This window comes from Corallococcus exiguus, assembly GCF_009909105.1.
Classification (GTDB): Bacteria; Myxococcota; Myxococcia; order Myxococcales; family Myxococcaceae; genus Corallococcus; species Corallococcus exiguus.
The window spans coordinates 169166-226027 of sequence record NZ_JAAAPK010000001.1 but is presented as its reverse complement, the minus strand read 5'-3'; the positions used below and the strand labels follow the sequence as shown (position 1 = coordinate 226027).

49 protein-coding genes (2 of these 49 only partly in view) are annotated in these 56862 nt (G+C 69.0%); 17 read left to right on the top strand and 32 right to left on the bottom strand.

What is annotated here, in order from left to right; translation table 11 throughout:
- The 3 genes in view from GTZ93_RS00985 to GTZ93_RS00975 are tightly spaced (at most 58 nt apart) and all read left to right on the top strand, a layout consistent with a single transcriptional unit that may run on beyond the window.
- A protein-coding gene (locus GTZ93_RS00985; RefSeq protein WP_167547781.1) for a hypothetical protein crosses the window boundary here: on the top strand, position 1 shows a 1-nt sliver of it. It extends 1070 nt beyond the left edge of the window; only 1 of the gene's 1071 nt is visible here; its start codon lies beyond the left edge, outside the window; the stop codon is cut by the window's left edge — 1 of its three bases falls inside, at position 1.
- A 5-nt stretch (positions 2-6) separates the two neighbouring features.
- Positions 7-1140, top strand: coding sequence for a hypothetical protein (locus tag GTZ93_RS00980; RefSeq protein WP_139917130.1), 1134 nt, complete (start codon positions 7-9; stop codon positions 1138-1140).
- A gap of 58 nt (positions 1141-1198) precedes the next feature.
- A complete protein-coding gene (locus GTZ93_RS00975) occupies positions 1199-1435 on the top strand; it encodes a hypothetical protein (protein WP_139917132.1) in 237 nt (78 codons plus the stop codon).
- Here GTZ93_RS00975 and GTZ93_RS00970 read toward each other — a convergent pair.
- Positions 1416-2186: a class I SAM-dependent methyltransferase gene (locus GTZ93_RS00970; RefSeq protein ID WP_120578983.1), complete on the bottom strand. Its 771-nt coding sequence runs from the start codon at positions 2184-2186 to the stop codon at positions 1416-1418. The genes GTZ93_RS00975 and GTZ93_RS00970 overlap by 20 nt on opposite strands.
- A gap of 217 nt (positions 2187-2403) precedes the next feature.
- Here GTZ93_RS00970 and ptsP point away from each other — a divergent pair, with 217 nt between their 5' ends.
- Both ptsP and pfkB read left to right on the top strand, forming a co-directional pair.
- Positions 2404-4899, top strand: a complete 2496-nt coding sequence (gene ptsP / locus GTZ93_RS00965) for a phosphoenolpyruvate--protein phosphotransferase (protein WP_139917134.1) — start codon at positions 2404-2406, stop codon at positions 4897-4899.
- Positions 4896-5852 carry a 1-phosphofructokinase gene (gene pfkB / locus GTZ93_RS00960; protein ID WP_139917136.1) on the top strand — a complete coding sequence of 319 codons (957 nt, stop codon included), beginning with the start codon at positions 4896-4898 and terminating at the stop codon, positions 5850-5852. The genes ptsP and pfkB overlap by 4 nt, the downstream gene beginning before the upstream one ends.
- Here the strand turns inward: pfkB and GTZ93_RS00955 are convergent, their stop codons facing one another.
- Positions 5853-7070 carry a GAF domain-containing sensor histidine kinase gene (locus tag GTZ93_RS00955; RefSeq protein ID WP_139917138.1) on the bottom strand — a complete coding sequence of 406 codons (1218 nt, stop codon included), beginning with the start codon at positions 7068-7070 and terminating at the stop codon, positions 5853-5855.
- An 89-nt stretch (positions 7071-7159) separates the two neighbouring features.
- Positions 7160-7615, bottom strand: coding sequence for an acyl-CoA thioesterase (locus GTZ93_RS00950; protein ID WP_139917140.1), 456 nt, complete (start codon positions 7613-7615; stop codon positions 7160-7162).
- Positions 7616-7781: 166 nt separating this feature from the next.
- Between GTZ93_RS00950 and GTZ93_RS00945 the strand changes: the two genes are divergently transcribed.
- Positions 7782-9614, top strand: coding sequence for a metallophosphoesterase (locus GTZ93_RS00945; protein WP_186820042.1), 1833 nt, complete (start codon positions 7782-7784; stop codon positions 9612-9614).
- Between the two features lie 39 nt (positions 9615-9653).
- On the opposite strand, the gene GTZ93_RS00940 is transcribed toward GTZ93_RS00945, so the two are convergent.
- On the bottom strand, positions 9654-10487 hold the full coding sequence (locus GTZ93_RS00940) for a hypothetical protein (protein ID WP_139918982.1): 834 nt from the start codon (positions 10485-10487) through the stop codon (positions 9654-9656).
- Between the two features lie 157 nt (positions 10488-10644).
- Positions 10645-11931, bottom strand: a complete 1287-nt coding sequence (locus GTZ93_RS00935) for a DUF4032 domain-containing protein (protein ID WP_139918981.1) — start codon at positions 11929-11931, stop codon at positions 10645-10647.
- Between the two features lie 90 nt (positions 11932-12021).
- On the opposite strand from GTZ93_RS00935, the gene GTZ93_RS00930 reads away from it, so the two are divergent.
- A complete protein-coding gene (locus tag GTZ93_RS00930) occupies positions 12022-13686 on the top strand; it encodes an alpha-amylase family glycosyl hydrolase (protein ID WP_139918980.1) in 1665 nt (554 codons plus the stop codon).
- Here the strand turns inward: GTZ93_RS00930 and GTZ93_RS00925 are convergent.
- From GTZ93_RS00925 to GTZ93_RS00880, 10 genes are all read right to left on the bottom strand, one after another.
- Complete coding sequence (locus GTZ93_RS00925) at positions 13683-14927, bottom strand: imm11 family protein (protein WP_368733416.1); 1245 nt, start codon at positions 14925-14927, stop codon at positions 13683-13685. The two genes, GTZ93_RS00930 and GTZ93_RS00925, sit on opposite strands and share 4 nt — an antisense overlap.
- A gap of 21 nt (positions 14928-14948) precedes the next feature.
- Positions 14949-16310 (bottom strand): AHH domain-containing protein, encoded by a 1362-nt coding sequence (locus GTZ93_RS00920; RefSeq protein WP_139918978.1) that lies wholly within the window; start codon positions 16308-16310, stop codon positions 14949-14951.
- 81 nt (positions 16311-16391) lie between these two features.
- Positions 16392-17471 (bottom strand): glucodextranase DOMON-like domain-containing protein, encoded by a 1080-nt coding sequence (locus tag GTZ93_RS00915; RefSeq protein WP_161662603.1) that lies wholly within the window; start codon positions 17469-17471, stop codon positions 16392-16394.
- A 146-nt stretch (positions 17472-17617) separates the two neighbouring features.
- On the bottom strand, positions 17618-19816 hold the full coding sequence (locus GTZ93_RS00910; RefSeq protein WP_139918976.1) for a hypothetical protein: 2199 nt from the start codon (positions 19814-19816) through the stop codon (positions 17618-17620).
- Between the two features lie 142 nt (positions 19817-19958).
- A complete protein-coding gene (locus tag GTZ93_RS00905; protein WP_139918975.1) occupies positions 19959-20918 on the bottom strand; it encodes a glucodextranase DOMON-like domain-containing protein in 960 nt (319 codons plus the stop codon).
- Between the two features lie 57 nt (positions 20919-20975).
- A complete protein-coding gene (locus GTZ93_RS00900; RefSeq protein ID WP_120578589.1) occupies positions 20976-21863 on the bottom strand; it encodes a sugar ABC transporter permease in 888 nt (295 codons plus the stop codon).
- Between the two features lie 3 nt (positions 21864-21866).
- On the bottom strand, positions 21867-23915 hold the full coding sequence (locus tag GTZ93_RS00895; RefSeq protein WP_121754899.1) for a carbohydrate ABC transporter permease: 2049 nt from the start codon (positions 23913-23915) through the stop codon (positions 21867-21869).
- Positions 23916-23928: 13 nt separating this feature from the next.
- Positions 23929-25152 carry an extracellular solute-binding protein gene (locus GTZ93_RS00890; protein WP_139918974.1) on the bottom strand — a complete coding sequence of 408 codons (1224 nt, stop codon included), beginning with the start codon at positions 25150-25152 and terminating at the stop codon, positions 23929-23931.
- 20 nt (positions 25153-25172) lie between these two features.
- The gene (locus GTZ93_RS00885; protein ID WP_126933737.1) at positions 25173-26267 is read right to left on the bottom strand and encodes an ABC transporter ATP-binding protein; all 1095 of its coding nucleotides are present in this window, start codon (positions 26265-26267) and stop codon (positions 25173-25175) included.
- 82 nt (positions 26268-26349) lie between these two features.
- Positions 26350-27930, bottom strand: coding sequence for an alpha-amylase family glycosyl hydrolase (locus tag GTZ93_RS00880; protein ID WP_139918973.1), 1581 nt, complete (start codon positions 27928-27930; stop codon positions 26350-26352).
- 417 nt (positions 27931-28347) lie between these two features.
- Here GTZ93_RS00880 and pulA point away from each other — a divergent pair, with 417 nt between their 5' ends.
- Positions 28348-31791, top strand: a complete 3444-nt coding sequence (gene pulA, locus GTZ93_RS00875) for a pullulanase-type alpha-1,6-glucosidase (protein WP_139918972.1) — start codon at positions 28348-28350, stop codon at positions 31789-31791.
- A gap of 84 nt (positions 31792-31875) precedes the next feature.
- Here the strand turns inward: pulA and map are convergent, their stop codons facing one another.
- The 3 genes from map to GTZ93_RS00860 form a co-directional block, all read right to left on the bottom strand.
- Positions 31876-32877, bottom strand: coding sequence for a type I methionyl aminopeptidase (gene map, locus GTZ93_RS00870; RefSeq protein ID WP_161662602.1), 1002 nt, complete (start codon positions 32875-32877; stop codon positions 31876-31878).
- Positions 32874-33113: a hypothetical protein gene (locus tag GTZ93_RS00865; protein WP_120560747.1), complete on the bottom strand. Its 240-nt coding sequence runs from the start codon at positions 33111-33113 to the stop codon at positions 32874-32876. The genes map and GTZ93_RS00865 overlap by 4 nt, the downstream gene beginning before the upstream one ends.
- 160 nt (positions 33114-33273) lie before the next feature.
- Positions 33274-34314: a helix-hairpin-helix domain-containing protein gene (locus tag GTZ93_RS00860; protein WP_139924038.1), complete on the bottom strand. Its 1041-nt coding sequence runs from the start codon at positions 34312-34314 to the stop codon at positions 33274-33276.
- A gap of 239 nt (positions 34315-34553) precedes the next feature.
- On the opposite strand from GTZ93_RS00860, the gene GTZ93_RS00855 reads away from it, so the two are divergent.
- Together GTZ93_RS00855 and GTZ93_RS00850 are read left to right on the top strand one after the other, a co-directional pair.
- Positions 34554-36350, top strand: a complete 1797-nt coding sequence (locus GTZ93_RS00855) for a serine/threonine protein kinase (RefSeq protein ID WP_161662601.1) — start codon at positions 34554-34556, stop codon at positions 36348-36350.
- An 8-nt stretch (positions 36351-36358) separates the two neighbouring features.
- The gene (locus GTZ93_RS00850; protein WP_161662600.1) at positions 36359-36826 is read left to right on the top strand and encodes a DUF2381 family protein; all 468 of its coding nucleotides are present in this window, start codon (positions 36359-36361) and stop codon (positions 36824-36826) included.
- Positions 36827-36838: 12 nt separating this feature from the next.
- On the opposite strand, the gene GTZ93_RS00845 is transcribed toward GTZ93_RS00850, so the two are convergent.
- Genes GTZ93_RS00845 through GTZ93_RS00835 form a run of 3 tightly spaced genes read right to left on the bottom strand, consistent with a single transcriptional unit; the run spans position 36839 to position 40443 of the window.
- The gene (locus GTZ93_RS00845) at positions 36839-37597 is read right to left on the bottom strand and encodes an immunity 52 family protein (RefSeq protein ID WP_257979555.1); all 759 of its coding nucleotides are present in this window, start codon (positions 37595-37597) and stop codon (positions 36839-36841) included.
- A 10-nt stretch (positions 37598-37607) separates the two neighbouring features.
- Positions 37608-39182 carry a Tox-REase-5 domain-containing protein gene (locus GTZ93_RS00840; RefSeq protein ID WP_139923800.1) on the bottom strand — a complete coding sequence of 525 codons (1575 nt, stop codon included), beginning with the start codon at positions 39180-39182 and terminating at the stop codon, positions 37608-37610.
- A complete protein-coding gene (locus tag GTZ93_RS00835; RefSeq protein ID WP_161662676.1) occupies positions 39172-40443 on the bottom strand; it encodes a hypothetical protein in 1272 nt (423 codons plus the stop codon). Before GTZ93_RS00835 ends, GTZ93_RS00840 begins: the two co-directional genes overlap by 11 nt.
- Positions 40444-40595: 152 nt before the next feature.
- On the opposite strand from GTZ93_RS00835, the gene GTZ93_RS00830 reads away from it, so the two are divergent.
- Complete coding sequence (locus tag GTZ93_RS00830; RefSeq protein ID WP_139923231.1) at positions 40596-41162, top strand: imm11 family protein; 567 nt, start codon at positions 40596-40598, stop codon at positions 41160-41162.
- Here the strand turns inward: GTZ93_RS00830 and GTZ93_RS00825 are convergent, their stop codons facing one another.
- Complete coding sequence (locus tag GTZ93_RS00825; RefSeq protein ID WP_139923229.1) at positions 41163-41996, bottom strand: oxidoreductase; 834 nt, start codon at positions 41994-41996, stop codon at positions 41163-41165.
- 87 nt (positions 41997-42083) lie between these two features.
- Here GTZ93_RS00825 and GTZ93_RS00820 point away from each other — a divergent pair, with 87 nt between their 5' ends.
- Entirely contained in the window at positions 42084-42980 is an 897-nt protein-coding gene (locus GTZ93_RS00820; RefSeq protein ID WP_139923228.1) for a LysR family transcriptional regulator, read from the top strand.
- Here the strand turns inward: GTZ93_RS00820 and GTZ93_RS00815 are convergent.
- Complete coding sequence (locus tag GTZ93_RS00815; protein WP_139923226.1) at positions 42958-43797, bottom strand: DUF5131 family protein; 840 nt, start codon at positions 43795-43797, stop codon at positions 42958-42960. The genes GTZ93_RS00820 and GTZ93_RS00815 overlap by 23 nt on opposite strands.
- A gap of 43 nt (positions 43798-43840) precedes the next feature.
- Positions 43841-44482 carry an SRPBCC family protein gene (locus GTZ93_RS00810; RefSeq protein ID WP_121755024.1) on the bottom strand — a complete coding sequence of 214 codons (642 nt, stop codon included), beginning with the start codon at positions 44480-44482 and terminating at the stop codon, positions 43841-43843.
- A gap of 159 nt (positions 44483-44641) precedes the next feature.
- Between GTZ93_RS00810 and GTZ93_RS00805 the strand changes: the two genes are divergently transcribed.
- Positions 44642-46135, top strand: coding sequence for an HAD-IG family 5'-nucleotidase (locus tag GTZ93_RS00805; protein ID WP_120581388.1), 1494 nt, complete (start codon positions 44642-44644; stop codon positions 46133-46135).
- A gap of 26 nt (positions 46136-46161) precedes the next feature.
- Here GTZ93_RS00805 and GTZ93_RS00800 read toward each other — a convergent pair whose 3' ends face one another.
- Entirely contained in the window at positions 46162-46620 is a 459-nt protein-coding gene (locus GTZ93_RS00800) for a DUF2267 domain-containing protein (RefSeq protein WP_120597815.1), read from the bottom strand.
- A gap of 213 nt (positions 46621-46833) precedes the next feature.
- On the opposite strand from GTZ93_RS00800, the gene GTZ93_RS00795 reads away from it, so the two are divergent.
- Together GTZ93_RS00795 and GTZ93_RS00790 are read left to right on the top strand one after the other, a co-directional pair.
- A complete protein-coding gene (locus GTZ93_RS00795) occupies positions 46834-47349 on the top strand; it encodes a hypothetical protein (RefSeq protein WP_120579736.1) in 516 nt (171 codons plus the stop codon).
- A 182-nt stretch (positions 47350-47531) separates the two neighbouring features.
- Positions 47532-47828, top strand: coding sequence for a hypothetical protein (locus GTZ93_RS00790; RefSeq protein WP_120566963.1), 297 nt, complete (start codon positions 47532-47534; stop codon positions 47826-47828).
- Between the two features lie 100 nt (positions 47829-47928).
- Here the strand turns inward: GTZ93_RS00790 and GTZ93_RS42555 are convergent, their stop codons facing one another.
- Positions 47929-48531, bottom strand: a complete 603-nt coding sequence (locus tag GTZ93_RS42555) for a transglycosylase SLT domain-containing protein (protein WP_120579737.1) — start codon at positions 48529-48531, stop codon at positions 47929-47931.
- A gap of 107 nt (positions 48532-48638) precedes the next feature.
- A complete protein-coding gene (locus GTZ93_RS00780; protein ID WP_161662599.1) occupies positions 48639-49796 on the bottom strand; it encodes a S1 family peptidase in 1158 nt (385 codons plus the stop codon).
- Positions 49797-50099: 303 nt separating this feature from the next.
- Here GTZ93_RS00780 and infC point away from each other — a divergent pair, with 303 nt between their 5' ends.
- Positions 50100-50840 carry a translation initiation factor IF-3 gene (infC, locus tag GTZ93_RS00775; RefSeq protein ID WP_139920650.1) on the top strand — a complete coding sequence of 247 codons (741 nt, stop codon included), beginning with the start codon at positions 50100-50102 and terminating at the stop codon, positions 50838-50840.
- A 108-nt stretch (positions 50841-50948) separates the two neighbouring features.
- Here infC and GTZ93_RS00770 read toward each other — a convergent pair whose 3' ends face one another.
- The 5 genes from GTZ93_RS00770 to GTZ93_RS00750 form a co-directional block, all read right to left on the bottom strand.
- The gene (locus GTZ93_RS00770; RefSeq protein WP_139920641.1) at positions 50949-52400 is read right to left on the bottom strand and encodes a hypothetical protein; all 1452 of its coding nucleotides are present in this window, start codon (positions 52398-52400) and stop codon (positions 50949-50951) included.
- 132 nt (positions 52401-52532) lie between these two features.
- Positions 52533-53990 (bottom strand): DHA2 family efflux MFS transporter permease subunit, encoded by a 1458-nt coding sequence (locus GTZ93_RS00765; RefSeq protein ID WP_167547779.1) that lies wholly within the window; start codon positions 53988-53990, stop codon positions 52533-52535.
- Positions 53991-54207: 217 nt separating this feature from the next.
- Entirely contained in the window at positions 54208-54741 is a 534-nt protein-coding gene (locus tag GTZ93_RS00760; protein ID WP_139920639.1) for a hypothetical protein, read from the bottom strand.
- A 12-nt stretch (positions 54742-54753) separates the two neighbouring features.
- Positions 54754-55146: a hypothetical protein gene (locus GTZ93_RS00755; RefSeq protein ID WP_139920637.1), complete on the bottom strand. Its 393-nt coding sequence runs from the start codon at positions 55144-55146 to the stop codon at positions 54754-54756.
- A 7-nt stretch (positions 55147-55153) separates the two neighbouring features.
- On the bottom strand, positions 55154-56047 hold the full coding sequence (locus GTZ93_RS00750; protein ID WP_139920635.1) for a hypothetical protein: 894 nt from the start codon (positions 56045-56047) through the stop codon (positions 55154-55156).
- A gap of 354 nt (positions 56048-56401) precedes the next feature.
- Here GTZ93_RS00750 and GTZ93_RS00745 point away from each other — a divergent pair, with 354 nt between their 5' ends.
- Positions 56402-56862 carry the 5' end (the start) of a M3 family metallopeptidase gene (locus tag GTZ93_RS00745; RefSeq protein ID WP_167547836.1) on the top strand. It continues 1498 nt past the right edge of the window, so 461 of the gene's 1959 nt are visible here — the first part of the coding sequence; its start codon is at positions 56402-56404; its stop codon lies off the right edge, out of view.

Genomic DNA, 56862 nt, shown 5'->3' with positions numbered 1-56862 from the left:
AGCCTCATGCCCCACGCCGAAGCCAGGGTCGTCCGCGAGTTGAAGCACCACCTGCTCAAGCACGGGCTGCGCAGGTCGCGCGTCCTGCACCTGCTGGTGGATGCGCATCCTTCGTATGTCCGCAGCCCGTTCGCCCGGGAGCTGGAGCCCATGACGCGGCTCACGCTGGAGGGCACCCGGCCGGACATCCTGTGCAGCGTGGCGCGGCCCGAGGGCGTCCTCGTCACGGGCATCGAGGTGAAGGCCTCTGAAAGGGATTGGGTCCAGGGCCTGGGCCAGGCGCACAGCTACCGCGCGGGCGTCCATCACGCGTACCTCGCGCTGCCGGCCTCCGCCGCCGACCTCCGCGCCCCCACCCTGGCGCAGGCGCGGAGCATCGGGGTCGGCATCCTCGCCCGGGACGCGAAGCACTGGGTGGAGGTCATTCCTCCCGCGGACCCCACCCCACTGCCTCGCGCCGTCAGCCAGGCCTCGTCGCTGCTCGAAGGCGTCCCCGCCGCGCGCAGCCTCCAGCTCAACCATCCCCTCAACTACCTCGCGGCCGCGTTCCTCGCGGACCGGGGTGCTCCTTCCGGAGCGCTGATGAAGTCGCTCGCCGCGCACTGGAAGGACCTGGGGAGCGACAGCTCCCGGCGCCACGCGGCCACGGGCGCCAACACGCTCGGGCTGCTGGACCTGGACTGGAAGCCCACGCTCGAAGGCCGCACCGTGGCGGACCTCCTGTCCGCGCTCCAGTTCGACCCCGACACCCGCTACGACAAGCGCAAGCGCCTGCTGGACGTGCACGCGGCCTTCGCCGCCGTGGCGCGCTTCGTCCTCATCCGGCAGCCCGCGGTGCGCCTCATCCACCGGACCCTCACGGACCACGGCGGAAGCCTCACGTTGCCGGAGCTGGCCGTGGCGGCGGGCCATGACGACCCGGCGCTGGCGACAGCCCTCTTCCTCGCGGACCCCTCCGGAACGCTGAAGCCCGGGCTGCGGGGGCCGGACATCAACCCGTCCACCGTCTTCAAACTCAAACAGAACCTCTGGCACGCGGGCCTGCTCGACACCAAGGCCCACGGCACCGCCGGAAAGGACGCCCGCGCCTACCGGCCCGCTGAAGACATCTGGGCCCTGCCTCGCGACAAGGCCTCTTGACTACAACTGTAGCCATGGCATACCGCTTATGACTACAACTGTCGTCACGAGGGATGCCATGGACAGGTCGTCAGCTCCGCCCCAGGAGTCGAAGCCGCTCCCGTCGTTCGTCCGGGAAGGGCTGGGCTGGCTGTTGGCCCTGCACCTCCTGCTCGCGTTGATGCCGTCCCTGCACCTGATGGAGACGCTTCAAGCCGGGGCACACAAGGCCCGCGTGTGGTGGAAGGTCGCGGACACCGTGCGCCGTCACGGGGCGCCGCTCCTCCCTGTCATGCTCAGGGCTTCCGCGCTGTGATGAGCGGCTGGTTGAAGCCCGTCTCCTCCGGCGTGTACCAGCGCGGATCCACCAGGCCCGCACGGGTGAGCGCCTGCTCCAGCTCCACGGGTTGCAGCAGGCGGTAGACGCCGGTGTGCTCGGTGGTGTGCCAGATGCCGGACTCCTGGCGCAGGATGAACTGGCGCACCGTGTACTGCCTTTCATCCACCGCCCAATCCCAGACCTGGAAGAGCACGCGGCGGCCCAGCGGCGTGTCCAGCACGCGCTCCGCCGTGAAGCGCGGCCGCTTCTCCAGCAGCGCCGAGTGGTCGCGCAGACTCGCCACCAGCAGACCTCCAGGCACCAGGCGTGACGCCATCGCGGTCGCGGCGTCGTCCAGGTCCGAGTCCTCCAACAGGTGCGCCATCGCGTTGTCGCACGACATCACCACGTGGAAGGTGCCCGGCACCTGCCAGTCCAGCATCCGCATGTCCGCCACGCCGGTGGTGATGCTCACGTGCATGGCGCGGGCTTCCCGCTCCGCGCGCGCCACCGCGGAGGGACTCAGGTCCGTGGCGTGCACGGAATAGCCCCGCGCCGCCAGCCCCAGCGCCTGCGTGCCGATGCCGCACGCGCAGTCCAGCACCCGGCGCGGCGGCGGCGCCCCCGAGCGGCGCAGGAGCGCGTCCAGCACCGCGCCCTGCCGGTCCACCGACTGCTCCCAGTCCGCGAAGAGCAGGTGGTACTCCTCGGCCAGCCCTTCGTAGAAGTCCAGGACGCTGTCAGACATGACGGCTTCCTCCTTTAACACCCCCATGCGGGCCGTCACGCGCATGGACGCCGGACGTCGCCTGTCCGTCATGTCGGAGCCGGGAGGTCTTCTCCTCCGGGGGTTGTTACCCGGAAGACGGGGCTCGGGAGGCCCGCGCGGGCAGGGGCGGACACCGGGCAGGATGCACCGTCATTCCCCGCGTGAAGCTCGCGCGCACCCAAGGCAAGGAGCACCGATGCTGTCGTTGACGCCGTCACAGGTCCGCCTGGGATGGTCCGCCACGAACAAGGCGGAGGCCATCCGCCTGGTCGGACAGGTGATGGTGGAGTCCGGCTTCATCTCGCCCGACTACGTCGACAGCATGCTCAAGCGCGAGCAGGTGTCCGCCACGTTCCTCGGCCACGGCATCGCCATTCCGCACGGCCTGCCGGAGGCGCGCCACCTCGTGCGCCAGACGGGCGTCGTCGTGGTGCAGTTCCCCGCCGGAGTCGTCTGGAGCGAGGACGGCCATGCGCACCTCGTGGTGGGCATCGCCGCGAGGTCCGATGAACACCTCCAGGTGCTCGCCAACCTCACCGGCGTGCTGGACGACGAGGCCCGGGCCGTGGCCCTGGCCTCCACCCTGGACACGGCCACCATCATCCAGGCGCTCCAGGGCTACGGCGCTTCGCCGGAGCAGCAGGACGCACCCGCGTTCGAAGGCCTTTCGCTCCAGGTCCTCTCCCCTTCCCCGCACGGCCTGCACGCGCGCCCCGCCACCACGGTGGTGGAGGTGGTGCGCCGCTTCCGCGCGGACGTCACCGTCCACCACGAAGGTCGGCAGGCGAACGCCCGCAGCCTCCTGTCGCTGCTGCGCCTGGGCGCCCGGGGTGGCTCCACGCTGACGCTCACCGCGGCGGGGGACGACGCGGCGGCGGTGCTCCTCGCCTTGCAGGAGGCCTTCGGCGTCGGCCTGGGCGAAGAGCCGCCCGCCTCTCGCGAGCTGGCACCGGAGCCTGTGCCCGCCGCCGTGCTCGACTACGAGGGGACGCTGGTCGCGGGCCTGTCCGCGTCGCCGGGCATCGCCGCCGGGCCAGCGTGGGCCTTCCAGCGCGAACGGTTGGAGGTGGAGGAGCGGGCCCCGGACGCAGCACGGGAACACCAGCTGCTGGAGTCGGCCCTGGCCGGAGCGGCGGCGGAGCTGCGCCAGCTGCACGAAGGTTTCCTCCAGAAGGCCGGAGCGCAGCGGGCCGCCATCTTCAAGGCGCACCTGGAGCTGCTCGACGACCCGGAGATGTTGAGGGAGTCGCACGGCCTCATCGACACCGGCCTGAGCGCGGGCGCGTCCTGGCTCCGCGTCTTCGAGAGCCGCGCGGAGGCGCTGGCCGCGATGGACGAGCCGGTGCTGGCCTCGCGAGCCGCGGACCTGCGGGACGTGGGCCGTCGCGTGCTGCGGCCCCTGGCCCGGGTGTTGGAGGGCGAGCCCACCTTCCCAAGTCATCCGGTGGTGCTGCTGGCGGAGGACCTGGCGCCATCGGACACCGCGAAGCTGGACCCCGCCATGGTGCTGGGCCTGTGCACGGCGGGCGGCGGCACCACGTCGCACACGGCCATCATCGCGCGCTCGTTGGACCTGCCGGCGGTGGTCGCGGTGGGACCGTCCGTGCTGGACCTGCGCAACGGACAGCACTGCATCCTGGACGGCGACGCGGGCGTGCTCGTCGTGAGGCCTTCGCAGCGGGACCGGGCCAAGGCCGCGCACCAGCGCGAGCGGATCCGCCTGCGGCGCGAGGAGGAGCAGCTGGAGCGCCACCGGCCCGCCATCACGCTCGACGGCCGGCGCGTGGAGGTGGCCGCGAACATCAGCGAGGCCACGGAGGCCATCAAGGCCGCGGACGCGGGCGGCGAGGGCGTGGGCCTGATGCGCACGGAGTTCCTCTTCCTCGATCGCGACGAACCACCCGGCGAGGAGGAGCAGCTCCACGCCTACCTCACCATGGTGCGCGCGCTGAACGGCCTGCCGCTCATCCTGCGCACGCTGGACATCGGCGGGGACAAGCACGTGCCCTACCTGTCGCTGCCAGCGGAGTCGAATCCGTTCCTGGGCATCCGCGGCATCCGGCTGTGCTTCGAACGGGAGGACCTGTTCCGCACACAGCTGCGCGCCATCCTGCGCGCGTCGATGGAGGGCCCGGTCCGCATCATGTATCCGATGGTGGCGATGCCCGAGGAGCTGGCGAAGGCGCGCGCCATCACCGAGTCCGTGCGCCGCGAAGTGGGCGCGGATCCAGTGGAGACGGGCATCATGGTGGAAGTGCCTTCGGCGGTGATGATGGCGGAGCAGCTGGCGCGGGACGTGTCGTTCTTCTCCATAGGGACCAACGACCTGACGCAGTACCTGCTGGCCATGGACCGGCAGCATCCGGTGCTCGCGTCCCAGGCGGACGGCCTGCATCCGGCGGTGTTGCGCATGGTGGACCTCACGGTGAAGGCGGCGAGGAAGGCAGGCATCTGGGTGGGCGCGTGCGGCGGCATCGCGGGAGACCCGTCCGGCGCGGTGGTGCTGTCCGGCCTGGGCCTCACGGAGTTGAGCGTGGCCATCCCCAGCATCCCGGCGGTGAAGGCGCTGCTGAGGGGCATCTCCATGGCGGACGCGGAAGACGTGGCTGCGGCCGCGCTGGAGTGCGGCAATGCCTCCGAGGTGCGGGGACTGGTGCGCGGCCTGCTGGCCCGGAAGGGAGCGAAGGCGTGAGGCCGACGAAGCCTGGAGTGGTGACGGTCACGTTGAACGCTGCCATCGACCAGACGCTGGAGTGTCCAGGGTTCACGGCGGGCGTGGTGAACCGCGTGGTGGCGGAGACGCGAACACCGGGAGGCAAGGGCATCAACGTGGCGGCGTTCCTCGCGGGAGGCACCAGGCCGGTGACGGCCACGGGCTTCCTGGGCGAGGACACGGTGACGTTGTTCGAGACGCTGTTCCGCGAGCGAGGCATCCACGACCGCTGCCTCCGGCTGCCGGGCTCCAGCCGCGTGAACATCAAGGTCGTGGACCGCACGAGCGGCGCGGTGACGGACCTCAACCTGCCGGGCCTGCGCGTGCCGGAGGAGGCACTGGCCGCGCTGATGGAGACGCTGGATGCGCTCGCGGAGGACAACGGCTGCTTCGTGCTGTCCGGCAGCGTGCCGGCGGGAGTGCCCGCGTCCATCTACGCCACGCTGACGGAGCGCCTGAGAGCCAGGGGCGCGGTGGTGGCGGTGGACACGAGCGGAGCACCGCTGCGCCACGCGGTGGCCGCGAAGCCGGACGTCGTGAAGCCGAACGCGCGCGAACTGGAAGAACTGGTCGAACGCCCCCTGAGGAACGCGGGCGAAATCGCTCGAGCCGCACGCGAGCTGCACGCGACAGGCATCGGGTTGGTGGTGGTGTCGCTGGGAGCGGACGGCGCCCTGTTCGTGTCGGACGACGGCGCCTGGCGGGCCCTGCCGCCCCCCGTGGAGGTGGCGAGCACGGTGGGCGCGGGCGACGCGCTGCTCGCGGGAGTGCTGGCAGCGAGGCTGGACGGCTACGACCTGGAGACCTGCGCCCGGAGGAGCACGGCCTTCGCTGCGGGGAAGCTCGCGAAGGTGGGCCCGGTGCCACCCGCACCCGAGCGCGTGGCGGAGCTGCTCTGCGCGGTGCGGATGCACCCGCTGGGCACGGGCTGATCAACAGCCGCGCGGCAGGTGCACCCGGAAGGTGGTGCCCGCTTCTTCGGTGGACACCACGTCCACCGCGCCGCCGTGCGCGCGGACAATCTGATTCACGATGAAGAGCCCCAGCCCCACGCCGCGGTGCTCGCTGGCCTCGGGGGTGCCTCGGGTCATCGGCTCGAAGAGCACGGGCAGCAGCGCCGGCGGAATGGGCGGTCCCGGGTTCGTCACCGCCAGCACCGCCTCCCGCTCATCCCCGCGCGCCTCCACGCGAATCAAGGCATCCGCCCCGCTGTACTGCACGGCGTTGGTGAGCAGGTTGGTCAGCACCTGCGCGATGCGATCCGGATCCCAGTTCCCCTGTCCGCCGCCCTCGCACACCAGCTCCAGCGAGCGTCCCGGCGCGGTGAGCCGCACCTCGTCCACCATCTGCTCGGCCAGCGCATGCAGGTTCATGGGCCGGGGCTTCACCGGCAGGGCCACGCCCGTGCGCACGTGGGTGAAGTCCAGCAGGTCGCGGATGAGCCGGTTCGCCCGGTCCGACGAGTCGAGGATGCGCCGCAGCCCCCGGCGGATCCGGTCATCCAGGTCCGCCCTGCGCATCAGCGTCGCCGCGGACAGGGAGATGGCGTTGAGCGGGTTGCGCAGGTCGTGGCTGACGATGCCCATCAGCTGCTCGCGCAGGACCGACGCCTCCTGGGCGCCCATCAACTGCGAGTCGCGCTCGGGGAGCGACTCCTCCTGCTCCAGCTGGTGGCCCACCAGGTCGCCCAGGTGACGGAAGGTCTCCAACACATCATCGGTGAGGTCCGCCGGGTTCGAGTCCAGCGCGCACATCACGCCGAAGAACTCCCCGCCGCGCCGGTACAGCGGCACCGCGATGTAGCTCTCCACGTTGTACTTCTTCGGCGCGGGGTGGTTCTGGAAGCGCGGATCCCGGCTCGCTTGGTTCACACGCAGCGGCCCCTCCAGGGTCCGCACCGTGTCGCAGAACGTGGTGCTGACCTCCAGCGTGTCTCCGGCCTTCAGCCCGAAGCCCATCTCGTCCAGCACCGCGCAGCACGTCCACGACTCCGGCGTCACGCGCGCCACCACCGCCAGGCGCAGCCCCGTGGTGCGCGTCAACACGCGCAGCACCGTCTTCACCGCGTCGATGCGGCCCACCGCCTCCACGTCCGCGGTGAGGGGGTTGGCAACATGGGGGCGGAGGTTCGAGGAAGGAGTTGGGGCCATGAGTCGCTCCGCTTGAACTTAAGCGTGGCGCGGGCCCTAGCGCTGTTGGACCCAGGAACAAGGCCCACGGCCCCCATCGCACTCTCCGTCTAGCCCCTGCCCTCCAGCTTCTCGATGGCCGCCCGCACCCCGGGAGGAACCGGGACCTTCTCATGCGTGGCGTAGCGCAGCGTCACGACGATGGAACCCCCGCGCGTGTAGAGCACCCCGTCGTCCGCGCCCGCCACCACGTGCTCGAAGGTGATGGAGGAATTGCCCACGCGCGTGACGCGCGCGCCCGCCACCAGGTTCACCGGGAACACCACCGGCTTGAGGTAGTCCGCGTGCGTGTTCGCCAGGATGGGCCCCACCCCGTCCGCGGTCGTCGTGTCCGCGCCCGCGGCGGACGGCCCCACCAATCCAACGCGAGCCATGTACGCGATGCGCGCGGACTCGAACCAGGTGAACGTGCGGGCGTTGTTGACGTGCCCGTACGCGTCCATCTCGCTCCAGTGCACGGGGAAGGGCACGACGACGGGGAAGTCCTTCAGGGCGGCGTTCGACATGGCCCCCAGGGTCGCAGGGACCATCCCGCCAGGGAACGGAAACCACGCCTGCCTGCCCTCCAGGAGTCCCGTACAGGCATGCTAAGCCAGGGGTCCATGGCTCTCCGGTCCACGCTGGCGCCGCCCGCCGCCCCGTCCCCCTCCTCCGCCGTCCCGGGTCCTCGCGATGGCCGGTGAGCCCACGCGGCCCGAGGAGGACAGCCGCTACGACCCGCCCGCGCCCTGGGAAGAGCCGGGCCCCACGCCCCCGCCGCACCTGGTGCGCGAGCGGGGCACCGCCACCGCCACCCGGCCCCAGAAGCACGCGGACATGGTGCGCTGGCTGCACCCCGGGCAGGTGCTGCGCACGGGCCTGGACGCGGTGGTGGCCACGGTGTTCGGCGCGCGCGCGGACCACCGGCTCATCGAAGCGGTGGTGCGGCCGCAGCAGCCCTACTTCGACTATTCGGAGGAGTCCGGCGCGGACGGCGACTTCTGGCTCGACTACGTCTCCGACATCGGCGACGGCTGGGACTCCACCTACGCGGTGGCGCGCCTGCTGGCGCTGCCGGAGCTGCGGCTCCCAGAAGAGGACGGCAAGACAGCGCACATCACGCCCCGAGGCCGCGTGCTGGTGTTCGGCGGGGACGAGGTCTACCCGGGCGCCAGCCGCGAGACATACGAGGAGCGCACGGTGCAGCCCTACGAGGCCGCCATGCGCCGCTCGCAGGCGCCCCACCCGGACCTGTTCGTCATCCCGGGCAACCACGACTGGTACGACGGCCTGTCCGCCTTCATGCGGCTGTTCTGCGCGCAGCGGTGGCTGGCCGGACGCCGCACGCGCCAGAGCCGCAGCTACTTCGCGCTGAAGCTGCCGAAGAACTGGTGGCTCATCGGCACGGACGTGCAGCTCAACAGCGACATCGACGTGCCCCAGGTGGAGTACTTCCGCCACGTCGCCGAGCAGATGGGCCCCGACGACCGCGTCATCCTCTGCAACGCGGAGCCCGCGTGGGTGCTGGCGGCTGCGGCCCGGCGCCACAAGGGCAGCTACCTGGAGAACAACCTGGAGTACCTGGAGGAGAAGGTGCTCGGGCGGCGCATCGCCGTGTTCCTCGCGGGCGACCTGCACCACTACCGCCGGCACGAGGACGACACCGGCCAGCACCGCATCACCGCGGGCGGAGGCGGCGCCTTCATGCACCCCACGCACGCGCCGGCAGCGCCCGTGCTGCGAGATGGCTCCACGCTGCGCAAGAGCTTCCCGACCGAGGCCACGTCCCGGAAGCTCGCGCGCAAGAACCTGTTCCTCATCCGCTACAGCCCGCTGTTCGGGCTCATCACCGGCCTGTGGTACCTGCTGCTCGCGCTGGCGGCCTACGCGGAGGTCGGCTCGCTGGGCATCTCCCGCTTGCCGGAGGTGGTGACGGCGGTGGCCAACAGCATGGTCAACCGGCCGTGGACGCTCATCCTCGGAATGGTGACGATGGGAGGACTCGCGGGGCTCGCGGACGCGGCGCTGGGGAAATGGCGCGCGCTGCTGGGAGTCCTGCACGGCGTGGCGCACATCGTGGCGGCGTTCTTCATCGCGTGGGGAGCCACGTACTTCACGGTGAGCCAGCTGGGCGTGTGTCCGGTGTTGTCACCGGATGGCGCGCACTGCGCGGACGGCTGGCTGCACCTGGCGGGCAAGTTCTTCTTCTCCTGCGCGTTCACCTTCGTGGGCGGCTTCCTCGTGGGCCCGTTCATCACCGGCCTGTACCTCTGGCTGAGCGTGAACTTCTTCGGCGCGCACTCCAACGAGGCCTTCGGGTCGCTCGCGCTGCCGGACTTCAAGAACTTCCTGCGCATGCGCATCGGCAAGGACGGGGCGCTGACCATCTACTCCGTGGGCCTGGAGCGCGTGCCGCGCAAGTGGAAGCCCACCGGAGCGGGGCCCATGTCGCCCGCGTTCGACCCGGACGACCCGAACGCCACCGAGCCGTTCCTCATCGAGCCGCCCATCCGCGTCTGCCGTTGACGCCCTCCCGCCGGGCATGGCGGGAGGACGGACTGTGGACTACCGGTGGGACACGCTCTCGTTGGAGAGCGACACCGCCTTCGCCGTGCTCTGCACGACGACCTGGTCGCTGTCCTGGGCCTCACCCGCGCTCGGCGCGTCCGCGACCAGCACCAGCAAGTCTCCCACGACGATCTCCGGAGCCGCCTTGGCGACGCTCCCCAGCGAGAAGCCGTTGAAGGGCGACTCGTAGGAGTGGTCGAGGTGGGGGACCCGGCCGTTGCCGTCCAGCCACACGTCGTTGTTCACGCTGTGGAAGCACGGGCGGTCGCAGTACGCGCAATCCATGCCGGGCCCGCCACACAGCTTCCTGCACGCCTTGGGGGTCAGGATGGTGCAGGTCGGCTTGCCGAAGGTCGGGAAGGACTTCGCGCCCACGCTGCCGCTGGCCAGCCCGCTCACGGAGGCCACGAGCTTGCCCTTCAGGAACACCATCGCCGAGTAGGTGGTCGACTTGCCGTTCGCGTCCACGAAGCTCGCCGCGAACTCCTGCCCCTCGTCCGTCGTCGTGACGGTGGAGGTGGAGACCACCTTGCCGTTCGAGATGACGGTCTTGACGGTGGTGTCCTTGCCCTCGCTGGAGGGCTCGTGGCTCAGTCCCGCGCTCCAGTTGCTGGCGCGCTCGGTGTCCACGCTCACGCCGTCCTTCCCGGACGCATCCTCGGACAGCGCGTGCAGTGCCTTGTCCTCCACCACCAGCTTCGCGGCGCCCACGGCACAGTGCTTCATCCCGGAGAACTGGACGCAGTCCTGCGCCTGGGCCTGCGCGAGTGGAAGGGACAGCATGAACAGCGCGGCGAGACCGGAGTGGGAAAGACGGCGGAACAGACGCATGGGGGGCTCCTGACAGGTTCCGGGGGAAATCCCAGAAAGACGGTCAGCGCCCGTATTCACCAGCTATGCCAATGATTCTCCATGCAGGAGCCCTGTCCCCACCCGGAATGTGTGGCATTGGGCGTCACAGCCCCAAACCGTCCTGTGACCCGAGGGGTTACAGGTCCTTGGAGTCCCGTGACGCGTCCTCCAGGAGCGGCGCAATGCCGGGCTGCTTGAGGGTGAGCGTCACATAGTCCTGCACGGCCGCGTCCAGGCCCACGTCGCGCTTCGCGCGCTCGGACAGGAACCACTTGTGCTCCAGCACCTGGCAGTAGAGCTCCGCGGTGTCGGCCGCGCGGCCCAGGTCCTTCTGGAGGCGTGACAGCGTGGGGTGGTAGCGCTCGTCCAGCCAGCGGAACGCGGCCACGCTCAGGGGCACGCTGCGGTCCATCTTGCGCGTGAGCGTGGCCTTCATCTCCTGCATCTCGTTGAGCAGCAGGCTCGCCTGGCGCTCCTCCGCGACGATGCCGGTGAGCGAGTGCAACTGGTGCCGGTGGTACTCGCGGTCCGTGACGATGGTGCGCATGCGCAGCTGGCTGCCCTGCCCGCTCGCCAGCAGCTCCACCTCGCCCACGGAGAAGCCCAGGTCGTTGAGCGTGCGGATCCGCTCGTGGATGCGGTAGCTCTCATGCGGCTGGAGGATGAGCTCGCGGTTGATTTCGGCCCACAGCCGCTCATAGCGCTGACGGATGCTCGCGGCTGTCTCCTGCCACGCCTCCAGCTCCTGAGGCAGCTCCTCCGCCAGCTCCACGCGAGCAGCCAGGTCCGCCAGGCCTCCAGCGATGTTCTCCTCCATGATTTGCAGGTCCATCTCCCGCTGGCCGGCGGAGAGCTGCTCGTGCAATTCGGACGTCTCCGCGTCCACCGCGTATGCCTGCAACTCGCCCGCGTCCCGGCGGAAGAGCACGTTGGACAGCGAGCAGTCGCCCCAGAAGAACCCGCCCAGGTGCAGCCGCACCAGCAGGCCCGCCATCGCGTCCAGGAGCCGCGACCGGTAGCGCTCCAATCCCTGCTGCATGAACAGCGCGCGGTACGGCAGCGACGACGCGAGGTACTGGGTGATCAGCAATCCAGGCCTGTCCCCGGGCGAGGCCTCCAGCCCCTCCTCCGTCTGGACCGCCAGCCCCACGGGCACCACGGACGGCAGCCGGCGCTCCTCCAGGCCGCGCAGGAGGTCGTACTCGCGCTGCGCCACGCGCGCGGGCGTCTCCTTGAAGGCGTAGATGGTGGCGCCGTAGGAGACGAACACCACCACGTGCCGGGACAGACCGCGCGGCACCTCCACCACGCGCGGTGAACGCTCCGTCCACGCCTCCAGCGGCAGCTCCCACGGAAGGTCTAGGAAGTCCGGGTGCCCCTGCCGGATATGCAGGGAATGAAGGCGGCGAGCAGGGTGAGACATGTTGGCCACAAGCCTACCGTCCGGGTGAGCGCGCTTCATCCGGGAGGTGCGCTGGCCCGCGTGGAACGTTCGCTGTTAGAGGAAGAAGCCATGCGACCCCTCCGCGGATTTTCCCTCTGCAGCGCGGCCCTGCTGTCGGCCTGCGCCGGTTCCTCGCCTACGCCCGGGCCGACGCCCTCCGCGCCTGGAAGCATCACGCTCGCCGCGCCCGCGGGAGACGCGTGGTACCGGGGCGCGGTGTTCTACGAGGTGTTCGTCCGCAGCTTCCAGGACTCCAACGGAGACGGAGTGGGAGACCTGCCGGGACTCATCTCGCGGCTGGACTACCTGAACGACGGCAACCCGGCGACGACGGACGACCTGGGAGTGGACGCGCTGTGGTTGATGCCGGTGTTCGCGTCGCCCAGCTACCACGGCTACGACGTGACGGATTACGAGCGCATCCAGACGGCGTACGGCTCGCTGGAGGACCTGCAGCGGCTGTGTGACGAGGCGCACCGCCGGGGCATGCGCGTCATCCTCGACTTCGTCATCAACCACACCAGCTCCTCGCATCCGTGGTTCGTGGACTCGGCATCCTCGGCGCAGTCGCCAAAGCGTGATTGGTATCAGTGGCGCGGGAACAACCCGGCGTGGGCACAGCCATGGGACATCTACTCGCAGACCAACACGTGGCATCAGCAGGGCAGCGGCTGGTACTACGGCGTCTTCTGGGGCGGCATGCCGGACCTGAACATGCAGACGCCCGCGGTGCGCGAGGAGATGAAGCGCCTGGCGACGCTGTGGCTCCAGCGAGGCGTGGACGGCTTCCGGCTGGATGCCGCGCGCTACCTCATCGAGACGGGCGGCGGCGCGGGACAGGCGGACACGCCGGAGACGCACGCGTTCTGGAAGGAGTTCTCCGCGCACGTGCGTTCGGTGAAGCCGGACGCGGTGCTGGTGGGCGAGGCCTGGAGCGAGACGCCGTCGGTGGGGAAGTACTACGGCTCCACGGCGACGGTGCCGGGCGGGGACGAACTGCCGCTCAACTTCAACTTCCCCATGTCCGCGAGGGTGCTTGAAGGCATCAACGCGGGCAACGGCGGAGGCGTGGCGGCGAAGCTGTTGGAGATGAAGAACAACTATCCGGCCGGCGTGGCGGACGCGCCCTTCCTCACCAACCACGACCAGGTGCGGCTGGCGACTCAGTTCGCCAACGACGGGGCGAAGCTGGGGCTGGCGGCGGCGGTGCTGCTGACGCTGCCGGGAGCGCCGTTCCTCTACTACGGCGAAGAGGTGGGCCTGGGGAACGGCAACGCCAACAACGACGAGTCCAAGCGCACGCCGATGCCGTGGAGCGGCGCGGCGGGCGCGGGCTTCACGACGGGCTCGCCCTGGTACGCGTTCTCCAGCGGAAGGGAGACGGCGAACGTGGAGGCGCAGCGGAGCAACCCGGGGTCGCTGTTGTCGCGCTATCGCTCGCTCATCCACGCGCGTCAGGGTTCGGAGGCGCTGCGCAACGGAGGCCTGCGACTGTTCACGGCGACGACGGGAATGTCGCGCACGCTCGCGTTCGTGAGGACGCTGGACGACGAGCAGGTGCTGGTGGTCCACAACTTCTCCACCTCGCAGGAGTCGGTGGGACCGTTCGACGTGGAAGCCACGACAGCGGAGCCACTGTTCGTGGACCCCGGAGTGACGCAGCTCTCGGGTGGCACGGGAGCATGGAAGGCCAGCATCCCGGCGCGCTCCACGGGCATCTGGAGGCTGCGCTAGCTGACGACAGGCTGACGCCACGAGCGGGAGAGGTGCGTTTCTCCCGCGGCCTTGAAGCGGTGGATGAGTTCCGCCGCCGCGCACTTGCCCTGCTGGAGCAGCCACTTCAGCTCCGCAGGCATCAGCACCTTCACGGTGAGGAGCCGGACCTCGCCCCCGGGAAGCGCGAAGCGCGAGGGCAGCGAGTCCGTCTCCATGCCGATGAGCACGGCCACACGACCCTCGGGAGTGACGAGGGTTTCCGGCATGCCCACGCCGTCGACCTCCATGGACAGCGTGCCGTTGGCCAGGGAGACACGGAGCTTCTCGAACTCAGCGACCTCATAGGCGACGCGTTCGAGCAGGTGCACCGGCCAGCTCTTCCACACCTCCCCCAGCGGCTCGGGGGTCTCAATCGCAAGCTCCAGTCCGAAGCCAGCGGTGGGATGGTCCAGGATGGCGGAGAAGGGGTCGGACAGGCCGTCGGTGACGATGAGCATGCCGCCGTCAGTGCGTCGCATGGATTCCCAGCACTGCCGCTTGCCGGGCCATGGGCCTCCCACAACGGGAGGGATGTAGAAGTCGTCGGACATGGTACCGAGCCCGCGCCACACCGCATGACGGGCGATGCGTGCCTGGTCCCACAACTCACCGCGCCTCTTCGTCTCCGCGCGCCGAGCAGGGTCAACGGTCGGTGGACCCGTGACCGCTTCGAACTTCGCTCCCGTGATGCCCGCGCGCTCCATCGCGTCCTTGATGTCCTCGGAGACAATGAGGACGACGTCCCATTCCGAGGGACGGAACACCTTCGCGTCGCCCACCTTCGACGTGTCAATGCGCATCTCAGAGATGAAGCTAAGGGTGCCGACCTTCTCCGGAATCCCATCCTCTTCGGTCCAATACACCACATCCGAAGACGCCTCGGTGTCGACGCACGGAATGGTGCGGAGGGCATTGAGGATGAAATACGGCCCTGCATGGGAGTCGATCTCGACGGGGATCAACTCGATGTCATTCGGGGCCATCTCCTGAAAAAGAGCCGCTAGCCTCGCATTGACGACAGGGGTGCTGAACGCTGCGTGGGAGTAGTCACGCGATGCTCCCTCCACATCCACCGGGAACTTGATCTTCCCCTTGAAGTGAGCAAGCCCGCCCACCCGGAACTGCCAGGGGTCATCGAGTTCTCGCCCTTGAGCATCGAGCGGATGTCCCAAAAACCAGAATCCCTCTGCGACATGCTCGTGAAGGTCGAAGTATTGCATTTCCAGAACGAATCTCCTGCATCACTCCAGACCTGTAACCCATCGATTCAGGTCTGTACCTTCTTGTTTGATCACTTTCGCGAGAACACTCAGCTCTCTTGTCAATGCAGCCCTGCAGTCTTGCATGGACCTGCATTGCATCGTCGCCCTCTCCAGGGCAGCCTGAATTCTCCTGTGATACGCCTCCGGGTGCGGTCCCCTATGTCCCGGCACACGAACCTTGTTCGCGGGATCATCAAGCGACATCCCCGCCTTGTCGAAGATCTTCTGGAACTGCGGTGACCACGGGCCACCACGGTTCGTGGCACTCCACCACTTATTAGACGCAATGTGGTGCTCATGCCCTCCTGCATCCGCGCCACTCGCGACGGGACTCTTCTCATCCCGCGCTGACATGGCCACCGCGTTCGGAGCCAGCACCAGGGTGACGACGCCCTCGGAGGACACGGCCGCGGACTCCACCTGCGCCGCCGCGCCCAGCCGGAAGCCACCCATCTCCGCGGCCACCAGCGAGGCCTGCCCTGAACCCGGGAGCGTGGCGACCTTCGCCGCGAACGTCTCCGCAGTGCTCCCTACGGCCGCCAGCGCCAGCATCACGAACGCCCGCGCCGCGTTCTTCCCCATCACCTCGCCGTACTCCTCCCCCGCGTCTCGAAGCTCATCGAACGTCCGAGCAACACGCGCCTGCTCCGACAACTCGATCCATCCCTGGATGAGGTTCCACACCGTGTCGATGCCCAGGTAGGCGATGAGCACCACCGTCATCGTCGCCGCGATGCCCTTCGACACGGGCTCGGGCAGCAACCACAGCGCCAGATACACGGTGCTCGTCGCGACGATGGTGGTGAGCACCGCGCGCGGGTCCGTCATCCTCACCAGCGCTTCCGACGTCTCCTCCCACACCGAGTCCAACGCGATGGCGAACGCCAGCGAACGCCGCCCGTCCTCATCCAGCGTGGAACCCGCCTCCAGCAACTGAAGACAGTCCCCCGGAGTCTGCTTGCGCTGGCACCACCGCCCATAAGCGCTCGCCAGCTCCCGGCCGTCATCCTCCACCAGCAGCCGGGCACGAGGAGTCTCCTCCACGGAGACCAGCCCCAATCGCCCGCGCACATGCGCATAGGCCTTCGAGGAGAACGTACCCGCGAACAGCCGATACGCATCCTCACGAGGACGCGAAGCCACCGGCGCATCCTCCGCCAGCGTCCGCACCGCCTCCGTGAATGCATCCCCGTCCAACTCGACGGGCTCGACCTCCGCCCGAGGCACATGGACGACCGGGGCACCCTGCCCCGTCTTCAGCCGGACGCCACGCGTCGCTGAACACCCCGTGCCCAGCAGCACCAGCAGCACCACGACCGCCCAGCTCCGGCACGAAGACATGGATGCCTCCAAAGCACCCATCCTCGGCCGCGCGGACTCACCGCAACCAGGACCTCCCGCGCACAGCGCGAGAACCGGCCGTCACGGGGCGGGCGACGAAGGACCCACGACCCCGGCGTCCTCGGCCATGGCTCCCGCATCCGGCGCGTCCACCGTCACACCGGCGTCCTCCACCGTGCCCGCGGTCGCCGGAGCAGCCACGGCCTTCCCCGACGGCACCACCGCGCTCCACGCCGGCCTCGAAGCCCCCAGCACCTCCTCCTGCGTCGTCCCCTGCGCCACCAGCAGGTCCACCACCGGAGACTGCGAGGGGTCTCCCTTGCGCCCACCACCGAAGCGGTCACCCGACGGCGGCTCCCCGGGCACGATGCCCATCGCCATCAACCGCGGGTTCGCGTTCGTGTCCCCACCGAACATCCCGCCCAGCGCCACGCGCCGCTCGATGGTCGCGCCCGTCACCGCCACGCCGTAGCCCCAGTCCGCGCTCGCGTGTCCGCCCAGGAAGCGGTCCGGCACCCGGAACACCACCGTGCGCCCGCTCACCTGGATGAGGGTGGGGAAGAACACCCGCGCCTCCAGCTCCTGCTCCGTGGCCGCGTTCAGCTCCGCCTCCACCTTGCCGCCAATCCCTCCGGACTTCTTCTCGTACGCATCCAGCGCCGCCTGCCGCCAGGTCTTGCGCAGGGCCTCACGCGCCTCATAGGGACGCGGCGTCAGCACCACCGCCTTCTCCCACCCGGAATCCGGCGCCAGCGTGAGCCCGCGCCCCGGCAGCGTGTCCGTGCGCCCGGAGCCGGGCACCCGGTCCTGGTCCACGTACAGGTCCACGTTGAACGTGTAGAAGCCGTGCCGGGCCCGCTCCGCGACCGTCGCGCCCTCCAGGTCCACCGCCTGCGCGCGCGAGGGCTTCGCGATGGGGTGCGCGAACGTCACCTCGAACCGGGTCGCCTCGTCGTCCGCGAACGCCGCCACCGACACCACGTCCAAATCGCCGCGCCCCAGGTCCGTCCGGCGCGGATACAGCAGCTCGCCGTCGCCGTGGTCATCCCCCACTGGATCCGTCAGCCGGAACAGCAGCGCGTCCTCGCGCGTCTTGCCGCCGGAACACGCGGCCAGGGTGGAGGCGAGCAGGAGCGCGGACACGCGGGAACGCACGAACATGGAAGAGCACCTCATGCACGAAGGAAACGCCCGTCAGGTGTACCGCGCGGTGCCCCAAACGCAAGGAGCCCGGAGTGCCTTCACAGGCGCCCCGGGCTCGCTCTCTCGTCAACCTCGTGCCCCGCCCGAAGCGGAGCGCGCGGTGACTAGAACTGCGCCTTCATGAACGCCTTGACGCGCATCTGCTCGAAGTTGCGCTCTTCCAGGCTGTTCCAGCCCGTGTTGCGGTTGACGAAACCGCGCGAACCCACCGCCACGTTGTGGTCGGCCGCGATGGTGTCGTCCGCGTACTGCACCACGAAGCCGTCGCCGAAGTCAGGACGGAAGGTGCCGAACGCGTACTGGCCCTCCAGGCCGAACTCCACGCCGGACAGGATGTAGCGCGCCTTCACCAGCACCTGGTTCTTGTTGTGCTTGCCGGACGCCATCTCGTGGTTGTTGTACGCCTGGAACGCCGTGTTGCCGTCCAGCAGGTCCGCGAAGAACTTGGAGTAGCTGGCGGACACGTACAGGTCGTCCGTGAACTGGTAGCCCGCGCCAGCCGTGAACGTCGTGTAGTCCAGCAGGCGGTCGTCGTCCGCGATGTTGTCGAACGGCTTGAACTGGTAGCCCGTGTCACCCTGGCTGTTCGTGATGACGTCCGGGTTGCGGTAGAGATCCGCGGTGCTGTTGCCCGGGCTGTACTCTTGGCGGAGCGAGTTGTCGCACGCCACGCCGCCGCCCGCGCACGAGCCGGACGCGTACGGCAGGAAGCGCGGATCGTTCATGCGCTTGTCCGTCTCGTGGATGTACTTGAACTTGCCGAACACATCGATGCCCTTCAGCACGTCGATGACGTACTTGGCGCGCAGCGCGACCAGGTGCGTCTTCTTGTCCTGGAAGGGCTGGTAGGCCGTGCGGAAGTTGTGGCCCACGCCGGAGTCCAGCTCCGTGCCGGGGAACTGGCTGTCGCCCAGCGCCGCCTGATCATTCCCGTACGCCTGCCAGTTGGTGTTGTAGGTGATGAAGGAGTACTCGCCACCCACCTCCAGCGCGCCGTTCGCGTAGACCGGGTTCGCCGTCACGCCCTTCCAACCGATGGCCGTCTCCGCCATGGGCTCGTCGAAGTCCGTGAAGTCGTTGTCCACGTTGAGCGTGGCGACCTGCTGGGCCTCGCTCGTCCAGCCGCCGTAGCCGATGCGGGTGGGGTTGCCCTTGTAGACGCCATAGGACGCGTTGGACGGGCCGGGGAACGCGAAGCTGCCGTCGTGGCCTTCCGTGAGGAGCACGTCCGCCTCGCGGCGGCTGGCCATGACCGCCATGTACTCCGCGCCAATGCTGAACAGCTGCAGGTTCAGCGACAGGCCCATGTCCAGCGGGTCGTTGAGGGACGCGTTCAGCATGTACGTCTGGTCGGTGTGATGGCCGGCCAGCACCGGGCTGTAGCCGCCCACGCCGAAGCTCTTCGGCGACAGCACCGGGTCCGCGTTGGAGTACGACGTGTACGCGGCGCCGCGCACGTCCAGCCACGAGCCCATGTGCAGGGCCGCCTTCAGACCACCCACGCCGTTGCGGTAGCGCGGCGTCAGGTCGCGACCGTTGTCCAGGTTGGTGTCTTCCGGGTTGATCTCCTGGTCGTTCGCGTACTGGAAGATGCCGCCCACGTCGAAGAGCTCGTTCGGGGTGACCTTCGCCTGGAAGCCGTACGCCGCGTCACGCGCGTGGAAGGCGCCCGTGCTGAAGTTCGGGCCGGCCCAGAGGCGGGGCAGCGAGATGCGCGCCGCGTCCCACGTGAGCTTCCGGTCGAAGTTGGAGCCCTGCAGCATGATGGCCGCCGCGTTGTCGCGGTCGATGTAACGGACGCGGCCGATGACGAACGGGTCGAACTGGCCCAGGTCCGTCGCGCCGATGAGCGCCGAGTCGATGAGGTAGCCCGGACGCAGCGTCACGGACATGCCACGCAGCTTGATGTACTGGTTGGAGCGGGGGTCGAACTCGCCGCAGTCGCCCGCGGTGCAGTTGGTGGCCGTGTTGCTGCCGCCGAAGCCGCCGAAGTTCGTCCAGAAGTTCTGGTTGAAGCGGCTGTGGATGCGGCCGTTGACCTCCACCTGCGGGGAGATCTTCGCGTTCAGCAGGAGCTCCAGCTCCGTGCCGATGCCGTTGTCGCCGTAGCCTTCACCGGGCACCGTGGTGAAGTTGTACAGCGCGCCCTGGTCGCGCTGCGTGCCCCAGAGGTACTTCGTATAGGTCGTGCCACCAATGGTGAGCTTGGGGCCGCTGTCCTGCGCCAAGGCCGCCCCAGGAATGAGGCCGGCCGCCACGGTGAGCGCACACGCTCCCCGCACCACGTTCTTGCGATTCTTCATGATGTCCGGAAAACCCTTCTCGAAAGCTTTTGAACCAGAGGGGGGTCATCCCCTCTCCCGGGCCGCCGCGGGACCTCCGCGGCAGCCCTCCCCGTGTTGCATCAAACCTTGAAACGGACTGTTTTGAACAGTCCGCCACCGACTACTTCGTCGGCGTGGCCGTCGTCGGCGCCGGAGCGACCGTCGTTCCAGCCGGAGCGGCCGGCGTGGGCGCCGGAGCCGGGGCCGGAGCCGCCGCCTCGGGGGCCGGAGCCGGAGCCGCCGCCGCGCCACCCTGCGCCGCCGGGCGCTTCTCGCCGGAGACCATCTTCAGCGTGGCCTTCTTCGTTGCGGAACCGTCACCCGCGCACTCGTACGAGAGCATTTCGTACTGAGCCTTGATTTCAGAGCTATCGCCCTTGCCCTGGCCCGCGAGCACGTCAATCACGTGCGGATCGCAGTTGAAGTCGGAGCCGCCGCCGAAGCGGTGCTGGCCCTCGTACTCGTTGACGCGGCGGGTGAGCAGGTCGTTGTCCGCGGGGAAGCCCTCGTTGGACTGCATCACGACCTGGTAGCCCCACGTGGAGGGGTCACCGGCGCCCAGGTCGGAGTTCATGACCGTGGCGGTGATCTTGTTGCCGGAGGCGCGCACCTTGGTGGGCACCACGACGGCGCCCTTCATCGCGCCAGCCTTGTTGTTGGCCTCCGCGCGCACGCGCGACGAGCCCTGCGGCGAGATGATGATGACCTTGTCCCACGCGTCTTCCGGCGCGAAGGAGACGTTCAGGCCCGGGGGGCTGTCCGTGAAGCCGCTGCCGACCTTGTGGTCCGTGTCGATGAAGATGAAGACCTCCTGCACGGAGAAGCCGTCCGCCATCTTCCAGGGGTTCTCCAGCGACGCCTTCAGCTGGATCTCCACGTCCGTCTTGTTGCCGCCCTGGTCCAGCTTGAAGCCGGTCAGGTCGAACGAGCCCGGCTTGTACACGGGGTCCGTCGGGTAGGTGTACTTGCCCGGGCCCTTGTCGTCGCCGGTGGGATCCTTGAACTGCACCTTGTCGGCCAGGGCCGGCGCCGCGGACAGGGAAGCGGCCAGGGTGAGGACTGCGATGCGGGGGTTGATCATGGGGGTGCTTGCTCCTTGCAACGACAGACGAAAGGACTGCGAAGAAAGACCGCGGGACTAACCCTTCACGCCACCGGCGGTGAGCCCGGAGACGAGGTACTTCTGCAGGAAGAGGAAGAGGAAGACGACGGGCACGGACACGATGATGGAGCCGGCCGCGAAGTAGCCCCACTGCTGGCTGAAGCCGCCCACGAAGAAGCGCAGGCCCACCGGCGCCGTGTACATGGCTTCCTGGTCCATGAACGTCGCCGCGAGGATGAACTCGTTCCACGCCGTCATGAAGCTGAACAGCGCCGTCACCGCCACCGCGGGCTTCGCCAGCGGCAGGATGATGCTCCAGAAGATGCGCCCCGGAGACGCACCGTCCATCAGCGCCGCCTCCTCCAGGTCCTTGGGGATGGTGTCGAAGTAGCCCTTGAGCATCCACACGCTGAACGGGATGGACGTGGTGGCGTACACGATGATGAGGCCCAGCCGGCTGCTGCCCAGGCCCAGCCACTGCACCAGGATGATGTAGAGCGGAATGAGCATCAGCGTGCCCGGGAACATCTGGGACACGAGGAACGCCATCATGCCCGCCCGCTGGCCGGGGAACTTGAAGCGGCTGAAGGCATACGCCGCCGTGCACGCCATGAAGACGCCCAGCACCGTGGTGCCAATGGCCACGATGGCGCTGTTGAGCATCCACCTGGCGAACGGCTGATCCGCCATCACCGACGCGAAGTTGGAGACGCTGAAGGTCTCCGGCCACGGCGTCACCGCGCGCAGCCGGTCCCAGAAGGTGGGGTTCTCCGGCAGCGTGGCGATGGCCAGGCTCTGCTTGCCGGAGAAGGCCAGGCTCACCACCCAGAGGATGGGGTAGATGGTGAAGAGGGTGAAGGTCACCAGCACCACGTGCAGCGGCAGGTGGGAGATGCCTTCGCGACGTTCAGAGAAGAGCGCCATGGGTTACGCGGCCTCCGTGGCGCGGCTCATGCGGTTCTGCACCATGCTGTAGAGCAGCAGGATGCCGAAGATGACGGTGGAGTACGCCGCCGCGTAGCCGTGGCGGTAGCGCTCGAAGGCGAACTTGTACGCCTGGGTGACCAGGATTTCGGTGGAGCCGCCCGGGTCGCCGCCCGTCACCAGGAAGATGATGTTGAACATGTTGAAGGTCCACACCACCGACAGGATGACCGCGGGCACCAGCGCGGGCTTCAGCGCGGGCAGCGTGATGGCGGTGAACTGCTGCCACCGGTTGGCGCCGTCCACGCGCGCCGCTTCGTAGAGCTCACCCGGGATGGACTGCAGCGCGCCCAGCGACACCACCATCATGAACGGGAAGGACAACCATCCGTTGGTGGCCAGCGCCGTGAAGAACGACGTGAGCGGCGAGTCGAACCACGCCAGGCCGTCCCCACCGAACATCCGGATGACGTGGTTCACCACGCCGAACTGCTGGTGGAACATGCCCTTCCAGATGAGCGCGGTGATGTAGTTGGGCATGGCCCACGGCAGGATGAGCAGCACGCGGTACACCGGCCGCATCCTCAGATTCGGCACGTTGAGCGCCAGCGCGAGCAGCAGGCCCACCGTCACGCCGATGGTCACGTTCGTCACCGTCCACACGATGGTGAACAGGAGCGTGTAGTAGAAGTTCAGGTAGTTGAAGACCAGCGAGCCGTCCGCCGCCGTCTTCGCGAAGCTGAAGTCGCCCAGGATGTCCACGTAGTTGCGGAAGCCCACCCACAACTCAGACAGCGGCTGGCTGCTGTTGTAGAGGTTGGCGTCCGTGAACGACAGCGTGATGCCGTAGGCGAAGGGGAAGAACACCAGCACCACCATGCCCACCATGGCGGGCAGGATGTATGCGTAGGCCTGCCGGTGCTCCACCGCCGTGGCCACCGCGCGGTGCAGCGCGCCCAGGCCAATGAACAGCAGCACCGCCAGCCCCACCACGCCCAGCGCGCCCAGCGCCTTGCTCGCGTTGCCGCGCACCTGCGCGCCCGCCGCCGAGAGCTTGGCCTCATCCGGCGCGCCGGACTCCGTCAGCTTGCCCAACGGGCGGCGCATGGCGTCCGCGTCCCACGCGCCGGGCTTCAGCGCGGGCTCCGCGTTGAGATTGTTCGCGGTGATGAGCGCCTGGGCCTTCTCGCCGCGCGTGCGCAGCTCCGCGCTGACCGCGTCCTCCGTCTGCCGCAGCTCCGCGTCCAGCGCGCGCAGCGAATAGACGGTGTAGCCACCCAGGCCCGCCAGGAACAGCGCCGCCGCCACCGCCACGCGCACGCCCTGGCGCGACAGCGCGAACACCGCCGCCGCGCACGCCGCCAGCGGCAGCAGGAACGCCAGCAGCACCGGCGTCCAGGAAGGCGTTTCACCCTTCACCACCGCCGGGGTGAGGGACTCCACGGAGCCCACCACCTGCCCGTCCACCTCCACGGGCGCGGAGAGCAGCCGGCTCGCGCCGTTGTCGAGCAGCTCCGACTCCACCTCCGCCTTGCGCGCGCTGCCCTCCTCGCGGTTCGTCTCCACCGCGGCGCGCAGACGCTGGCCGCGGTCGTACAGCGGCTTCTCCTCGCGAGACAGCCGGCGCGGCGCCGCCTTGTCCCCGGTGTCATCCGGGAAGGTGGACGCCTCCAGCTTGATGCCGCTGAAGGCGATGACGCGCACGGAGCTTCCCGGCACGCCCGGCCAGCCCGCCACCACGGCCTTCACACCGTCGCCCGTGCCTCCCGCGCGCTGCACCAGGTCCGCCAGCCCCAGCAGGGACACGGTGGCCGTGCGCTGCTCGCGCTCCGCCGCGCGCTCCTGGTTGGCGCGCGCGAGCAGGCCGTGCGCCAGGAACAGGGACACGCCCAGCGCCAGGGCGAGCCCCACCAGCACGCGCCCCCGGTAGCCGCCCGCACGGCCGGAAGGCCCCGGAGTCGAAGGGTCCTTCACGGAACTGCTCGGGGCGGTGGAGACCGGCGTGGGGGCACCGGCCGCGGAAGGGGGCTGCTGGGGGACGTTCTGGCTCACTTCAGCTCCTCACTTACTTCTTGCGCAGGCCGGCGACGTCCTTCGCCACGCTCTTCTGGGCCGAGTCCAACGCCGCCTTGGGGGTGGCGGTGTTCTTGAACACGGTGTTCATCGCGCTGGTGGCCGGGGTCCAGACCATCGACATCTCCGGCAGGTTGGGCATGGGCACCGCCACGTCCACCTGGTCCTTCATCGCCTTGAGCAGCGGATCCGCCGCCACCTTCGCGTCCTGGTACACGGCCTGGTTCGCGGGGCTCTGGCGGCCCTCCAGGGCCAGCGTCTTGCCGGGGCCCGCGTCGGTGAGGAACTTCGCGAAGTCGTACGCCGCTTCCTTGCTCTTCGACGGGGCGGCCACGTACACGCCCTCCACCGTCATCCAGGGCTTCAGCGGCGTGCCCTTGTTCTCATCCAGCGTGGGCAGCCGCGCCAGGCCGTACTCCACGTCCTTGGAGACCTCGCCCAGGAACCACGGGCCGGAGAACACCATCGCGGCCTTGCCCTCATTGAAGAGCGAGGTGATGAGCGCGCTGGAGGGCTCCGCGGGGAGGATGCCGTCCTTGTTCTTCCACTTGAGGACCTGCTCCACCGACTTCACGTTGGCGGGCGAGTTCATCGTGGGGGCGTTCTTCGCGTCGAACACGCCGCCGCCGAAGCCGTTCATCACGGCCGCGTGGTAGTAGAAGTCGTTGTACGCGTACGCCAGACCGAAGCGGCCCGCCTTCGCGTCGGTGAGCTTCTTGGCCATCGTCACCATCTCGCCGGACGTCTTGGGCGGCGTGGGGACCAGCTTCTTGTTGTAGATGAGCGTGATGACCTTGTAGTTCAGCGGCAGGCCGTACGCCGTCCCGCGGTAGGTCATCGCCTCCATCGTCGTGGGGATGAAGCGCTTCTTCGTCGCGTCATCCAGGAAGAAGTCGATGGGCTCCACCGTGTTGCCCGCTTCAATCCAGCCGCCCAGGCGGTCCTGCGCGAAGATGAAGAGGTCCGGGCCCTTGCCGCGCGGCACGGTGGCGGAAATCTTGTCCGCGTAGGCGTCGTAGGGCACCGCCAGCGTGGTGACCTTGACCTTGCCTTCGTTCGCCTTGTTGTACTCGGCGACCACCTTCTCCAGCGCGGCCTTCTCCTCCGCGCGGTAGGCGTGCCAGAGCACCAGCTCCGTGGCGGCGAAGGACGGGACGGGCAACAGGCCGACTGCGCACAGACAGAGGGCCGCGAGCAACGTTCGCAGGTGCGTCATTGAGAAAATCCTCCGGGATATCAAACGGAAAGCCGCAGCTCGGATTCAGCGTCGAAGAGATGCAGGGACTCCAGCTCCACCGTCACGGGAAGGGCGGCGCCAGGTTCCGGAGTCGCCTGGGGCGGCAGGCGGAAGACCAGCGGGTTGTCTCCCAGGCGGGCGTGCACGATGAGCTCGTTGCCCAGCGGCTCCACCAGCTCCACGCGCGCCTCCGCGGGCGCGGACTCGCCGCGCGCGACGTTCCCCGCGGGCAGGACGTTGTCCGGGCGCAGGCCCACCTTCACCTTGCGGCCGCCCTTGCCCGCCGTGGCCGCGCGCAGCTTCTGCGGCACCGGCAGCTTGAAGCCGTCACCGGTGAACGACGCACCGTCCGCGTCCAGCGTGGCGGTGAGCATGTTGATGGGCGGCGTGCCGATGAACTGCGCCACGAACACGTTGACCGGCTTCTCGTAGACCTCCAGCGGGGTGCCCAGCTGCTGGAGCTTGCCGTCCTTCATCACCGCGATGCGGTGGCCCATGGTCATCGCTTCGATCTGATCGTGCGTGACGTAGACGGACGTGACCTGGAGCCGGTGCTGGAGCTTCTTGATCTCCGAGCGCATCTGCACGCGCAGCTTCGCGTCCAGGTTGGAGAGCGGCTCGTCGAAGAGGAACACCGCCGGCTTGCGCACGATGGCGCGCCCCAGGGCCACGCGCTGACGCTGGCCGCCGGACAGCGCCTTGGGCTTGCGGTCCAAGAGGTGCGTGATGCCGAGGATTTCCGCCGCCTCGTCCACCAGCTTGTCCATCTCCGGCTTGGGCGTCTTGCGGATCTTGAGACCGAACTCCAGGTTCTGCCGCACGGACATGTGCGGATAGAGCGCGTAGTTCTGGAACACCATGGAGACGTCCCGGTCCTTCGGCGGCAGCGTGTTCACCGCGCGCTCACCGATGGAGATGGTGCCTCCGGAAATCTCCTCCAGGCCGGCGATCATCCGGAGCGCCGTGGACTTGCCGCAACCGGACGGCCCCACGAGGACCATGAACTCATGGTCGCGGATATCGAGGTTGAGCCCCTCGATGACCGACACGTCTCCGTAACGCTTCGCCACGTCCTTGAACGACACGCCGGCCATCAGGCCCTCCAGCAAGAGCCCCGCTCGCGCCGGTGACAACAGCACGTCCGGGTCAGGTTCTGCGCATGCACCGCCGGGTGCCTCACGGCACGCGTCCGAGGATGCGCGCGGACAGCGGCGGAAGCGCCAGGTCCAGCGTGGCGCCAGCCTTCGTCCGCCCTCCGTTCAGCAGATCCTCCACCTCGCCGACGCCCGTCCACGCTTCCGGCCACGGCACCGACACCGCGCCCTTCGTCTTGGCGCGGTTCACCGCCACCACCACCGTGTCGCCGGACGCTTCGTCGCGCCGCTGGAAGACATACACATCGCCTTCAGTGGAGAGCGGCGAGTGCGTGCCCCGCGACAGGGCCGGGTGCGCGCGGCGGATGGCGATGAGGCGCTTGTAATAGTCGCGCAATGCCTCGTCGCGCTTCTTTCCCGCGCCGGGCTTCACCGCCTGCTTGCCCCACGGCATGTCGCTGCGGTTCTGCGGCCAGTCACCGCCCGCGCGGCCCACTTCCTCGCCGTAGTAGATGACGGGGATGCCGCTCGTGGTGAGCTGCAGCGTGGCGGCCAGGCGGAAGAGGGGCACGTTGCCTTGCAGCTGGTGCAGCGCCCCGTCCACGTCGTGCGACGACAGGAAGTGCGACAGGTGGTGGCCCGGCGTCACCTTCGCGCGAGACTGGAGGTAGCGGTCGAACGCCACCGCGCGGCCACGGCCCTGCACGAAGCCCAGCGCGTTGCCCTGGAAGGCGAAGTCGAACCCGGCGTCCATCTCATCCGGAGTGAAGTACGGCGCCAGCCCCTCCACGTCGCCGCCCCACAGCTCGCCCAGCAGGAAGAAGTCCGGGGAGATCTCCGCGCGCGTACGGCGGCGGTGTTCCTTCCAGAAGTCGTGGGACACGTGCTTCACGGTGTCCAACCGGAAGCCGTCCACGCCGGAGCGCTTCGCCCAGTCGATCTGCGCGTCCAGCAGGTACTTCGCCACCTCCGGACGTTCGGTCTTGAAGTCCGGCAGGCCCGCCACGCACGACGTCAGGTCATCCGAGCCGCAGGTGCCCTTGTCTTCCGAGCGCAGCCAGTCCGGGTGGTCCTTCAGGTAGCGCGAGTTGTAGCCCGGGTGGTTGTAGACGACGTCCAGCAGCACGCGGATGCCGCGAGCGTGCGCCGCGTCCACCAGCGCCTTGAAGTCCTCTTCCGTGCCGAAGCGCGGATCCAACGCCTGGAAGTCGTCCGCCCAGTAGCCGTGGTAGCCCCAGTCCGGGAAGCCAGAGCCGGTGACGAAGCCCGGGATCTGCTTCAAGAGCGGCGTCACCCACAGCGCGGTCACGCCCAGCGACGACAGCTCCTCCAGCTTCGCGGTGAGCCCCTTCAGGTCGCCGCCGTGGAAGGTGCCCGCCGCCTTCACGTCGCCCTTCTCGTTGTTGGAGGGATCGCCGTCCGCGAAGCGATCCACCACCACGAAGTACAGCACCTCGTCCGCCCAGGGCCGCGCGGGCTCCTTTTTCTCAGAAGCCGGAGCAGCCTCCTTCACGGGTTCGGGGGCGGGGGTCGTCCGAGCCTCGGGAGCCTCCGGAGCGGGCGCGGCGGGCTGCGTCGCGGCGGCCTCCGGCGCGGGCTGCGTCGGCGTCGGAGGGGCCGTGGCGCACCCCGCCAGACACAGGGCCACAAAGCCCTGGAACATCGGGCGCCACCCACCCCGGTGGGAGGCAGCGTTCGGTTGTGGGCAGGGGAGGCTGGAGGACATCTAGGCGCGGCACTGTATCCAACAGTCTGGAAAGGGGTGAAGGGTCGTCGGAACAATCGGCTGATGGCGCAACGCGCCATGTTCCGGATGTCTTCCTCTGCACACCCGTGTGACGCATGGCGCGGGCGGACTCAACGGAGCGCGCGATTCCTGCCGCACCGCGTCTCGGTTGGATGCCTTTTCCATCCGACGTCCTGGGGTGGATGTGCGGGTTCCAACTCTGATCATCCAGGGGGTCACGTAAACCCTGAAGACGACCCAAGGGTCACCCCCGACAGGACCGGCTGGTACCGTGCCGGGGATTTACACCCCCCTTGGAGGTTTCCCCTGAGAGTTCCATTCGCGGTTCCCCGCATGACGCGAGCGCTCGCGTTAGGCGGGCTCCTGGCGGCGCTCGTGCCGCTGTCGGCGCTGGCGGCGCCCACGTCGGTGACGGTCGTTGGCGATCTGCAGAGCGAGGCAGGCTGCGCCTCCGACAACGACCCCACCTGCGCGCAGACGGCGCTGACGTACGACGCGGCGGACGACAAGTGGCAGGGCTCGTTCAACGTGCCGGTGGGCACCTGGCACTTCAAGGTCGCGCTGGACGGTTCGCTGGCGCAGACGCACGGCGGCCCCGGCGGCGCGAACGTGGTGCTGACGCAGACGACGGCGGGCGCGGTGAAGTTCTACTTCGACGCGAACACGCTGTACGTGACGAGCAACCGCTCCAGCACCATCGCCACGGTGGCGGGCACGCTCCAGGCGAAGCTGGGCTGTCCCGGTGACTGGTCCCCGGACTGCCTGCGCACGATGATGCAGGACCCGGACGGCGACGGCATCTACACCTTCACCACGACCGGGCTGACGGCGGGCATCTACGAGTGCAAGGTCGCGCTCGACGAAAACTGGGGCACCGCCTACCCGGGCAGCAACGCGGCCTTCGAGGTGGAGAGGGACAACCAGGAGATGATCATCACCTTCGACTCGGGTGCCTCCAAGAAGGTGACCATCCGCGCCGCGGACGCTCCGGCGGGGGACCTGCTGCTGGCGCGGGCGCACTGGATTTCGCGCGACACGGTGGTGTGGAGCCCGGAGGTCGCGGTGCCCGCGGGCACGGTGTTCAAGCTGCACACGGCGCCCACGGGCGGCATGACGCTGAACAGCACCGGCGTGCAGGGCGGCACGGCGGTGACGCTGACGGTGGACGCCGCGGGCCTCACCCCCGCGCAGGCGGAGCGCTTCAAGAACCTCCAGGGCCGCACGGTGCTGAAGCTCGCCGAGGCGGACGTGGCCAACGCGGCCACGTGGCTCAAGGGCCAGGTGGCCCTGTCCGCGACGAACACGGCGGGCGTGCTGCTGGACGCCACCAGCGCGCAGCTCGCGGGCGTGCTGGACGACCTGGACACGTATGACGGGCCGCTGGGCGCGACGTTCGAGAACGGCATCCCCACGCTGCGCCTGTGGGCCCCCACGGCCAAGAGCGTGAACCTGCTGCTCTTCGCGGACGGCACCCCCACGTCCACCTTCACCCGCGTGGCCATGACGGCCGGCGACAAGGGCGTCTGGAGCGCGACGGGCGACGCGACGTGGAAGAACCGCTACTTCCTCTACGAGGTGGAGGTCTACGCCCGCAAGGAGGGCAAGGTCGTCACCAACCGCGTCACGGACCCCTACTCGGTGTCCCTCTCCATCAACAGCGAGCTGAGCCAGATCGTGGACCTTTCGGACCCCGCGCTCGCGCCGCAGGGCTGGAGCACGCTGGCGAAGCCCGTGCTGGAGGCCCCGGAGGACATCGTCCTCTACGAGCTGCACGCGCGCGACTTCAGCATCAACGACCTGACGGTGCCGGAGAACGAGCGCGGCACGTTCAAGGCGTTCACGCACGAGTCCGACGGAATGAAGCACCTGACCCGGCTGGCGAAGGCGGGCCTGACGCACGTGCACCTGTTGCCGGTGTTCGACATCGCGACCATCAACGAGGACCGCGCGGCGCAGCAGCACCCCGCGGGCGACCTGGTGTCGCTGCCGCCGGACTCCGACCAGCAGCAGGCGGCGGTGAAGGCCGTGGCGGACCTGGACGGCTTCAACTGGGGCTATGACCCGTACCACTACACGGTGCCGGAGGGCAGCTACTCCACCAACGCGCAGGGCACGACGCGCACGGTGGAGTTCCGGCAGATGGTGCAGGCGCTCAACCAGCACGGCCTGCGCGTGGTGATGGACGTGGTCTACAACCACACCAACTCCTCCGGGCAGAACGCCAAGAGCGTGTTGGACCGCATCGTCCCGGGCTACTACCACCGCCTCAGCGACGACGGGAACGTGGAGACGAGCACCTGCTGCCAGAACACCGCGTCCGAGAACGCGATGATGGAGAAGCTGCTCATCGACTCCGTGGTGACCTGGTCCAAGGCGTACAAGGTGGACGGCTTCCGCTTCGACCTGATGGGCCACCACATGAAGTCCAACATGGTGAAGCTGCGCGCCACGCTGGACGCGCTCACCATGGAGAAGGACGGCGTGGACGGCAAGGCCATCTACGTCTACGGCGAGGGCTGGGACTTCGGCGAGGTGCAGAAGAACGCGCGCGGCACCAACGCCACGCAGCTCAACATGGCGGGCACGGGCATCGGCACGTTCAACGACCGCCTGCGCGACGCGGCCCGCGGCGGTGGCCCCTTCAGCGGGCTCCAGGACCAGGGCTTCATCAGCGGCCTGCTGTCCGACCCGAACAGCTCCAACCAGGGCACGGAGGCGGCGCAGAAGGACCGGCTGCTGCTCTACGGCGATTGGATCCGCGTGGGCCTGACGGGCAACCTGAAGGACTACACGCTGGTGGACGCCACCGGCAAGTCCGTCACTGGCGCGGAGGTAAAGTACAACGAGGGGACCCCGGTCGGCTACACGCTGGACCCGCAGGAGGTCATCACCTACGTCTCCGCGCACGACAACGAGACGCTGTTCGACGCGGTGCAGTTGAAGGCGCGGCGCGACCTGCCCATGGCCGAGCGCGTGCGGATGAACAACCTGGGTGTGTCGCTGGTGGCGCTGAGCCAGGGCATCCCGTTCTTCCACGCGGGCGACGAGCTGCTGCGCTCCAAGTCGCTGGACCGCAACAGCTACAACTCCGGTGACTGGTTCAACCGGCTTGACTGGACCTACCAGTCGAACAACTGGGGCGTGGGGCTGCCCATCGTGGAGGACAACGACGACGGCCGGGCCCGCTGGGCGCTCTTCAAGCCCATGCTGGCGGACGCGGCGCTGAAGCCGGCGAACGCGGACATCGTCCGGGCGCGCGACCACTTCGAGGAGATGCTGACCATCCGCAAGAGCTCGCGGCTGTTCCGCCTGCGCACCGGTGACGAGGTGAAGCAGCTGGTGCGCTTCGAGAACACCGGTCCGGACCAGATTCCGGGCCTCATCGTGATGGCCATGCAGGACCACGGCACGAACGCCGAGGGCAAGCGCGCCATCGTGCTGTTCAACGGCACGGACGACGCACAGACGTTCAAGGCGGACGGGTACAAGTCCCTGAAGCTCAAGCTGCACCCGGTGCTTCAGGCCTCCACGGACCCGGTGGTGCGCACCTCCGCGTACGACGCGGCCACGGGCGGCTTCACGGTGCCGGCGCGCAGCACCGCCGTGTTCGTCACCGACGACGCGGTGGTGGACCCGGATCCGGATCCGCAGGACCCCCAGGACCCGGACGAGTCCGACGGCTGCAACTGCCAGAGCACGGTGCCCGGCCCCCTGGGCGCCACCAGCCTGCTGATGCTCTGCGGCCTGGCGCTGAAGCTGCGCCGCCGCCGCGCGTAGCCTGAAGGCACTGGACTGGAAATGAAGCGGGCCCCGGATGCGAAGCGCGTCCGGGGCCCGTGGTGTTTCAGGGGTTGGAGAAGCTCAGGGGACGGTGAGGATCTCCGCGCCCGTGTCGGTGACGAGCAGGGTGTGCTCGAACTGGGCGCTGCGCAGGCCGTCCGCGGTGACGACGGTCCAGTCGTCGTTCCACGTGCGGTGGTCCCAGTGGCCCTGGTTGATCATCGGCTCCACGGTGAAGATCATCCCGGGCTGCATGACGGTGTCGGCTTCGGGCTCGTAGTAGTGCGGCACCTGGAGCGCGGTGTGGAACGTCTCTCCGATGCCGTGGCCGCAGTAGGCGCGCACCACGCTGGTGCCGTTCTTCACGGCGTGGGCCTCCACCGCGCGGCCAATGTCGCTGATGGGCCGGCCCGGCTTCACGGCGGCGATGCCGATGTCCAGGCACTCCTTCGCGATCTGGACCAGGCGCTGGTGCTGGGGCTCCACGTTGCCCACCAGGTACGTGGCCGAGCAGTCGCCGTGGACGCCATCCAGGTAGATGGTGATGTCCAGGTTGACGATGTCGCCGTCCTCCAGCGCGCGGCTGTCGGGGATGCCGTGGCAGATGACCTCGTTGACGGAGGTGCAGAGCGACTTGGGGAACTTGTGGTAGTTCAGCGTGCTGGGGTAGCCGCCGCGCTTGAGGTAGGCCTCGTGCGCGATGGCGTCCAGCGCGTCCGTGGTGATGCCCACGCGCACGTGCTGCGCGGTCTCCGCCAGCACCTGGGCGGCGGCCTGGCAGGCGCGGCGCATGCGGGCGATGACGTCCGCCGACTTCACGTCCGGCTCGTTGCGCGAGCGCGAGGGACGGCCGGCCACGGAGTCCGCGTAGTCCGGCCGGCCGATGGTGAGCGGCACCACGCGGCGGGGGCCGACGATGCCGGGGCGGATGCCCTTGCGGTTGGTGTCGGCGCCCTTGCGGCGGGCCTCCACGGTGTCCGCGCCGCGGTGGCACTTCTTGTACTTGGAGCCACTTCCGCACCAGCAGGCGTCATTGGGCCCGGGGAGGACGGCGGGGGCGTTTCGGGGGGTGGCGGTGGTCATCGGGAGCCTCGGGAGCTTGTGTCGGTAGTGGCGGCGGCCTGGCGGGCGCGGGCCCAGCGGAGCATCTGGGGCTTGAGCCAGAGGCGCGGGCGCCCGGCGCCCAGGTCGAGCACCGGACGGGGCATGTCCGGGTACCGGCGCAGGTACGTGCTGACGCTGTTGGGGTGGGCAAGGCGCAACAGGCCCGCCACCTCCTGGGCGTCAATCAGGTCCTTCGTGTTCACCAGGGGGCACATGGGGCGTGTCTATACCCGTAGACACACGGGGATGCACGGATTCCTTCCCGGGCCGGGAGGCTGCCCTCCAGGGGCCTGCCTGCTTCCGGACACGACAAAGCCCCGGGCTCCATGAGGGAACCCGGGGCTTCGGGACGGCAGGGACGTCAGGTGGGGAGGACTACTCTGCCCACCAGGTCTCGGTCATCACGCTGAAGCCGTTCACGGTGTCCACGTAGATGTGGACGGTGTTGCGGCTCCAGGGGTCGTTCTCGTAGGTGATGATGCAGCCCTTGAACGAGCGGCCCTGGGTCAGCGCGTCCAGGTTCGCGAAGCCCGCGTCACGGACCGTGGTGGAGACCTTGGTGTTACCGCCGACGTAGTTGAAGGCGCGCTGGACCTCGGCGCGCACCTCGGCGGCATCGGCCAGGTTCGGGCGGATGGAGGCGCCGTAGGGGACGCTGGTGGGCTCCAGGCCGAAGCACGTCTTGTCGTCGCGGTAGTAGTGGTTGGCGGACGCGATGTTCCACCAGTCGAAGTGGCGCAGGGTGGTGGCGCCGTAGGACCCGTTGGAGGGAATGGCGTTGATGGCGGTGAAGAGCGCCTCCAGGGGGCGGCTCAGGGTGGCGGAGTTGCGGATGTTGCGGAAGCTCACGTCACCAATGCCCGCCGTGTCGGCGATCTGCTGCGCGTTGGCGAAGGGGCGCGCGTTGAGCAGGTTCACGGCGCCGTTCCACGCGTCCGGCAGGACGTCGTGCAGCTCCGAGTCGTCGATGCTGTTCACCAGCGCGACGATGGCGGTCTGGTCGTCACGGGAGATGGCGATGCCATCCAGGATGCCGACACAGTCCGCGTCGATGAAGTCCATCGTCCGGGCGCCGCCCTCCAGCTGCTTGAGCCGGGCCGGGCCGACGAGCGGCACGGTGGACAGGTCCGCCAGCGACGTGAACGGCGTGGTGGCGCGGCGGTTCACGAGGTTGGTGACCACGTTGCTGGGCAGGTAACGGTCGAGGAGCGAGTACGACGCCGTGTTCGCGAACTCGAGGATGCCCGAGCACTCGATGGCCACGTCGACGTTCGTCGTGGTGAGGATGGGCGCCTGCTGCTGCTGCTCGGCGGACGGGGTGGTGGAGCCGGACTCGGGGGTGGTTCCAGCTTCGGAACCGGCACCGCAACCCACGAGCATGCTCACGGCGAGAAGGGCTGAGCCAAGACGACGCATCAGGGACTCCTGAATGGGGGGATTACCGCGATGAGACGCGGCTTAATACATCAAATCCGTCTGACACCACCGGCCCGATACGCGCCCTGTTCGTGTCACATTTCGGTCACCGCCCCTCTGTTCCGCTGACAGCGTTCCGCCCGGGTCCACGAGGCGAGACTTCCTGACGTGAGAACACACGGACCCAGGGTTGTCTCCGGCGCCCGGCCCCGATCGACCTTCCAGGTTGAGTGGAATTCATGCGACCCTGGGAGTCCATGGGTCAGGAAGGGTCACAGGTGTTCCCGGGGGCGCTCCAGCCCGGCGCGGTGGTGGGGCGCTGGCGCGTGCAGGGGACGCTGGGAGTGGGCGGGTACGGCGCGGTCTACCGGGTGGAGCCGCTGGACGCGCCGGGGCGGAGCTTCGCGCTCAAGCTGTCGCTGCATCCGGACCCGGCCCGGGCGCTGCGGGAGATGGCGCTGTTGTTGGACCGGGCGTGGCATCCGAACGTGGTGCGGGTGCATGCCACGGGGCGGTGGCCGGATCCGGTGGAGGGGCTGCCGTACTTCGTCATGGACTGCGTGGAGGGGATGGCGCTCCACCTCTGGACGGAGACGGTCAACCCCACGTTCCGGCAGGTGGCCATGGTGGGCGGCTCGGTGGCGATGACACTGGGCGTGCTGCATGCGCGAGGCGTGCTGCACCGCGACCTGAAGCCGGAGCACATCCTGATCCGCGCGAGGGAGCAGGTGCCGGTGCTCATCGACTTCGGGGCGGGTGACCAGACGGGGGCCGCGACGCTCACGACCACCACCCTGCCCCCGGGGACGCTGCACCTGCGCAGTCCAGAGGCCATCCGGTTCCAGCAGCGCCACTGGAGGCAGCCGGAGCTGCGCTATCCGTACCGGGAGGCGGATGACCTGTATGCCCTGGGTGTGTGCCTGTACCGGGCCGTCACGGGGCACTACCCGTTCCCGCCGGGGCAGGAGCCGGAGCTGCTGGCGGTGGCCATCACGGAGCGGCTGCCGCCGTCTCCCCGGGACATCAACCCCCAGGTGCCGGAGCCCCTGTCGAGGGCCATCCTGCGGCTGTTGGAGAAGGAGCCGGAACAGAGGCCTCGCACGGGGGAGGTAGCGCACTCGGAGCTGATGCGAGGGCTGCTCTCGGGTGGAGCGGCGGCGTTCGAGGCGCACCTCTTCGACGAAATTCCGGGCACGCCGAATCAGATCCGCCGTCCGGCGTGGCCCGCGCAGCCGTACCTGAAGCCCGCGCCAAGGCCCCGGCCTGTTCCCGAGCCGGTGGCCCCGCGTCGGTTCCCGGCCTGGGGGTGGGTGGGCGTGGTGGTGTGCCTGGGATTGCTGCTGGCGGGACCCGGGACCTGGGAGGTCCTGCTTCGGGGGTGGACTCCACATACAACCCCAGGGGTCCCAGAGAGTGTTTCCGCCCCTGTTGGTCATAAATTAGCGATCACGCCGGACCGCCCGCACAGTGTTCCCGTCGCCGCCCCCGTGGCAGCGCAGAAAGAGGAACACGCTCCCGTGACGACCAAGCCCCCTGCCCCGCCGTCTCCAAAGCCTGCCCGTGCACTCAAGACCGCTGCGCTTGCGACCTGTATGGCGGGCATGGCCTGCGCCAGCGCCCCCCTGGTGGATCGTCCCACGCCTCCCGCCGAGGACTGTCCATTGGATGCGCAGGCGGCGATGCAGAAGCTGGAAATCGAAGGCGTGCAGTGGGCTGCCAAGCTCGAGCCGACTGTGCGCTCCAGGCTCGTCACCGTCCGCGAGGGACGTGCTGCCGTGTACACGCATGGCGCAGAGGGGCGCGTCAGGCACGGTTCCATGCTGACGGGCACGCTCTATGTGGGTTCCAAACGGGTCTACGGCCGTTTCACCCAACTGCGTCAGGAAAAGACCGGTGAAACATTTCCTGTCTGTGTCGAACTCTGGTTCAACCCGGATCGCACGCGGGGCGTTCCTCGCAGTGAAGGGGGGGACGAGAACACCGCCATCGTTCCCAACCTGATATCCGTGAAGGGCGTGTGGCGGTACGACGAATAGGAGGGCGCGTGCTCCTGTTCCTGGTTCCGTTTCTGGCAGCCGCGGATGGAGGCGCGTCCGACAAGCAGGCCTGCACCGACGTGGGGCTGGCAGTGCTCCTCTCCGAAAAGATCCTGGGGCAAGGAGGAGTCCAGACGTTGGAAATGGAGGAACTCGTCACGAGTCCCTCAGGCGGAGATTTCCGTGTCAGGAGCTTCCGCTCTGTACGCCGGGTCGCCGTGCAGTTGGAGTTCTCTGGAGGGATGCCGCTCTCCGGCAAAGCCACCAGGGCGGTCCTCAGTGGACCGAACCATCAGGCCTTGAAGGTCGTGGAAGTCATCGAGCGGGATCCAGACTCCGAAATCGGATCCGCCATGATCATCGTTGAAGCCGAAGCGCAGCCCCGGGAAGCTCGCGGTGTCTACACGCTGGAACTTTTGGACGCGGAAGGCACACGGCTGCTCGTCCTTCCAGGAGTGCGGTTTCCTTCCATTTGATCAATCCGCAGGTCAGGGCATGACGGGCCGCATGAGCCCTGCTTTGGCCAGCAGTGCTCCGATACGGTGGCCCTGCTCGATGTGCTCGGGGTTCCTCGCGGAGATGCGCTCTGGCGAGAGGATGATGAGCGCGCCCTTGTCCTCAACTGGCTCAATGCGGACTGGCGCGGGAAGCGGTGGCACTGTCCCCCGGCGTCGCGACTGGTACGTGACCCAACCGACGAACGCACCTGCTGTCGAGTCCGCGTTCATCTGCTTGCGGTACTCATGAGATCCGGCGACCGCCCAGTCAGGGTCGAGAGCGAGCGCCATGCTGCGCAGCACTCCGCTCAACACGGGCACTGACATCAGCCGCTCTGTATGGGGGCCCTTACTCGGAAGGGACATGACACAGACGTTGGCATTGACCTCACTGTAACAGCCACAAGTCATTCGCAGGTGCACACCGTCAGTCTCCAGCCCGCCATTGCCAAACGAGAAACTAAAGCCGAGCGATGCAAAGACCGGCCCGCCCCTTTCTCGATTCACCCCGCGTCGGAACAACTCCGTGAGAGTGCTGAGGTCAGGTGGCATCAGCGGGTACTTGCGCACGTCCTTGAGTGACCGGGTAGGCTTGTACCAAGTTGCCAGGAGCGGATCGTACGGCGAAAGCAAGTTGAGAAACTCCGCCGTGCGCCGCGCGCACTCTTCGGGAGATTCCTCGCGCGGTCCCCAATAGGCACCTGCGTAGTACATCTCAGGCCAGGTTGTGGTTTCGAAGCTTGCGGTCACGCGTTTCTCCTCAGCGCGCTGGGGTGTGGATGACCTTGATAACGCTGATGGTTTCGCTCTCAAGCAACCATTCAATGGCCTGGGCGGCCCCGGCTTCCGCCACATGCCACTCAATGAGGATACCCATGCCTCGAACGATCTCATTCTGGCGCTTTGCTTGTGCAACAAGGTCAGCCGCACCTGAATTCTTGAACCACGCCTTGGGCTCCAGGCCGTCGAAGAACTTCGCGTAGCCGGGCCCCTTGGCCTCCAGTAGCACGCCGTCCTTGAAACCGTCGAACTTCACTCCTCCGGCTTGCGTGCTGGTGCCTCCCACCCAGTACGCCTCATCCGCTGTGTGCCCCGTGATCTGCTCCTGGTAGCGCCGGGCACGCGGCTTCATGGACTCCTTCACGGGTCCCCATTGGCCGGGGCCCTTGGAGGGGGCACCTCCCTGCGTCGCCGTGGACGCACGCTGGAGGACGATGGCCGCCCCTGGCCCTCCCCCAAGAACCGAGGCCGCGCGGCCTACAGGCACCGAGACACGCTCGATGGTGAGCGCTCCTTGCGCGGACAGCGACAGGACCGGCACCGTTGCTTCGGCACCCGTCAGGGCTCCTGTCACTGTTCGCGTCGCGGATGTCGCGGAGCCTGTGGTCAGGAGGAGGTTCGTGGCCAGCTCGGCCACGGTCCGCATCTGGTCGCCTCGAGACATGAACCGGAAGCGCTCGAAGTACTCGGGCGATGACGCGAGGAGCGCGGCCACTCCCGCGGGCAGGTCCTTCAACGCGGTGACGCTGTCCAACGGGTACGTGAAGAACTTCCCCAGCGCGAGCGCCAGCTTCACGACCGCGGCTTCCGCCCCGTCCAGCGTCCTGCCAATGATGTCGGCGTCGCTATACACCTCGACGAACACCGGACCGTTCACTGGCGCCAGCTGCTCGTCCGCGAGCTGGAAGACGAAACCATTGCTCACGTAGAAGCGGCCCAGTTCGAAGGGGCCTGCCCGGAACGCGCCGTCCTTCCACTCCACGGCTCCGGCCTTCTGCTGCGTGCGGCCATTCCACACCCAGGCGAGGTAGCCGTCTGGCCGCAACACCGCGACCCGGCTGTAGCGCTCGACCCTGCGCGACAGGTCGTCGCGCGACACCGCGCCTTCCGCCAGCACCTCGCGCAACACCTGTCCCACGGCCATACGGGCGGGAAACGTTCCCAGCGTCACGGGCTTGCGCAGCAGCAGGGTCAGGAGCCGCGCCGCCTGCATGGAGGTGAGCGATCCTCCCGGCAGCGGCCGTTCGTCGCCCGCTTCCAGCCCCGCGTCCGTCAGCAACTTCTCCCAGACATCCTCCTGGAGTGCCGGACTCGCGGCCACGGCCACACGGCCTGGACTCGCGCCCGTTCCCTCTTGGCGGATGGCCTTGCGACGGTGCAGCCGAGGCATCTCCTCCGCGGGCTCGACGATGGCTGCGTGCGAGGATGCTTCAGGGGATGCTTCAACCGCGACCGTGCGCGGCGTGTAGCTCAGGCTCCTGCCGGACACGGGCCGCAGCGGGGTGCAGCCAGTGACGAGCACGGCCAGGCACACCCACAAAGCCTCAGCGCGCACTGTCCACCCCCAGGCCCACCGAAGCGAATGCTCCGGGTCGGAGCGTTCCGTCCTCTTCCGGGAACAACAACGTGCCGCCCGTGCCCATCACGTAGAGCTTCCCCGCGAGGACCCGCCAACGTGCTTCCGCCGCGCCCAGGTAGCGGGCTCCGGGCTGTCCCAGGCCCATCCCCAAGCCCTTCAGCGCCACCTCCAGGTCGCGTCCCAGCAGTTGCACCGCCACCCTGCCGTCCACGTCCAAACGGCCCCAGGAGAAGGCCTCCGCGCTCAGCGACAATCGCAGGTGCCGTTGCAGCCCGCCGTAGCTCACGGCATCCCAGCCCGCCCGCACCTCGCCCTGGAGGGAGTAGCCATCCGGGAAGGAAGCCGTCGCCAGCGGGGCTCCGTCCGGGCTCGCCGTTCGAAAGCGGGCCAGTTCGTAGTCCGGCCCGAAGAAGCCCTGTCGGAAGCCTCCGTGCTGCCTGCGCACCTCCAGCCGCAACGAGAGGTCCAGCGTGGGTGTCCCCGCGTCCGCGCCAGCCCCCACCACCGCCCCCCACGCGCCCCCTTCACCTAGCCGTCCTCCCCATCCCATCAGCAGGTGCGCTTCCAGGCCCGGACGCGTCAGCACCACCGCCGTTCCGTCCAGATGCGCCAGCGTCACTGCGGACGTACGTCCTCCGGCCCGTCCCCAGTCGTGCACGGCGGAGACGGCGAGCGTGTAGCGCCCGGGTTCGCGGCCTCGTCCGAAGAGGAGGTGCTGAACGTCCAGCGAGAGCTCCGCGCCCATCAACCGCGCGCCCAGCACATCCGAGACGAACGCTTCCGTGTAGAGCGGCCCCAGGGTGCCCGTGAGAAAGCCTCCCGCCGGGTGGTAGTCGGGGTTCGTCCGGTTGGAGTAGTGGCGCACCAGATGCGCCGACAGCAGGCTGTAGTCCTCCAGGGCGCCCAACCAGACACCCACGGGCGATGGGTCCGAGCCCAGCTTGAGGGCTCGCACGAGCTGGCCCCAGTCCGACGGACTGTCCCAGTCCTCGCGCCGCAAGCGCCCCGTACCTCTCTCGCCGCCCCACAGCCGCAACCGCACGGGAGCGCCCAGGCTGACGCCGAGCTCCGGGCCACCGTCGAGGATGAGCGTGGGCTCGATCTGGGCGAAGCCTTCATCCGCGCCTGCGCCAGCACGCGGCAACAATGCCAGGGTCGTCACCTCCAGCCGCGTCAGCGAATACACCGACTGTTCTGCTGAGTCCTCGGAGTCCGGCGGAGATGCAATTGCGTCCATTGCAGGCAGGAGTCCCAACCACAGCACCATCCACCGGCGACCGCCCATCGATCGTGACTCCTGGCTGCGTCCCTGCATGGGGAGTGGAACCAGGTCATACTCGGCGGGTCCGACAGCCTTGCCGGAGCCCTTGGCTCAGAATCCAGTCACCCATGAGCCGTCGCTTCTTCGAACTTCATGACGACGTTCAGCAACCTGGGCGTTGGCACCTCACCCATCCGACACAACCGGACGGTGCCGAACTGGAGGACCCCTGGCAGTTCACGGAGGGACGCTCCATCGCAGTCCCGCCCAGGCTCCGGGTTCCCATTGATGTTCCAGGCCGCCCGCTCGATTTCTCGCTCGCGGGACTCAGCGTTCCTCTCGTTCACGTCCGGATCGCGAACGTCTTCCTCGAAAGGGCCCCCCAGGATGTGCAGCTTGTACCCGTGGAGGTTCCCGGCCAGCCCGACCAGTACTGCATCCTTGTCGTGACCCGGCTCCTGGAGTGCATCGACGAGCGAGCATCCCGCGTGCGATTCTGGAGCGAGGAGGATGGCATCCCGGAGAAGGTGGGGCAGTACTCCTCCGTGCGGGATCTCCACGTCGATCCCGCTCGCATCGCGAATGCACGTGCCTTTCGAGCCAAGGGCTGGCCAGGCCCGCTCCTCATCTCCGAGGAGATCAAACAGGGCCTGGAGTCGTTGAAGACCACCGGCGCGCTGTTCACGCCTGTCTGATCAGAACCCCATCGACAGCGCGACCTGCTCCGTGCGGTTCACGTCGTCCAGCACCTGCGCGAGCTTTTCGCGGACGGCCGCGGGGGCGTCCGGCCCCAGGAACAGCCGCAGCGTCGGGGAGCCCGCGTCCACGGCGTCCACGATGGCCTTCGCCGCCTTCACGGGGTCCCCGGGCTGCGTGCCGGCGGACTGCGCCACCCAGGCGCGCATGGGCCCCAGCGACTCCGCGTAGGCCGGCAGCTCTGGCATCGGCCGGAATGATGGGCCCAGCAGCTTCGTGCGGAACATGCCCGGATCCACGATAAGCACCTTCACTCCGAATGGCGCGACCTCCTTCGCCAGCGACTCGGACAGGCCCTCCAGGGCGTGCTTCGCCGCGCTGTACGCACCCGCGCCCGGGTATGGGACCAGCCCGGACACGCTCGAGAGCTGCACGAGGGTGCCCGTCCTCCGCTCCCGCATGTGCGGCAGCACCGCTCGCGTCATCGCCACTGCTCCGAAGAACAGCGGCTCGAAGGCCGCTCGCAGCTCCGCGTCGCTCGTCTCCTCCACCGCCCCCAACAACGTGTAGCCCGCGTTGTTCACCAGCACGTCGATGGCACCGAAGCGCTTCAACGCCGCCGTGATGGACTCCTGCACCTGCTCTGGCTTCGTCACGTCCAGCCGGACCGCGAGCACCCGGTCCGGGGCCCTCGCCACCAGGTCCTCCAGCGTGCGCGGGTCTCGCGCCGTCGCGACCACGCGCTCCCCTCTCGCGATGACCTCCTCCACGATGTTGCGGCCAAACCCAGACGACGACCCCGTGACGAACCAGACCTTGCCCTGTGCGCTCATGACTGCCTCCGTGGCCCATGAAGTACGCCCCGGGCCTCCGCTCCGAAACGCGTCGTCTCTGGATGCACTTTGTAGCTACGCTAAGGAATGCGCGACGACCTCTCCGGCCTGATGGCGTTCCTCGCGGTGGCTCGCAGACGCAGCTTCACCGCCGCCGCGTCGGAGCTCGGGGTCACTCCCTCCGCGGTGAGCCAGAGCCTCCGGGCCTTGGAAGTACGCGTGGGCGTGCGGCTCCTCCAGCGCACCACCCGCAGCGTGGGACTCACCGAGGCCGGCTCGCGCTTCCTGTCGCGGCTCGAACCCGCGATGCACGGCGTGCAGGACGCCTTCGAGTCCCTGGGCGAGCTTCGCGACCGGCCCACGGGGCTGCTGCGCCTGACACTGCCCCGCTACGGCTACCAGGAGGTGCTCGGCCCTCGCCTGGCGGAGTTCCTCACCGCCCATCCCGACATCCGCGTGGACATCCATCTGGACGACGTGCTCGTCGACATCGTCCAGCAGGGCTTCGACGCGGGCTTCCGCGTCGGTGAGCTCGTGAACCGCGAGATGATCGCCATCCCCGTGAGCGGCGACATCGTCATGCACGTGGTGGGCTCGCCAGCGTACTTCGCGAACCGCGGCAAGCCGAAGCACCCTCGCGAGCTGCGCGACCACGACTGCATCAACTACCGCAGCCGGACCACCGGCGGGCTCCTCCGCTGGGGGCTGAGCGACGGCGGAAAGCGCATCGAGGTCGCCGTCGAGGGCCGCGCGGTGTTCGACGACGCGGAGCTGGTGCTGGACGCCGCCGTCGCCGGGCTGGGGCTCGCCTATGTCCCAGAGAGCCGCATCCGGAAGCTTCTCGCGGAGAAGCGGCTCGTGCGCGTGCTCGAACCGTACTCCACCACCCTCCCCGGCTTCTTCCTCTACTACCCGAGCCGCGCCCAGGTGGCGCCCAAGCTCAAGGCGCTCATCGACTTCTTCAAGCTGAAGCGGCGGCGCTGATCACGCCCGGCGGCGACAGCCACGGGGCCGCCAGCGCTTCGGCATCATCCAGCAGCCGCGGACGTCGGGCCTCGTCGGGGAACGGTGCCGCCGTGCTCCGGGGAAGCGCGTCGTACGTGCGCCCATCCAGCACCCGCCCGGCCGCCGCCTTGCGCTTACCGCCCCACTGCTTGAAGAAGAAGGCCACGCCCGCCGCGTCGCACTGCTCGCGCACCGAGCGCACCCACTCCGGGTCCAGCGGCCTCGCCTTCGCTCCGCTCTCGCCTCCGACAATCACTCCGTCGATGCCGGTGAAGTCCACCGGACCCAGGTCCTCCAAGAGCGGCTCGATGGACAGGAAGCGCACCCGCGCGGGCGCCGCTTGCAGGTGCTTCACTCGCGGCAGGCCGTACTTGCGGTCCTCCACGCTCACGCCCCACCAGACGTTTGGCAGCCTCGCCGCGAACGCGAGCCGCGTGGACAGCAGCCGCCGCATCCGCTCCGCGCGCTTCGTCAGCACCTGGAACGTGTGCCAGTCCGCCAGCGCCATCACCCGCGCCACCGTCTCGATGTACGCCTCCGGGACGTCATCCAGGAACAGGTCGCTCATCGAGTTCACGAACACGCGCTTGGAGGCCTTCCAGCGCAGCGGCTCGGCGAGCTTCCCCGGAATCAGCTTCAGGTCGAAGCCCTGCTCGTACGGATGCCCCGGCACGCCCCGGAACCGCTCCGCGAACGTCTCCGCGTAGCAGTGCTTGCACCCGGGGCTCAGCTTCACGCAGCCGCGCACCGGGTTCCACGTCGCGTCCGTCCACTCAATCTTGGAGTTGTCAGCCATGGCGTCTGGAGGGAACACCCGGCCCGCCTGCCTCCATCCCCCGCTACTTCGCGGGAGGCGGCTCCACGGGCAGCGACTTCGCCCGCTTCTCCACCGCGCGCAGCGTGTCCACCACCGCGTCGTTCTGCCCCACGCTGGCCAGGAACCCGGGGACGGAACCTCCGGGGTCCACCGTGAACTTGTAGACGACCCAGGACGTGCCCTCGCCCTTGGGCTCCACCTTCCAGCTGCCCTCGTTCAGCCGCAGGCGCACCACGTCCCGCCTGGCGGGGAACGCGTCCGGCTCCGCCTTCCAGCGCTGCTGGTACACGCCCGTCCCGTCCGGCGCGACCTTCGACTCCGTCACCACGTGGCAGATGTAGTCGCGCGAGGACACCACCGGCAGGTCCAGCCGCGTGTACGTCAGCCGCCCGCCGTCATCCGTGGGCCGCACCACCCGCGACTCCTTCACGTACGGCATGAAGAGCCGGTACGACGCCTGGTCCTCCAGCGCCGCCTGGATCTGCGCGGCGCTCGCCTTGAGCTCGCCTTCCGCCCAGATGTCCTTCGCCTTCGTCCCCGGACGGGGCCGGACCTTGATCACGAAGGGCTTCGTCGCCACCGTCTCCCATTCCTGCGCCCCCGCCACGCCCGCCGCCAGCACCACCGCCAGGGCCAGGCCCCACCGCCGAGTCATTCCCAACATGTGTCTGCCCTTCGGTTCCGCGCGCCGCCGGCCCTCGCGGCGCGTGCGTCACCTGTATCCCATCTTTCCGACACCCGAACGACCCGGGCCTGCCCACGGAGCGACTCGGGCACACGGGCCGCTCGACTTTGCGTGCAAGCCTTGGCAAGCCTTGCTCCCATGGCTCCTCAATTCTCCGGTCCCCCGCCCGAACGCGGTCTGTTCTGCAACCGCACCCTCAACATGCGCGCCATCAAGGCCGTGGGCTACGACATGGACTACACGCTCATCCACTACCGCGTGGAAGCGTGGGAACGCCGCGCCTACGAATACATTCGCGACCGTCTGGTGGAGCAGGGCTGGCCCGTGGCCGACCTGACCTTCGACCCGATGCTCGCCATCCGCGGCCTCATCATCGACACCGCCAAGGGCAACCTCCTCAAGGCCAACCGCTTCGGCTTCGTGAAGAAGGCCCTCCACGGCAGCCGCCCCATGGACTTCGAGTCCCAGCGCGAGGCCTATACCCGTACCGTCATCGACCTGGCGGACCGGCGCTGGGTGTTCCTCAACACCCTGTTCTCCCTCTCCGAGGCCTGCATCTACGCGCAGCTCGTGGACCGCCTGGACGCCGGCCAGCTCCCCGGTCCCATGGGCTACGCGGACCTCTACGAGCACGTGCGCAAGAACCTGGACGCCACGCACATGCAGGGGCGCCTCAAGGCGGAAATCATCGCGGACCCCGAGCGCTACGTCATCGACGACCCGGAGACGCCGCTCGCGCTGCTGGACCAGAAGAACGCCGGCAAGAAGGTGCTGCTCATCACCAACAGCGAGTGGGCCTACACCGAGCCCATGATGCACTTCGCCTTCGACCGGCACCTGCCCGAGGGCATGACCTGGCGCCAGCTCTTCGACGTGGTCATCGTCAGCGCGCGCAAGCCCGAGTTCTTCACCACGCGCTCCACCCTCTTCGAGGTGGTGGAGGCCAACGGCGAGGCGCTGCTGCGGCCGCACTCCGGTCCGCTCGACAAGAACAAGCCCTACTTCGGCGGCAGCGCGCTGGAGCTGGAGCGGCACCTGGGCCTGTCCGGCGACGAAATCCTCTACGTGGGCGACCACATGTTCGGCGACGTGCACGTCAGCAAGAACGTGCTGCGCTGGCGCACCGCGCTCATCCTGCGCGAGTTGGAGGACGAGGTGCGCGCCATCGCCGCCTTCCGCGCCACCGAGGTGCGCATTGGCGAGCGCATGCTCAAGAAGGAGCGCCTGGAGGCGGAGAGCTGCCAGGTGCGCCTGGAGATCCAGCGCCGTCGCCACCATTACGGCCCCCGCTCGGACGTCGCGGAGGGAGAGCTGGTGGCGCGGCTCACGGAGCTGCGCGCGGAGCTGGAGGCGCTGGACGCGGAGCTGGGCCCCATGGCCCGCGCCGCCGGTGAGCTGTCCAACCCGCACTGGGGCCTGCTCACCCGCGCCGGCAACGACAAGAGCCATCTGGCGCGGCAGGTGGAGCGCTACGCGGACATCTACACGTCGCGCGTGAGCAACTTCCTCTTCGCCACGCCGTTCGTCTACCTGCGCAGCCCTCGCGGCAGCCTCCCGCACGACCCCAGCATCCCCGGCGGCACCCCGGTGTTCACCACCGGGGACGGCGCGGGCAGCGGCCCCGCGGAGTAGCGAAGAGCCCTCGCGGCGCCTCGCGACTACTGCGTGAGGCGCCAGAGGGCCTGCAGGTCCGCGGGCAGGTTGCTGGCGACCTTGTCCGCCTCGCCTTCGGATATCTGGTCCTGGAAGGCGCGCAGCACCGCGCGGACCACCAGCTCCGCCTGGTCCACCGGCATCTGGAGGTCCTCCGCGACGGACGCAATCATCTCCTCGCGACCGAAGCGGTGGGGGTGCCGGGGGCGCTCCTCCGGCGGAGGCAGGAACTCCACCAGCATTCGCGGCAGCTGGGATTCCAGATTCCGCGCCCCGTTGGGCATGAGCCGGCGCTCCAGCGCGCTCAGCACCGACACGGCGGCGGACTCCGCGAGCGCGGGAGGCAGGGCACTCAAATCGCAGACGTGGTGGATGAACGCCGCGTAGGTGGCGCGCAGGTGGGCTTCGTGCCGCCGCGCGTGGCGTTCCTGCTTCTCGGTTTCGGTTTCATGGGCCTGGGCCATGTGGGCACACCTTGGGCGAAGGGGGGACGGGACCTCCTGGAAGGTGGTCACCGGAACGCCCGTCATCGCCCGGCAGGCAGGCGGGCCCCACCCCCTTGTGCCCCACTCCCGCCCGGCCGCCGGGGGAATCCCCTGGAAATGCCAGGGGTTACTGAACATGTGTCCAGACCTCCGAATGGAGCGGGACCTGGCGACCCGGCGCGTGGACCGGCCATGTCAGACCCCTCCCGTAGAAATGATCGCGTGAGCCACTCGACCCCGCCATCGTCTCCGTCGCGAGTCCTGGAGCAGCGCAACCTCCTGGGAGGCCTGGACCTCCTGCCCGTGATGGGCCGGGGCAACCGCAAGCGCGCGCGTCAGTTCCACGTCCCCACGGAGCGCAAGCTCGGGTTCGCCGCCGCGCTGGCGCTGGTGGTGGAGCACGGACGGGAGAAGGCCCGGGAGACGGGCACCACGTCGATGACGCGCTGCCCGCGCTGCAACCACGTGGGCCCCACGGAGCAGGACTTCGGCTTCCGCATCATGAGCCAGGGCCAGCGCCGTCCGCAGTCCTGGTGCCGGGGCTGCCGCGGCCAGCACCTGGAGCCGGTGAACGCCTCCCAGCCCCGCCCCGAGGACGGCTGGCTGTTCCCGCCGGAGACGACCACGAAGCCCAAGGCGAAGGCGGGCAAGTCCAGCAAGCCCAAGGCGAAGAAGCGCGCCCGCCGCGACAACGAAGACCTGACCTGATCACCGGCCGCGCCTGGCGGGATTCCCGCTCCCGGGAGACCGTCAGCCCGCGTGTCCCCTGTCGTCCCGCGCCACCGGGCGCCCGCGTCCCGGCATGCTCCCGAGGCGGCCCCTGTCCCGCCCGTCGCCAGGGATGGCAACGCCCCGTATGGGTCCCTACCTCAGTTCCAAGGAGGACTTTCATGTCCGTGCGGACCCGAGTGGCAGGCATCAAGAACAAGCGACGCGTGGATCCCCATGCGGCCCAGCCGAGCGTACAGGCCAGCAAGGGGCGTAAGACGCTGGCCCATGACGACGCGGCGGCGCTGCTGCGACAGAAGGAACTGAAGCGCGTGACGCTGGGCCCCGCCGCTGGCGACCACGGCCCCAAGCGCAACAACCGGGGCACGGGGCTTCGGGGGCGCAAGAAGGCGCCCAGCCAGATTCACATCAAGCGCGCGGGTGGTCCTCGCGAGCGCTCCCGGCTGCACGGGGGCTGAGGGCACACGCCCTCCGCTGAAATGACGACGCCCCGCGTGGGAGACGGAAAGGCCGTCTTCCACCGCGGGGCGCGATGCGTCTGGGTGCTATCAGCGCCGGTCAGTAACCGACGTAGCCGCTGCCGTTGCTCAGGCCCTTGATGCCGGGGACGTCGGACACGGAGCCGTAGCGCTCGATGGAGTAGCGGACGCCGGCGATGATGTTGTCCACCGGGTTGCGGATGTTGTCGTGGCCGGGGAGCTTGTACGCGTCGAACGTCGGCTGGATGGTCTGCATCAGGCCGATGGACGGGGTGCCCTTCTGGGCGTTGGAGTCCCAGTTGTTGATGGCGTTCGGGTTCCCGCTGGACTCGTGCTGGATGATCTTCGCGATGTCCTGGGGGTTCATCTTGTCCGTCGGGACGCCGTTGGCCTTGAGGATGTCCATGGCCTGCTTGATCCAGTCGCCCACCTGGCCCGGGGGCACGTCACCCACGGCCTGCGAGCCCTGCGTCTGCTGCGCGCCGCCCGTCAGGTCCGGCCCCTTGGCGACACCCTCCGCCTGGAACTCATCCTTGCTGCCCGGGATGTTGAGCTTCGCATCCGCGTAGATGAGGTCCTTGTTGGTGATGTTCGGGTTCGCCTTCACCAGCGAATCCACGTCCGTGTTGAAGCGCTTGGCCAGCGCGCCCAGCGTGTCACCAGACTTGATCTTGTAGTCCATGGGGGAAGGACCTTCGCGATTGCCGAAAACGTGTATGCCTGATTCTCGGAGATTGATTCGCGGAGTTTCGCCTACATTTGCGGTTTTGTAGGCGCTTTCACGCAGAGTCACGCCCGGAACCGACCTCCTGGAATCCTGCGGTGGGACTGTCGCCAGAACAGCCCCAGCAGGACGGCGAGTGTAGCCCCCAAGCCACTGGGATTCGCGGCGCACCCGCATTTGACGTCGGGCCGGTCCATGTCCGGTGTCAGCGGGTCGACGGTGGCCTCGCAGGGGGTGAAGCAGCGGCAGGCGTCGTCGCCGTCCACCTCCAGCCGGGCGCACACGCCCTGCTCACCGCAGGCGGCGTCCTCCGTACAGGCCACGCCGTAGGTCCCGGCCTGGAGCGCGGGCAGCAGGCACCGGGCAGGGGCGCCCCCGGCGCTGACGCACTGAAGGCCCGAGGGACAGTCCGCGTCGCTCGCGCAGGCCTCCTCACAGAGGGCGTCCAGGGGAAGCGTCTCCGCGGGCGCGGGGGGTGGGGCTTCCTCCAGGAAGGGGCGGACGAAGTCCTCCAATGCGTCCACCCGCACCTGGACCGCCTCGGTCCGGCAGGCCACGTCACCGCTGACGGTGAGGCCCAGGAGCACCTCGTTCCCCGCCGGGCCCCCCAACACCGGGCCTCCGCTGTCCCCCACGCAGGTCATGGCCGGCGCGGGGCCAGCCTGGAAGGCGCTGCCGGTGACGCCCGTCACCTGGAGCAGGCCCTGGCGCCGCTGGCCCGAGGGTCGGGCCGCGTCCTTCGTGTCCCCGTAGCCCACCGCTCGCACCGGGTCTCCCGGCGCCACCGGGACGTCCCCGGCCTGGGGGAGCCGGAAGGGCGGGACGTCCGTCACGGGCACCGCCAGCCGCAGGAGGGCGGCGTCCCAGGTGTGCGTGGCCGGGACGAACTCCGGGTGGGCCACCGCCCGGGTGACCCGCACGAACCGCCCGCCGGGCCCGGGCTCCGGGAGCAGTGTGGGGCCCAGGAAGACCTCGTAGGGGCCCGCCTCCCCGAAGACGGCCAGACAGTGCGCCGCCGTCAGCACCACGTCCGGGGCGATGAGGGCGCCCGAGCAGAGGAGCACTGGCGCCTCCCCTCCGCAGCGGGTGCGCCGGGCCACCAGCGCCACCGCCGCCGTGTCCCCGGGGGCGTCCGTCCCCTGGACCAGGGCCTGGCCCGGGCCCCCGGCGGGTCCGGAGGGCTTGGGGTCCACAGGCCCGCAGGAGGGCAAGCAGCCAAGCATCAGGGAGGCCCCGAGCGCAACCACCCCCCGGGGTCGGCATCCTGTCCTGTCCCTAGCGGACGCGGTGGACCGTTTCGCCATGGGGCGCATCATAGGCAACAGGGGCCATGGGAATGGGGGGGTGCCCCGCGTTACCTTGCCCCTGGGGGACGTGAACCGGATAGAGTCCGTTGCACGTCTCCCTGCCCCGAGGGGCTGAAGGCTTGTCTGCCTGCCTTCTCCGCCGGAGGGGACTGCCACATTGAGTGGCCTGCCACATCTTCACGGGTGGTGGGTCTGCAACCCTTTTTGGAGGATGTTCACATCATTCGCGAACAGAGAAACAGCAGCCGGGGTCCCAACAGGGACCAGAGAACCAACCGCCGCATCCGCGCGCGGGAAGTCCGTGTCGTGGGCTCCGACGGTTCGCAGCTCGGAGTCATGACCATCGAGGCGGCGCTGGAAAAGGCCCGCTCCGAGTCGCTCGACCTGGTCGAAGTCAGCCCGATGGCGAAGCCGCCGGTCTGCAAGATCATGGACTACGGCAAGTTCAAGTACGAGGAGAAGAAGAAGGCCTCGGACGCGAAGCGCACGCAGGTGGTCATCCAGCTCAAGGAAGTGAAGCTCCGTCCCAAGACGGAGGAGCACGACTACGAGTTCAAGGTGCGCAACACCCGCCGGTTCATCGAAGAGGGCAACAAGGCCAAGGTCGTCATCCAGTTCCGCGGGCGTGAAATCACGCACAAGGAGTTGGGCAGCGCCATCCTCGATGACGTCATCAAGGACCTGAAGGACGTGGCCGTGGCGGAGCAGCTGCCGCGCATGGAAGGCCGGCAGATGTACATGATCCTGGCCCCCACGCCGAAGGTCGCTCAGAAGGCGCGTGAGCAGGCGCGGCAGGCCGCTGCGGCCGCTCGCAAGTCCCCGCCCCCTGGCACCGGCAAGAAGCCCCAGGCTCCGGGTGCGGACGGTGCCTCCACGGCCCCGGTCGAATCCGACGGCGCCAGCGAGGCCGACGACGACACGACGGACGAAGCGCCGGACGCCGCGCCCGCGACGACGTAGTCGCACGCAGGCTCGCGTCTCCCCTCACCGGGAGACGCGTACACGGGCGGTGCCCCTTGGGATGCGTCCCGGGGAGACCGCCCGCGTTCGTTTTCGTGGTTCGCCCCGCTAGCCGGGCAGGACCCGCGTGCGCCGGCGACGGCCCCACTCCATCAGGATGAACGTCACGCCCACCGCGAGCATCGCGCTGGCACCGCCACACCCGGCGGCCATCGCCTGCTGGGAGGGGCTCGTCATGGCGCTCGCCAGCACGCCGGGGTCCTGCGGTGGCGGGGACGAAGACGGGCTTCCGGTCGCGGTGAACCGCTCGCCGTCCTCGTCTTCATCCGGCGCCTGCTTCGCCGCCACAGCCTGGGACTTGAGCGACGACGCGCTGGTGGAGAAGAAGGACAGCCGGTAGCTGGAGCCGGAGGACGGCTCGATGCCGAAGAAGCACACCAGCGGCACGCCCGAGGGCAGCACGTCCGGCGCCGCCGGGTAGCCCGCGAAGCCAGACACCGACGCGAGCTCCTTGCCCGCGCCCGGCTTGCCGCTGGAGGACAGCGCGCGGACCCACAGCCGGTAGCCCGTGCCGTCGCTCCGGGGCTGGTTGTAGAAGACGTACAGGCTGCTGCCCGCGCGCACGAGCGCCGGCTGTGTGGCCCAGTCCCCGTCCTCCAGCACCTTCACCGCGGAGCCGAAGGCGTTGCCGTCGAAGCGGCGGTACAGCAGCCGTTCGGAGTTGTCCTTGTAGACCAGGTGCAGGCCGCCATTCCCGTCCGCCACCGCGCTCATCGCGGCGCCGTGGTAGATGCCGTCGGAGAAGGCGGTGCGCGTGGAGGACCAGCTGGACACGGACGCGCTGTCATCACGGATGCGGTAGTGCGTGGTGTCGTGCCCGTCGTGCGAGCTCCACAGCATCATCAGCCGGCTGCCCAGGCTGATGAGCCGCCCGCCCCCGCGCTTCGGGACGCCGTGCGCGAGCGCGGACTGGGTGCGGAAGGTGGAGCCGCCGTCGCTGCTCACGGAGACGACCAGCGTGTTGCTCGCGTCCTTCTCCCGGAAGAAGGCCTGCACCCAGAGCCGGCCCTTGGAGTCGCGCGCCAGCTCCGCGCGGTAGTACGCGGTGCTGGAGCTGGTGGAGTCGAAGACGCGCACGGGCGTGTCCGGGAGCCAGCGGTTCTTGGACGCGCTGTAGCGCCACCACTGGAAATACACGTCGCGTGACGTGGAGCCGCTGATGCCCGCGCTGTCCGGCGTCTCCACCGCGTAGACGAGCGCCACGTCCTTGCCCACCACCACCAGGTCCGCGCGGTCGTAGGTGGAGCCGTCGTGGATGATGCCCTCCTGCTTCCAGGTGCTGCCGCCGTTGTCGCTGCGGAACATCCGCAGGCCGTGCCCGTCCTGTCCGCCCTGCTGCACCGCCGCGAGCAGCACGGAGCCCTCGCTGCGGGACACGCGCACGATGTGCCGGTGCGCGGGCAGCGTCAGCGCGTTGCCTCCCCGCACCGGGATGGCCGAGGGCGGTGTCGCCGCCGTCATGCCCGCCAGCAGGAGCCCTGTGACCGCCGCCCAACCCATGCCCACCCCTTCCGTTGGATTCCCCGCCGGGAAACTGGTGGGGAAGGAGGGACGAAAGAAGGTGGGAAAAAGGGTCGCCGCCTGCTCGCCTGCCCTACGAAGGGGCGGCGGCCGTGTCGTGGGCTGGACGCTTCAGCCGCGCGCCGCGGCCCTGCCGCCGATGTGCTCGCCCGCGTCCGGACGCAGCCGGCGGAAGAGCGGCCCGGCCAGCGACGACACGAAGCCGATGGCAAGGAACGGCAGCAGGAAGCGGTCCGGCGTGAGGCGCACGTCACCGCCGCCGCGCGCCACGTGCAGCATCAGGCCGCCGAAGCTGATGCCCACGCTCAGCGCCATCTGCTGCGTCACCACCGCGATGGTGGAGGCGTTGCTCACCGACTCCTTGGGGAGGTCCGCGTAGGCCATCGTGTTGGTGGCGGTGAACTGCAGGGAGCGCATGAAGCCGCTGAACACCAGCGTGCCGATGATGAACGGGATGGGCGTGGTGACGCCGAAGAAGGCGGGCACGGCCGTCACCGCGGCGGTGAGCAGGTTGGAGGCGATGAGCGTCTGACGGAAGCCCACGCGGCGGATGAGCGCGGGCGCCACAGGCTTGCACGCGAAGGCGCCCAGCCCCGTCCCGATGGTGACGAGCCCCGCCTCCAGCGGCCCCCAGCCCAGCGCCACCTGGAAGAGCAGCGGCAGGAGGAAGGGCGTCGCCCCCAGGCCGATGCGCACCAGCGCGCCGCCCATCATGCTGGCGCGGAAGGTGTCCACCTTGAACAGGCGCAGGTTGAGCACCGGGCGCGGCGTGCGCAGCGCGTGCCGCACGTAGGCCACCAGCGCCCCCACCGCCACCAGCGTGATGCCCGCCTGCACGGGCCACGGCACCAGGCCGATGCCCACCGTCTCCGCCGCGCCCATCAGCGCGGTGATGGCGACCACGGCGATGGCGAAGCCCTTCGTGTCGAAGGGGCCGGGGTCCGGCTGCTTCAACGGTGGCACGAAGCGCGCCACGGCCCACATGCCCAGCAGGCCCACCGGCACGTTGATGAAGAAGATCCACGGCCAGTCCGCGATGCCCAGGATGAGGCCCGCGAGCGGCGGGCCCAGCAGCGGCCCCATCAGCGCGGGCATGGTGAACCAGCTCATCGCGGACACCAGCTTCTCGCGCGGCGCCGAGTTCACGACGATGAGCCGTCCCACGGGCGTCATCAGCGCGCCGCCCAGGCCCTGGACCGTGCGGAAGATGACGAGCTGCGCGAGCGTCTGGGAGAAGCCGCACAGCACGGAGCCCGCGAGGAACACGACCATGGCGGTCATGAAGACGCGGCGCGGACCGAAGCGGTCGGCGATCCACCCGCTCGCGGGCGCGAGCACCGCCAGGGCCAGGATGTACGACGTCAGCGCGAGCTTGAGATGGACGGGGTCGGTGCCGAACGCCACGGACAGCGTGGGCAGCGCGGTGGACAGCGCCGTGGAGTCCAGGAACTCCATGAACAGCGCGCTGGCCACCGCGATGGATGCCAGCCGGGAGCCTCGGGTGGATGGGGCACTGGGAGGCGCGGTGGAGGCAGTCGCGGTGACGGACACGTCCTTTTCTATGCGCATGCCACACCGCGCCTGTCACGCCCGTGTGAAGGCGCGGCCGTGACCGGCAGAAGCGCTCATACTCCCAGCGCGAAGCGGTGGGGCCCTCGCGTGAATCGGGCGCGGCACTCCGGCTGGAGGGCAGCCGAGCGGGCACCTCAGCCCGGTTCCTCCAAACCTGTCCGACTGTCGGACAGCTTCGTGCGGAGCGTCCCCGACAGGGAGCCCCGCCCGTCCATCAGGGTTCCAGCGGCTCGTTGCGCGCGGCCTCGGCCAGGGTGCGGGCCTCTTCGCGCAGTTCGTTCAGGCGGACGCGGTGACGCTGGAGCAGCGCGTCCACCTGTTCGACGCGGTCCTTGTCCCCGCGTGACTTCGCCTCTTGCCGCTCGCCTTCCAGCCGCGACACATCCCGCCCCAGCAGCGTGGCGATGTGCTCCGTCTTCTCCAGCCTCCAGCGCGCCGTCTGTGGCTTCTCCTCCTCGATGGGGTCGTTCTGCTGCGGCGGCGCGTTGGCCACCTCCGGCTCCGGCGGCACGTCTCCGGGCGAGGGCGGTACCACCGTGGCGTGGGGCGGCGCGGGGTCCGGCGTCCGCACCGGCACCGCGCGCTTCGGCGACACCTGGGCCGCCGTCACCGGGCCGGGGCCCGCGTTCCGCACCGGGGGCGTGGCGGCGGGAGAAGATGCCTCTCGCGACGGCCACAGCGCCACGGCAATGAGAGCGGCCACCAGCAATCCCGCGCTCCCCAGCATCACCCGCTCACGGTTCCGCATCGTCCACTCCCCCTACAACCGAAGGCGCCAGCCGTCACCCTGGCGCTCCACCCGGAAGAGGAACGGCTCCGCGCGCTCCGTTCCTCCCTGCGACACCCGCGCCCGCACGACCACCGCGTTCGGGTCGCGGCCATCCACCTTCGCGTCGAGCACGTCCACCAGGCCCATGCCGTGCTCGCGCAGGTCCTTCACTGTCTCCTCGCACGGAGGCACGCCCTGCCCCGTCACCAGCATGGGGCCCAGCACCGCGCAGTCCCCGGACGGCAGGGCCTGGAAGAAGCGGCGCACCGCCGCCTCACCGGCCTCCGCCTTGGAGGACGTCGTGGACGTACAACCGGGCACGGCGAGCGCGGCGAGCCACAGCCCCACCGCCCCCACCGCGTACCTCACCGCGCGTCGTCCCATCCGGCCTTCAGTAGCAGTTGGGCGCGAACAGCTCGTCGTCCGTCGCGGACATGAACTGATCATCGCAGTAGGCGCTCGCCAGCACGTGGCCGTTGCGCACGCAACCGTCGTGGTTGGTGGCGTCCAGCGTGTACTGCGTGTCGCCACCACAGCCGCCGCCGCAGCGGCCGAAGCAGTTGCCCATCACCTTGGGGCGCGACCAGTGGTCCGGCTCGCCGCACACCCAGGTGCTGCCGTTCATGTAGTACTCGTCGCCGTTGCACGACGTGTGGTCACCCAGCTGTGCAATCTGCTGGTTGCGCGCGTTGTCGAAGCCGCCCTTGTCGCAGTCGTGCTTCGCGTACGAGTACCAGTTGTACGTACCGCCACAACTGCCCGTGTTCTTGCCGCCGCACTTCGCGTAGCTGCACAGCATCGTGTAGCCGCGGCCCTGCTCGCCCATCACCGTGCGCTTGAGCGTGACGCTCGTGGGCTGCTGCGCCCACATGCCCACCGCGCGGCGCAGGTACATGGCCTCCGGCGCCGCCGCGTCACCCTGCGGCAGTCCCTGGTTCAGCGCCCCGTAGAACGCGCTCAGCACCTGGCGGTCCGCGTCCACCACCTGAGTGTCCTGCACGTTCGTGTCCGCGAAGCCGTCCAGCGTGGACACTCCAGACGCCGGGTCCATCAGCCCCGTCAGCGTCATGCCGTGCATGCGCACCTCCAGGCGGTACACCCCGGGCTCCACCTCGCGCGAGGCGAAGGACACCGTCTGCCCGTCATGCGCCCAGGTGCCCTCGGTCAGGCCCGTCCCGGAGCGCAGCGACAGGCCCTCCGGAGACGCCGGCGGCGCTTCCGTGCCCGCCCCACCACAGCCCCACAACAGCAACGCCGCGACCGCACCACCCAGTGCCTTGCGCATCCGTTTTCACCCTCCGGCCAGGACAACTTCCAAGAATTCGAAGCGAGTGCCGGATTACCGGGCGACTGCACGGGGAACAAGGCGAGGTGCGTCAGCTGGGGCCTCCAAGCATCCAGCCTGTACCGGAGGACAGCCTGGCTGTTCACGGCGGACGGGCGCGGAGGGGCGGGGATGTGGCATGACGGGCCCGCGAAGCAGGTCGTTCCCCTAGTGGAGGAAGTCCCCTTGAAAATCCCCGCGCTCACCGTGGTGGCGGCGCTCGCCGCGACGGGTTGCTCCAACGGCAGCATCACGCAGAACCGTGAAGCCATGGCCCGCATCGCCTCCAACACGGCGAAGCCCCAGCTGGCGCCCATGAAGGGCTCGGAAGTGCTGGCCGGTACGCCGGACGCCTTCAAGGCCCTGTGCAAGGCGGACCTGGAGCGCGCGCAGGCGCAGGTGGCCGCGCTGAAGAAGCTGGACCCCAAGACGAACGGCCAGGGCGTCCTCAAGGCGTACGACGAAGCGCAGACGGCCATCCTCAACGCGGCCAACCGCTCCAGCCTCACGCATGAGGTGCACCCGGACGCCGCCATGCGCGACGCGTCCCGCGAGTGCGAGCAGCAGGTGGACGCGGCCAACGTGGCGCTGTCGCAGGACCGCGGCGTCTACGACGCGCTGTCGCTGGTGGACCTGTCCAAGGAGGACGCGGCCACGCACCACTGGGTGGACCGCACACTGCTGGACTTCCGCCGCGCGGGCGTGGACCGGGACGAGGCCACGCGCGCCAAGGTGAAGACGCTCAACGAGGAGATCCTCAAGCTGGGCCAGCAGTT

Bases quoted from the DNA above. Each gene is read 5' to 3' on its own strand.
- GTZ93_RS00980 (WP_139917130.1), top strand. From the start codon at position 7: ATGCCCCACGCCGAAGCCAGGGTCGTCCGCGAGTTGAAGCACCACCTG.
- GTZ93_RS00975 (WP_139917132.1), top strand. From the start codon at position 1,199: ATGGACAGGTCGTCAGCTCCGCCCCAGGAGTCGAAGCCGCTCCCGTCG.
- GTZ93_RS00970 (WP_120578983.1), bottom strand. From the start codon at position 2,186: ATGTCTGACAGCGTCCTGGACTTCTACGAAGGGCTGGCCGAGGAGTAC.
- ptsP (WP_139917134.1), top strand. From the start codon at position 2,404: ATGCTGTCGTTGACGCCGTCACAGGTCCGCCTGGGATGGTCCGCCACG.
- GTZ93_RS00955 (WP_139917138.1), bottom strand. From the start codon at position 7,070: ATGGCCCCAACTCCTTCCTCGAACCTCCGCCCCCATGTTGCCAACCCC.
- GTZ93_RS00950 (WP_139917140.1), bottom strand. From the start codon at position 7,615: ATGTCGAACGCCGCCCTGAAGGACTTCCCCGTCGTCGTGCCCTTCCCC.
- GTZ93_RS00945 (WP_186820042.1), top strand. From the start codon at position 7,782: ATGGCCGGTGAGCCCACGCGGCCCGAGGAGGACAGCCGCTACGACCCG.
- GTZ93_RS00940 (WP_139918982.1), bottom strand. From the start codon at position 10,487: ATGCGTCTGTTCCGCCGTCTTTCCCACTCCGGTCTCGCCGCGCTGTTC.
- GTZ93_RS00935 (WP_139918981.1), bottom strand. From the start codon at position 11,931: ATGTCTCACCCTGCTCGCCGCCTTCATTCCCTGCATATCCGGCAGGGG.
- GTZ93_RS00930 (WP_139918980.1), top strand. From the start codon at position 12,022: ATGCGACCCCTCCGCGGATTTTCCCTCTGCAGCGCGGCCCTGCTGTCG.
- GTZ93_RS00925 (WP_368733416.1), bottom strand. From the start codon at position 14,927: ATGCAATACTTCGACCTTCACGAGCATGTCGCAGAGGGATTCTGGTTT.
- GTZ93_RS00920 (WP_139918978.1), bottom strand. From the start codon at position 16,310: ATGTCTTCGTGCCGGAGCTGGGCGGTCGTGGTGCTGCTGGTGCTGCTG.
- GTZ93_RS00915 (WP_161662603.1), bottom strand. From the start codon at position 17,471: ATGTTCGTGCGTTCCCGCGTGTCCGCGCTCCTGCTCGCCTCCACCCTG.
- GTZ93_RS00910 (WP_139918976.1), bottom strand. From the start codon at position 19,816: ATGAAGAATCGCAAGAACGTGGTGCGGGGAGCGTGTGCGCTCACCGTG.
- GTZ93_RS00905 (WP_139918975.1), bottom strand. From the start codon at position 20,918: ATGATCAACCCCCGCATCGCAGTCCTCACCCTGGCCGCTTCCCTGTCC.
- GTZ93_RS00900 (WP_120578589.1), bottom strand. From the start codon at position 21,863: ATGGCGCTCTTCTCTGAACGTCGCGAAGGCATCTCCCACCTGCCGCTG.
- GTZ93_RS00890 (WP_139918974.1), bottom strand. From the start codon at position 25,152: ATGACGCACCTGCGAACGTTGCTCGCGGCCCTCTGTCTGTGCGCAGTC.
- GTZ93_RS00885 (WP_126933737.1), bottom strand. From the start codon at position 26,267: ATGGCCGGCGTGTCGTTCAAGGACGTGGCGAAGCGTTACGGAGACGTG.
- GTZ93_RS00880 (WP_139918973.1), bottom strand. From the start codon at position 27,930: ATGTTCCAGGGCTTTGTGGCCCTGTGTCTGGCGGGGTGCGCCACGGCC.
- pulA (WP_139918972.1), top strand. From the start codon at position 28,348: ATGACGCGAGCGCTCGCGTTAGGCGGGCTCCTGGCGGCGCTCGTGCCG.
- map (WP_161662602.1), bottom strand. From the start codon at position 32,877: ATGACCACCGCCACCCCCCGAAACGCCCCCGCCGTCCTCCCCGGGCCC.
- GTZ93_RS00865 (WP_120560747.1), bottom strand. From the start codon at position 33,113: ATGTGCCCCCTGGTGAACACGAAGGACCTGATTGACGCCCAGGAGGTG.
- GTZ93_RS00860 (WP_139924038.1), bottom strand. From the start codon at position 34,314: ATGCGTCGTCTTGGCTCAGCCCTTCTCGCCGTGAGCATGCTCGTGGGT.
- GTZ93_RS00855 (WP_161662601.1), top strand. From the start codon at position 34,554: ATGCGACCCTGGGAGTCCATGGGTCAGGAAGGGTCACAGGTGTTCCCG.
- GTZ93_RS00835 (WP_161662676.1), bottom strand. From the start codon at position 40,443: ATGGACGCAATTGCATCTCCGCCGGACTCCGAGGACTCAGCAGAACAG.
- GTZ93_RS00830 (WP_139923231.1), top strand. From the start codon at position 40,596: ATGAGCCGTCGCTTCTTCGAACTTCATGACGACGTTCAGCAACCTGGG.
- GTZ93_RS00825 (WP_139923229.1), bottom strand. From the start codon at position 41,996: ATGAGCGCACAGGGCAAGGTCTGGTTCGTCACGGGGTCGTCGTCTGGG.
- GTZ93_RS00820 (WP_139923228.1), top strand. From the start codon at position 42,084: ATGCGCGACGACCTCTCCGGCCTGATGGCGTTCCTCGCGGTGGCTCGC.
- GTZ93_RS00815 (WP_139923226.1), bottom strand. From the start codon at position 43,797: ATGGCTGACAACTCCAAGATTGAGTGGACGGACGCGACGTGGAACCCG.
- GTZ93_RS00810 (WP_121755024.1), bottom strand. From the start codon at position 44,482: ATGTTGGGAATGACTCGGCGGTGGGGCCTGGCCCTGGCGGTGGTGCTG.
- GTZ93_RS00805 (WP_120581388.1), top strand. From the start codon at position 44,642: ATGGCTCCTCAATTCTCCGGTCCCCCGCCCGAACGCGGTCTGTTCTGC.
- GTZ93_RS00800 (WP_120597815.1), bottom strand. From the start codon at position 46,620: ATGGCCCAGGCCCATGAAACCGAAACCGAGAAGCAGGAACGCCACGCG.
- GTZ93_RS00795 (WP_120579736.1), top strand. From the start codon at position 46,834: ATGTCAGACCCCTCCCGTAGAAATGATCGCGTGAGCCACTCGACCCCG.
- GTZ93_RS00790 (WP_120566963.1), top strand. From the start codon at position 47,532: ATGTCCGTGCGGACCCGAGTGGCAGGCATCAAGAACAAGCGACGCGTG.
- GTZ93_RS42555 (WP_120579737.1), bottom strand. From the start codon at position 48,531: ATGGACTACAAGATCAAGTCTGGTGACACGCTGGGCGCGCTGGCCAAG.
- GTZ93_RS00780 (WP_161662599.1), bottom strand. From the start codon at position 49,796: ATGCTTGGCTGCTTGCCCTCCTGCGGGCCTGTGGACCCCAAGCCCTCC.
- GTZ93_RS00770 (WP_139920641.1), bottom strand. From the start codon at position 52,400: ATGGGTTGGGCGGCGGTCACAGGGCTCCTGCTGGCGGGCATGACGGCG.
- GTZ93_RS00765 (WP_167547779.1), bottom strand. From the start codon at position 53,990: ATGCGCATAGAAAAGGACGTGTCCGTCACCGCGACTGCCTCCACCGCG.
- GTZ93_RS00760 (WP_139920639.1), bottom strand. From the start codon at position 54,741: ATGCGGAACCGTGAGCGGGTGATGCTGGGGAGCGCGGGATTGCTGGTG.
- GTZ93_RS00755 (WP_139920637.1), bottom strand. From the start codon at position 55,146: ATGGGACGACGCGCGGTGAGGTACGCGGTGGGGGCGGTGGGGCTGTGG.
- GTZ93_RS00750 (WP_139920635.1), bottom strand. From the start codon at position 56,047: ATGCGCAAGGCACTGGGTGGTGCGGTCGCGGCGTTGCTGTTGTGGGGC.